This window comes from Fredinandcohnia quinoae, from assembly GCF_022427965.1.
Lineage (GTDB): Bacteria > Bacillota > Bacilli > Bacillales > Bacillaceae_L > Ferdinandcohnia > Ferdinandcohnia quinoae.
Genome location: NZ_JAKTTI010000032.1, coordinates 1 through 50,932, shown reverse-complemented (window position 1 = coordinate 50,932; position 50,932 = coordinate 1). Strand labels below are relative to the sequence as shown.

General features: G+C 36.0%; 45 protein-coding genes and 2 pseudogenes. 33 read left to right on the top strand and 14 right to left on the bottom strand.

Going from position 1 to position 50,932, the window contains the following annotated elements:
• Window positions 1-137 precede the first annotated feature (137 nt).
• The 3 genes from MJG50_RS17135 to fni all read right to left on the bottom strand — a co-directional run bounded on the left by MJG50_RS17135 (window position 138) and on the right by fni (window position 4,885).
• Window positions 138-1,937 (bottom strand): ABC transporter ATP-binding protein, encoded by a 1,800-nt coding sequence (locus MJG50_RS17135; protein ID WP_240256977.1) that lies wholly within the window; start codon window positions 1,935-1,937, stop codon window positions 138-140.
• Window positions 1,930-3,660, bottom strand: coding sequence for an ABC transporter ATP-binding protein (locus MJG50_RS17130; RefSeq protein ID WP_240256976.1), 1,731 nt, complete (start codon window positions 3,658-3,660; stop codon window positions 1,930-1,932). The genes MJG50_RS17135 and MJG50_RS17130 overlap by 8 nt, the downstream gene beginning before the upstream one ends.
• 169 nt (window positions 3,661-3,829) lie before the next feature.
• Window positions 3,830-4,885 carry a type 2 isopentenyl-diphosphate Delta-isomerase gene (fni, locus tag MJG50_RS17125; RefSeq protein ID WP_240256975.1) on the bottom strand — a complete coding sequence of 352 codons (1,056 nt, stop codon included), beginning with the start codon at window positions 4,883-4,885 and terminating at the stop codon, window positions 3,830-3,832.
• A gap of 198 nt (window positions 4,886-5,083) precedes the next feature.
• Here fni and MJG50_RS17120 point away from each other — a divergent pair, with 198 nt between their 5' ends.
• The 7 genes from MJG50_RS17120 (at window position 5,084) to MJG50_RS17090 (ending at window position 13,453) form a co-directional block, all read left to right on the top strand.
• Window positions 5,084-5,914, top strand: coding sequence for a 2OG-Fe(II) oxygenase (locus tag MJG50_RS17120; protein ID WP_240256974.1), 831 nt, complete (start codon window positions 5,084-5,086; stop codon window positions 5,912-5,914).
• 139 nt (window positions 5,915-6,053) lie between these two features.
• Complete coding sequence (locus tag MJG50_RS17115; protein WP_240256972.1) at window positions 6,054-8,033, top strand: DUF4179 domain-containing protein; 1,980 nt, start codon at window positions 6,054-6,056, stop codon at window positions 8,031-8,033.
• A 30-nt stretch (window positions 8,034-8,063) separates the two neighbouring features.
• Window positions 8,064-10,103, top strand: coding sequence for a DUF4179 domain-containing protein (locus tag MJG50_RS17110; protein WP_240256971.1), 2,040 nt, complete (start codon window positions 8,064-8,066; stop codon window positions 10,101-10,103).
• Window positions 10,104-10,163: 60 nt separating this feature from the next.
• A complete protein-coding gene (gene spoIIP / locus MJG50_RS17105; RefSeq protein ID WP_240256970.1) occupies window positions 10,164-11,315 on the top strand; it encodes a stage II sporulation protein P in 1,152 nt (383 codons plus the stop codon).
• An 11-nt stretch (window positions 11,316-11,326) separates the two neighbouring features.
• A complete protein-coding gene (locus MJG50_RS17100) occupies window positions 11,327-11,887 on the top strand; it encodes a pyridoxamine 5'-phosphate oxidase family protein (RefSeq protein WP_240256969.1) in 561 nt (186 codons plus the stop codon).
• A 214-nt stretch (window positions 11,888-12,101) separates the two neighbouring features.
• The gene (locus MJG50_RS17095) at window positions 12,102-12,677 is read left to right on the top strand and encodes an RNA polymerase sigma factor (protein WP_240256968.1); all 576 of its coding nucleotides are present in this window, start codon (window positions 12,102-12,104) and stop codon (window positions 12,675-12,677) included.
• Window positions 12,677-13,453 (top strand): DUF4367 domain-containing protein, encoded by a 777-nt coding sequence (locus tag MJG50_RS17090; RefSeq protein WP_240256967.1) that lies wholly within the window; start codon window positions 12,677-12,679, stop codon window positions 13,451-13,453. Before MJG50_RS17095 ends, MJG50_RS17090 begins: the two co-directional genes overlap by 1 nt.
• Window positions 13,454-13,474: 21 nt before the next feature.
• Here MJG50_RS17090 and MJG50_RS17085 read toward each other — a convergent pair whose 3' ends face one another.
• Window positions 13,475-13,969, bottom strand: coding sequence for a DUF6147 family protein (locus MJG50_RS17085; RefSeq protein ID WP_240256966.1), 495 nt, complete (start codon window positions 13,967-13,969; stop codon window positions 13,475-13,477).
• Window positions 13,970-14,478: 509 nt separating this feature from the next.
• On the opposite strand from MJG50_RS17085, the gene MJG50_RS17080 reads away from it, so the two are divergent.
• From MJG50_RS17080 to MJG50_RS17030, 11 genes are all read left to right on the top strand, one after another.
• Window positions 14,479-15,045 carry a TetR/AcrR family transcriptional regulator gene (locus tag MJG50_RS17080; RefSeq protein ID WP_240256965.1) on the top strand — a complete coding sequence of 189 codons (567 nt, stop codon included), beginning with the start codon at window positions 14,479-14,481 and terminating at the stop codon, window positions 15,043-15,045.
• 3 nt (window positions 15,046-15,048) lie between these two features.
• Complete coding sequence (locus MJG50_RS17075; protein ID WP_240256964.1) at window positions 15,049-16,140, top strand: serine hydrolase domain-containing protein; 1,092 nt, start codon at window positions 15,049-15,051, stop codon at window positions 16,138-16,140.
• Between the two features lie 187 nt (window positions 16,141-16,327).
• The gene (locus MJG50_RS17070; protein ID WP_240256963.1) at window positions 16,328-16,912 is read left to right on the top strand and encodes an RNA polymerase sigma factor; all 585 of its coding nucleotides are present in this window, start codon (window positions 16,328-16,330) and stop codon (window positions 16,910-16,912) included.
• Window positions 16,872-17,690, top strand: a complete 819-nt coding sequence (locus MJG50_RS17065; protein ID WP_240256962.1) for a hypothetical protein — start codon at window positions 16,872-16,874, stop codon at window positions 17,688-17,690. Before MJG50_RS17070 ends, MJG50_RS17065 begins: the two co-directional genes overlap by 41 nt.
• On the top strand, window positions 17,674-18,558 hold the full coding sequence (locus MJG50_RS17060) for an ABC transporter ATP-binding protein (RefSeq protein WP_240256961.1): 885 nt from the start codon (window positions 17,674-17,676) through the stop codon (window positions 18,556-18,558). The genes MJG50_RS17065 and MJG50_RS17060 overlap by 17 nt, the downstream gene beginning before the upstream one ends.
• Complete coding sequence (locus MJG50_RS17055; RefSeq protein WP_240256959.1) at window positions 18,546-19,643, top strand: hypothetical protein; 1,098 nt, start codon at window positions 18,546-18,548, stop codon at window positions 19,641-19,643. The genes MJG50_RS17060 and MJG50_RS17055 overlap by 13 nt, the downstream gene beginning before the upstream one ends.
• A 134-nt stretch (window positions 19,644-19,777) precedes the next feature.
• Window positions 19,778-19,891 carry a putative holin-like toxin gene (locus MJG50_RS17050; RefSeq protein ID WP_240256958.1) on the top strand — a complete coding sequence of 38 codons (114 nt, stop codon included), beginning with the start codon at window positions 19,778-19,780 and terminating at the stop codon, window positions 19,889-19,891.
• 285 nt (window positions 19,892-20,176) lie between these two features.
• Window positions 20,177-20,467, top strand: coding sequence for a HesB/YadR/YfhF family protein (locus MJG50_RS17045; RefSeq protein WP_240256957.1), 291 nt, complete (start codon window positions 20,177-20,179; stop codon window positions 20,465-20,467).
• A gap of 19 nt (window positions 20,468-20,486) precedes the next feature.
• Window positions 20,487-20,966, top strand: coding sequence for a DUF1189 domain-containing protein (locus MJG50_RS17040; protein WP_240256956.1), 480 nt, complete (start codon window positions 20,487-20,489; stop codon window positions 20,964-20,966).
• 251 nt (window positions 20,967-21,217) lie between these two features.
• Window positions 21,218-26,131, top strand: coding sequence for a DNRLRE domain-containing protein (locus tag MJG50_RS17035; protein ID WP_240256955.1), 4,914 nt, complete (start codon window positions 21,218-21,220; stop codon window positions 26,129-26,131).
• Between the two features lie 275 nt (window positions 26,132-26,406).
• The gene (locus MJG50_RS17030) at window positions 26,407-26,640 is read left to right on the top strand and encodes a hypothetical protein (RefSeq protein WP_240256954.1); all 234 of its coding nucleotides are present in this window, start codon (window positions 26,407-26,409) and stop codon (window positions 26,638-26,640) included.
• 180 nt (window positions 26,641-26,820) lie between these two features.
• Here the strand turns inward: MJG50_RS17030 and tnpC are convergent.
• The 3 genes and pseudogenes from tnpC to tnpA all read right to left on the bottom strand — a co-directional run.
• Window positions 26,821-28,430 (bottom strand): annotated as a pseudogene (gene tnpC, locus MJG50_RS22210) (IS66 family transposase).
• An 87-nt stretch (window positions 28,431-28,517) separates the two neighbouring features.
• Entirely contained in the window at window positions 28,518-28,841 is a 324-nt protein-coding gene (gene tnpB, locus MJG50_RS17005; protein ID WP_240256951.1) for an IS66 family insertion sequence element accessory protein TnpB, read from the bottom strand.
• Window positions 28,835-29,092: pseudogene (gene tnpA / locus MJG50_RS22350) on the bottom strand (IS66 family insertion sequence element accessory protein TnpA); the annotation flags it as partial. The pseudogene tnpA and the gene tnpB, both read right to left, overlap by 7 nt.
• 443 nt (window positions 29,093-29,535) lie before the next feature.
• On the opposite strand from tnpA, the gene MJG50_RS16995 reads away from it, so the two are divergent.
• Window positions 29,536-29,739 carry a hypothetical protein gene (locus MJG50_RS16995; RefSeq protein ID WP_240256950.1) on the top strand — a complete coding sequence of 68 codons (204 nt, stop codon included), beginning with the start codon at window positions 29,536-29,538 and terminating at the stop codon, window positions 29,737-29,739.
• Between the two features lie 76 nt (window positions 29,740-29,815).
• On the opposite strand, the gene MJG50_RS16990 is transcribed toward MJG50_RS16995, so the two are convergent.
• Complete coding sequence (locus MJG50_RS16990) at window positions 29,816-31,039, bottom strand: hypothetical protein (RefSeq protein WP_240256949.1); 1,224 nt, start codon at window positions 31,037-31,039, stop codon at window positions 29,816-29,818.
• Window positions 31,040-31,310: 271 nt separating this feature from the next.
• Between MJG50_RS16990 and MJG50_RS16985 the strand changes: the two genes are divergently transcribed.
• Complete coding sequence (locus tag MJG50_RS16985) at window positions 31,311-31,784, top strand: CarD family transcriptional regulator (RefSeq protein WP_240256948.1); 474 nt, start codon at window positions 31,311-31,313, stop codon at window positions 31,782-31,784.
• Between the two features lie 967 nt (window positions 31,785-32,751).
• Here the strand turns inward: MJG50_RS16985 and brfA are convergent.
• Window positions 32,752-32,952, bottom strand: a complete 201-nt coding sequence (gene brfA, locus MJG50_RS16980) for a ribosome rescue factor BrfA (protein WP_240256947.1) — start codon at window positions 32,950-32,952, stop codon at window positions 32,752-32,754.
• A 156-nt stretch (window positions 32,953-33,108) separates the two neighbouring features.
• Between brfA and MJG50_RS16975 the strand changes: the two genes are divergently transcribed.
• From MJG50_RS16975 to MJG50_RS16945, 8 genes are all read left to right on the top strand, one after another.
• Window positions 33,109-33,351, top strand: coding sequence for a hypothetical protein (locus tag MJG50_RS16975; protein WP_240256946.1), 243 nt, complete (start codon window positions 33,109-33,111; stop codon window positions 33,349-33,351).
• 178 nt (window positions 33,352-33,529) lie between these two features.
• A complete protein-coding gene (locus MJG50_RS16970) occupies window positions 33,530-34,240 on the top strand; it encodes a response regulator transcription factor (protein ID WP_240256945.1) in 711 nt (236 codons plus the stop codon).
• Window positions 34,237-35,619 (top strand): sensor histidine kinase, encoded by a 1,383-nt coding sequence (locus tag MJG50_RS16965; protein ID WP_240256944.1) that lies wholly within the window; start codon window positions 34,237-34,239, stop codon window positions 35,617-35,619. Before MJG50_RS16970 ends, MJG50_RS16965 begins: the two co-directional genes overlap by 4 nt.
• A 30-nt stretch (window positions 35,620-35,649) precedes the next feature.
• Window positions 35,650-36,195 (top strand): PepSY domain-containing protein, encoded by a 546-nt coding sequence (locus MJG50_RS16960; protein WP_240256942.1) that lies wholly within the window; start codon window positions 35,650-35,652, stop codon window positions 36,193-36,195.
• Between the two features lie 100 nt (window positions 36,196-36,295).
• Entirely contained in the window at window positions 36,296-36,835 is a 540-nt protein-coding gene (locus MJG50_RS16955; protein ID WP_240256941.1) for a PepSY domain-containing protein, read from the top strand.
• A gap of 113 nt (window positions 36,836-36,948) precedes the next feature.
• Entirely contained in the window at window positions 36,949-37,086 is a 138-nt protein-coding gene (locus MJG50_RS22345) for an RAxF-45 family protein (RefSeq protein ID WP_345893248.1), read from the top strand.
• Window positions 37,087-37,251: 165 nt separating this feature from the next.
• The gene (abc-f, locus tag MJG50_RS16950; protein ID WP_240256940.1) at window positions 37,252-39,108 is read left to right on the top strand and encodes a ribosomal protection-like ABC-F family protein; all 1,857 of its coding nucleotides are present in this window, start codon (window positions 37,252-37,254) and stop codon (window positions 39,106-39,108) included.
• A 15-nt stretch (window positions 39,109-39,123) separates the two neighbouring features.
• Complete coding sequence (locus MJG50_RS16945; protein WP_240256939.1) at window positions 39,124-39,882, top strand: GNAT family N-acetyltransferase; 759 nt, start codon at window positions 39,124-39,126, stop codon at window positions 39,880-39,882.
• Window positions 39,883-39,917: 35 nt separating this feature from the next.
• Here MJG50_RS16945 and MJG50_RS16940 read toward each other — a convergent pair whose 3' ends face one another.
• Window positions 39,918-40,793 (bottom strand): LysR family transcriptional regulator, encoded by an 876-nt coding sequence (locus MJG50_RS16940; protein WP_240256938.1) that lies wholly within the window; start codon window positions 40,791-40,793, stop codon window positions 39,918-39,920.
• A gap of 643 nt (window positions 40,794-41,436) precedes the next feature.
• On the opposite strand from MJG50_RS16940, the gene MJG50_RS16935 reads away from it, so the two are divergent.
• Window positions 41,437-42,480 carry a YeiH family protein gene (locus MJG50_RS16935; RefSeq protein ID WP_240256937.1) on the top strand — a complete coding sequence of 348 codons (1,044 nt, stop codon included), beginning with the start codon at window positions 41,437-41,439 and terminating at the stop codon, window positions 42,478-42,480.
• Between the two features lie 184 nt (window positions 42,481-42,664).
• Here MJG50_RS16935 and MJG50_RS16930 read toward each other — a convergent pair whose 3' ends face one another.
• The 4 genes from MJG50_RS16930 to MJG50_RS16915 form a co-directional block, all read right to left on the bottom strand.
• Complete coding sequence (locus tag MJG50_RS16930; protein WP_240256936.1) at window positions 42,665-42,979, bottom strand: hypothetical protein; 315 nt, start codon at window positions 42,977-42,979, stop codon at window positions 42,665-42,667.
• A gap of 93 nt (window positions 42,980-43,072) precedes the next feature.
• The gene (locus MJG50_RS16925) at window positions 43,073-43,525 is read right to left on the bottom strand and encodes an AraC family transcriptional regulator (RefSeq protein WP_240256935.1); all 453 of its coding nucleotides are present in this window, start codon (window positions 43,523-43,525) and stop codon (window positions 43,073-43,075) included.
• Window positions 43,526-43,683: 158 nt separating this feature from the next.
• Window positions 43,684-44,145 carry a carboxymuconolactone decarboxylase family protein gene (locus MJG50_RS16920; RefSeq protein WP_240256934.1) on the bottom strand — a complete coding sequence of 154 codons (462 nt, stop codon included), beginning with the start codon at window positions 44,143-44,145 and terminating at the stop codon, window positions 43,684-43,686.
• Window positions 44,146-44,562: 417 nt separating this feature from the next.
• Window positions 44,563-46,242, bottom strand: a complete 1,680-nt coding sequence (locus MJG50_RS16915) for an L-lactate permease (protein ID WP_240256933.1) — start codon at window positions 46,240-46,242, stop codon at window positions 44,563-44,565.
• A 233-nt stretch (window positions 46,243-46,475) separates the two neighbouring features.
• Here MJG50_RS16915 and MJG50_RS16910 point away from each other — a divergent pair, with 233 nt between their 5' ends.
• The 4 genes from MJG50_RS16910 (at window position 46,476) to MJG50_RS16895 (ending at window position 50,846) form a co-directional block, all read left to right on the top strand.
• Entirely contained in the window at window positions 46,476-47,201 is a 726-nt protein-coding gene (locus tag MJG50_RS16910; RefSeq protein WP_275695647.1) for a FadR/GntR family transcriptional regulator, read from the top strand.
• Window positions 47,202-47,364: 163 nt separating this feature from the next.
• Window positions 47,365-48,081 (top strand): (Fe-S)-binding protein, encoded by a 717-nt coding sequence (locus tag MJG50_RS16905; RefSeq protein ID WP_240256932.1) that lies wholly within the window; start codon window positions 47,365-47,367, stop codon window positions 48,079-48,081.
• Window positions 48,082-48,702: 621 nt separating this feature from the next.
• Window positions 48,703-50,130, top strand: a complete 1,428-nt coding sequence (locus tag MJG50_RS16900) for a LutB/LldF family L-lactate oxidation iron-sulfur protein (protein WP_240256931.1) — start codon at window positions 48,703-48,705, stop codon at window positions 50,128-50,130.
• Window positions 50,130-50,846: a LutC/YkgG family protein gene (locus tag MJG50_RS16895; RefSeq protein WP_275695646.1), complete on the top strand. Its 717-nt coding sequence runs from the start codon at window positions 50,130-50,132 to the stop codon at window positions 50,844-50,846. Before MJG50_RS16900 ends, MJG50_RS16895 begins: the two co-directional genes overlap by 1 nt.
• The last annotated feature ends 86 nt before the right edge of the window (window positions 50,847-50,932 follow it).

The window sequence follows — 50,932 nt, the reverse complement described above, 5'->3', positions numbered from 1 at the left end:
AAAATCGGCATAATGGCTGTTTTTAAGAGTGTCTACTTGACAGGTGCATGATCAAATTAAAAATACGGTCATTAATCCAAAAATACGGCCGTTATCAAAAACGAGCAGAAAAAAACGAAAGAGACTTGAGGAAAATCTCAAGCCCCTTGCAGCTTCGTCTGCATTTCATAATAAATTCCTTGCTGCATCATGAGTGAATCATGATTACCTTGTTCTAAAATTTCACCTTGACCCAATACTAAAATTTGATCTGCTTGTTCAATCGTTTTCAGGCGATGTGCAATGACAAAGCTTGTTCGCCCGTGCATTAAATTTTGTAAGCCTTTTTGAATATGGACCTCGGTGCGTGTATCAACATTCGAAGTTGCTTCATCAAGAATTAATATATCTGGATCCTCTAAAATGGCCCTTGCAATCGCAATTAACTGACGTTGACCTTGACTTAAGTTTGTTCCACCAGATGTAATTGCAGTTTCATATTGCTCTGGCAAATGGCGAATGAATTTATGTGCATAGGCAATTTTTGCAGCTTTCTCGACCTCTTCATCTGTAGCATCTAGTTTACCAAAACGGATATTTTCACGGATTGTTCCACTAAATAAATACGTATCCTGAAGGACGACTCCAATATGATTTCTTAGTGAAGCCATTTCGTATTGCTCAATTGGTACTCCATCGACTGTAATCATACCCTGATCAATTGGATAAAATCTCGTTAATAAATTGATGACAGTAGTTTTACCAGAACCTGTTGGTCCGACAAGTGCGATAATTTCTCCTTGCTTTGCTTCAAAAGAAATCCCTTTTAATATTGGTTTTCCTTGCTCATATTCAAAAGAAACATCCTCAAATACGACATGACCGTTAAAATGGGTAGCTTTAATCGTCCCAGATTCGTCAACAGTTTCATCTTTTTCATCTAATACTTCGAAGACTCGTTCTGCACCGGCGATAGCGGATTGGAATGTGTTAAGTAAGTTTGAAAGCTGATTAATCGGTTGGAAAAATTGACGTGTATAGGTGACGAATGCCGCAATTACTCCAACGGATGTATAGCCTTTTACAGATAGAATAGCACCAACCCCAATAACAAGACCAAGCCCCAAATTATTCATCGCATTATTGATTGGTCCCATGAATCCCGAAATGGTTTCTGCACGCAATGCCGATTTGCGTAATCGTTCATTTTTTTCTTCGAATAGCTGGGCTGTTTGTGCTTCCTTCCCAAAAAGCGTGACAATTTCAATACCGCTGATGGTCTCTTCAATATAACCGTTCAACTGTCCCAAATCTCGTTGTCGAGCCTTGTAATTCACACTTGAGCGCTTAATGATTTGCTTTGACGCAAAAACAATTAATGGAATGATCGTTACGGTTACAATTGCTAATCTCCAATCGAGTAAAACCATAGCGGCCGCAGTTCCTACAATAGTTAAGATAGCTGAAAGTATTTGCGTGATACTTTGGGTTAACGCCATATTTAAGCTATCAATATCATTTGTGACACGGCTCATTAAATCTCCTTGCTGGCGTTGATCAAAGAAACGTAGTGGCAGCCGCTGAAACTTATTAAACAGTTCTTGGCGAATGCGCTGAATGGTTCGTTGTGCAACGAAAATCATCACAACCGTTTGGATGTAAGTCACACCAAAAGTAGCCAAATAAGAAGCGCCAAGCCATAAAGCCATCATGATGGTACCTTCGATATCAAACTTCGCAATATAATCATCGACAATAATTCCAATTAACCATGGCCCAATTAATTTTAAAACTGTTACTCCAACTACGGTAAATATAGCTAGGATAACCCCAAGGCGTTGCTTTTGTAAATAATGCCAAATCCTAAGTAAAGTATCTTTTTGATTTTTCGGCTTTTCTATCGGACCTGAACCAACACGAGGGCCGCGTTCAAGACCAGTTCGTGGACCATTACTCACTAAGCACACCTCCTCTTTCTTCCTGTGTGGCTACAATTTCCTGATATACTTCATTCGTTGCTAAAAGTTCATCATGAGTTCCAAGTCCAGCAACTTTTCCTTCCTCTAATACTAAAATTTGCTCGGCATGACGAATGGAGGAAATCTTTGATGCGACTATAATCGTTGTCGTACCATCAAAATTTTGTTTAATCCCTTTTTGAATATGACGTTCTGATATTGCATCGACTGCAGATGTTGTATCATCTAACACCAATATTCGTGGTTTACGAATAAATGCTCGTGCCATTGCTAAACGCTGTCGTTGACCACCAGATAGATTTTGTCCTCCTTGGGATAGGTGATGCTCTGTCCCTTTCGAGAAGCGGGAAACAAATTCCGTTGCAGCAGCTATATCCATCGCTAGTGCCATTTCCCTTTCTGTTGCATCAGACTCGCCAAAACGCAAATTCGATGCGATCGAACCTGAGAAAAGCAATGCTTTTTGAGGTGCAAAGCCAACTGAATGACGAAGTGTTAATAGATCATACTGCTCGATTGGCTGACCATCAATTAAGATTTCACCACCTGTAGGTTCGAATAATCTGGGTAATAATTTTAAAAGTGTGGATTTCCCACTACCTGTTGTACCGATTATCCCTAATGTCCCACCTTGCTTCACATGAAAAGAAACTTTGTCGAGCACATATTCACCATTATCGTGGTAATAAAAACTAACATCTTTGAACTCAATCTCACCTTGAATCGGTGCTTGAATTGGATATTGCGCATTTACGATGTCATTCTTTGTGTCCAACACTTCTTGAATTCGACTTGCACTTGGCAATGCACGTGCAATTTGAATTAACACATTACTAGAAGAAATAATTCCATTCATAATAATCGTTAAATAATTGATAAACGCTAGAATAACTCCAATTTCAAGAGTTCCAGCTTCAACCTTAATAGCTCCCGACCATAGTGCCGCCACAATCCCGATATTAACAACGAACATACTAAGTGGTGCTAGCACACCTACTACATGTTCTGCACGAATCGCACGTTTCGCTAATTCATTGTTAATACTTGAAAATTGTTGAATTTGCTCTTCACCTCGATTAAAGGCTTTGATCACACGGACACCGGCCAAGTTCTCTTGCATATATGTATTCACACGATCAATCGTACGTTGTACAGCCCCGAATACCTTCCCTGACATCGTTGTGAAAAAGACAATTAGGATAATTAAAATCGGAACGATGATCAGTAATAATCCAAATAATTCTCGAGCTGTAAAAAATACAATGATAACGGCACCGATAAATAATAATGGTCCACGTACAAATATTTTCATTGTCATTAAAACAGCTCGTTGTACTGTTTCTACATCACTTGTCAAATTGGTAATTAGCTTTCCGATTGAAAAGTCATCTTTATTTTTTGCTGAAAAATATGTAATCGCAGTAAATAAATCCTTTCGTAAGTCTGTAGCAAAATTGATGGCTGCCCGTGAACTAAAAATCGAACAACCGATCCCTCCAAATAATCCTATTACAGCAGCTCCAATCATTAGTGCAAACATCCGAATAACATAGGTATCGTCATTTTGAGCAATCCCATCATCGATAATATGCTGCATGATAGTCGGCTGAACAAGATCCATCATTACCTCAAGCACCATAAATGAAGGGCCTAAAATTGCAAACCATTTATAAGGAGCAAGGTAACGTAAAAGCTTACTCATATAATAATCCTCTCCTAATTAGCTAAAGAGCCAATTTAATCCACTTTGAATTCTAGTAATCTTTTAAAATCATATCATACAAATTAAGTATACGTTTGTATACATATGTATGCAATCACTAATTGGTAGTAATTTAATAAAAAGAAAAAACAGTTATGCACAATCATGCTTAACTGTTCTCATTTAAGAGGGATCGACCCATTACGCTAACTCGCTTTGTATTTTTTAACTCCCCAAGATTTTTGACACCGATGCCAAACATTGTCATTTTTAATTCGAGTTCAATTTGTTCCATTGTTTCTAGTACAGAGTCAACTGAAACGGTTGCCACTTTCAGTAGCTGGCGGGCAAAACCAACGATATCGGCACCAATCGTAATGGCTTTGGCAGCATCCACACCTGTTTTCATTCCACCACTTGCGATGAGTGGAACTTCAGGAAGCTTACTCCTAACTGAAATAATGCAATCCCTTGTCGGAATGCCCCAATTATTAAAGCTTTCCGCTGCTGCTTTCTTCAGAGGGTCTTTTGTCCGTAATTTTTCGACTTGGCTCCAGGAGGTACCACCAGCTCCAGCTACATCAATATAGGAAATGCCAACATTATACAGCTTTTTTGCCGTCATACCATCAATACCAAATCCAACCTCTTTCACCCCGACTGGGACATCAAGTGTGTGACAAACCTGCTCAATTTTTGGAAGAAGGTTTTCAAAATTCAAATCCCCACCATCTTGAATGACCTCTTGTATACTGTTTAAGTGAAGAACGATTGAATCCGCTCTTGTCAAATCTACAATCTTTTTAACCTCTTCAGCTCCATATCCGTAATTTAATTGGACTGCCCCTAAGTTTACGATAAATGGAACTGTAGGAGCTTGTTCTCGCAGTAGAAAGGAATCCTTATATGTATCACTCTCAAGCATTGCACGAGTAGACCCAATCGCAAGTGCCCAACCTTTTTCTTCAGCTGCAATCGCAAGGTTTTGATTAATTGTAATAGCCAGTTCAGAACCACCTGTCATTGAACTAACTAGAAAAGGAGCTTGTAACTCTTTGTTCAAAAAATGAGTATGTAAGCTGATATGTTTAAAATTAATTTCCGGCAATGCATTATGAATAAACTGAATCCCTTCAAATCCAGTCGATTTATTAACACCTTCTACATTTTCCGTTAGACAGAGACGAATATGCTCTGTTTTTCGATGATTAATGTTATGATCCATAATTACTAAAATCCCTCACTAAAAAAACAGTTTTATACTTCTACCCTAACGTGTTCCTACTATAATATAATTACCATTATATTCGAAAAAGACTTTTTAGGAAATTTTAAAAATACATAGAAAATATTATAGTATAATTATTATGAAAGCTATCTTATATGACGATAAATAAATCTAGATTATTTTAGAGGTGTCAAGATGGAAAAGACAAAGCAAATCCCAAAAGAACTAGTGAATTGGATTGTACAAACATTGGAAAGTGGCACAAGTCCAGAAGCAATCGTAGATGCGATGATTAGAAAAGGGTATGATCAAAGACTTTCTTATACGATGCTTTTTCAACTTATTCGGAATGAATCAATTAAGATGACTGGAACTTATGTGTATGAGACGCCAGAAATTTTTAAAAGAGGAAATAAAATTCATACAAGCGATTGTGAAATTAATGTACTTTCAAAAGTGGAAAACCCCGTTATAATTCACCTTGAACATGCTTTAAGCAATGATGAATGTGATGAATTAATTAAAATGTCAGAAGACAGATTAGAGCCTTCCACAGTGATTGACCCAAAAACGGGTGAGGTAAAATTAGCAACTGGTAGAACAAGTTATGGGATGTCTTATCATTTGCATGAAAATCCACTTGTAACAAAGATAGAAAAGCGAATTGCGGAATTAACGAATTTTCCAATTAAAAATGGAGAAGGTCTTCAAATTTTAAATTATAAAATTGGACATGAATATAAAGCACACTTCGATTATTTTCCTTCAAACAAAGTTGATCCGAACAGAGGGGGACAACGAGTAGCTACATTTTTAATGTACTTAAATGATGTAGAAGCTGGAGGAGAGACCGTCTTTCCAAAGGCAGGTATTTCAATTGTTCCTAAAAAGGGTTCAGCAGTCTATTTTCAATACGGTAATAGCCAAGGACAAGTTGACCCAATGTCCCTGCACTCAAGTATCCCAGTAATTAAAGGAGAAAAATGGGTTGCAACAAAATGGATCAGACAAGGAAACATCTATTAAACTATAACATTGTCAGTTTGGCTTAGGAAAAAACTAGCCAGACTGGCGTTTTTTTATGTAAAAAAAGGAATTATTGCTATATTTGTCGAATAATTGGAAGAGGAACCGATACGCCTTGTTTCAATGTTTTAAAGGAGAGATGTCAGCTTTGATTACATCTGAAAAGGACATAAGACAAATAATAGACTGGTTTGATGAACGTAAAGTCTTATTTTATCAGCTCGGTTGGATTTATTTAAAGAATGATCATGATATGGAAGAAGTTTTCCATCAAACAATTATAAATGTATATGATGAGATTCATAAATTTAAAGATACCCAATATTTTGATGCATGGCTTACCTCTATTTTTATCCATCATTGTCGAGAGCTATCTACTAACAATCAACTGCAAGTATCAAAGGATGGGCTATTAAATACATTACATGATCTTGAAGATACCTATAAAGACCCGATTGTCTTAACCTATATATGCGAATTATCACTTGAAGAAGCTGCGTATATTCTTAAAACCCCAATAGAAACAGTAAAATCACGTTTACTACATGGCCTTCAATTACTAAGCAGAAAGATAGATTCTGAAAGCTGTAAGGTATACGAAGAAAAATGTATTGATTATATCGCGAGAACACTCAACAGATCCGAAAAGGTTGAATTCGAAATTCATTTACATACATGTGAAAACTGTCAAAAGAAGTTATCTACTTTTCAGGAAGTAATCTTTACTTTAAAAAGTGAACTTGATGCATTGGAAATCCCCACGAATATCATAAAGAAAGTAAACCATCAAGTAATTGAAACAGTTACTAAAAAATCCATGATTAAAAAGAAACGGATTAAGCTTAGTGTCATTGTGACATCTCTCTTAACACTTCTTATAATTACAGGTATTGCAACAAATACCTTCTCTAATATCTATTATTCATGGGTGGATTGGCGTCAACAAGAGGATCCATTATTACGTGCCTATTATAAAAATGGAATCGGCGAACGGTTAAATATGGAAGTGGTTAGCAATGGGGTAAAAGTAAAGGTGAAAACAGCCATTGCTGATGAATTCCAGACCGTTATTTATTATGAGATAGAAGATTTAAATGATGAAAATCAATATATGATTGGATTTGAGGGAGTAAAAATTAAGGAGGATGAACAAATTCTAAATCATGTTTCTAATCCTGAAATTGTACAAAACGATGGGCAGAAAGTCTATAAGGGGAAAATGAGTATTGAGCCCACTTTATCTAAAACTGGAACAATTGAATTTTACCTTTCAAAGCTTCAAAAGGTTAATCAACAATCACAGCCCGGTGGTCAGATTGACTATTTTGAGGGTAAATGGAATTTTAAAATACCCTTTACTAAGCATCCTTCAACTGTTCATAAGGTAGATAAGGAAACTTTAGTTGACGGGACACCAATCAAGTTTAAAAAGCTTACAATTGCCCCTACCGTTACGATGCTTCAATATGATTATGAGGGGTATCGGGAAGGTAGTTATATCATGCAGGACATTGGTATCGACAGCATTGAAACAAAGGGGAAAAAGGCTAAAGCTGAAATGTTTGCCTGGAACTTAGAAAGTATCAATTACGGCAACGTAAATAAATTGAACACTACAAGGGCTTTTGAAACGCTTTACTTTGATGATCCTACATTACTCAACGTTCATTTCGATTCTATTAAAAGATTTGTAATTGGTGAAAAGAAAGTTACTATCGATGTTTCAAAAGATTTTCCGCAATCTTTTATATACCAGGGCAGTATAATTTCAATCAATGAAATCACGATAGGAAATCCAACGAAAATTGTAATGGAGTATGAATTAGGAGAAAATCGCTCTTTTGAAAATATCCAATTTCAATTCAAGACAGAGATACGAGGAGAGCCACTTTCGATGAGTATAACTAGTAGCGAGGGTGTGTACCTTGATAAGACTGGTGAAAAATATGATGGAACGGAATATATAGAACTTAAACAGCCTCGGTATTACAAAACGAAAGAAACAATCGAGCTGTCCAATGATTATTCTGATGAACATGTTGTCCCAAAACAGTTAGAGATATTCTTCTACTCTACGACAAAATATATTGATGAAAGAGAAGAGATTGTACTAGATTAAAATTTCAGCTAAAAGGAGGGATGTTAGGTTGTGATCACTGCGGAAACGGATTTCATTTTGTTGATCAAAAATGGGGAGAAGGATATTCATCCAATCCTTAACTGGTTTAATGAACGAAAATCACCTTTATATAGCCTTGCGAGACTCTATCTAAAAGATGATCTTGAAATTCAAGAGGTTTTTTATCAAATCATTATAAAGGTATTTGATGAGATTCATAAATTAAAAGATGATTCATCTTTTGAAACATGGGTAATCTCTGCTTTCATTGAAAAATGTCGTGAGCTTTCTACTGATAATCCTGAACATGCTTCAGAGGGTGAGCTACTAGATGTATTAGCACATTTGGATCACACGTATAAAGCCTCAATCGTGTTGACATATGGAAGTGAATTTCCAATGGATGAAGTTGCATACATCCTACAGGTTCCCATTGAGATTGTAAAATCAAGTTTATATAAAGGCATTCAATTATTGAATAATGACACGGTTTCTGAAAACTGTAAGGAATACCACGAGAAATTCATTGATTATCTTGGACGAAAACTGAATAGATCCGAAAAGATTGAATTAGAAATCCATATGCATCAATGTGATACCTGTCAAAAGGCGCTATCAGCATTTCAGGAAGTAATCTATACCTTGAAACGTGAACTGAATGCACTGGAAATTACGTATCATTTCATGGACATTGTTAATCAAAAAGTAATTGAAACGGTAAATAAGAGAACCAAGTTAAAAAAGAGACGGATCAAGCGTAGTGTCATTGTCACATCGATCCTGGCCCTCATCCTCTTTACCGGAATGGCAACAAATACCTTCACAAATATCTATTATTCTTGGGCCGATTGGCGCCAACAAGAAGATGAGCTTATACGTGCTTATTATACGAGTGGTTTAGGGGAACGGCTGAATTTGGAACAAGTGAGCAATGGTGTGAAAGTGACGATAAAAACGGCCATTTCCGATGAATTTCAAACACTTATTTATTATGAAATTGAAGATTTAAATGAAGAAAATCAATATATGTTTAATTATGATGGAATTTCAGTTATGACAGAAAATGGTGCATTGAATCATGCTTTTAATCCAACCCCGTTAAAAACGGAAGAGAAGAATGTATTTAGAGGTCAATTTAGTACAGAACCGATTTCTACTGAAAGTGAGACTATAGAATTAAAGCTTTCAAAGCTATTAAAGGCAAATCAAAATTATTGGTCAGTACCTGAAGAACAGTTGGAGTTTGCTGAAGGTGAATGGAATTTTAAAATTCCTGTAAAAAAGCAGCCCTCTACTGTGTATGAATTGGGTAAGAATGTAGAGATTGATGGGGTCCCAGTAAAGTTTGAGAAGTTAATAATTGCTCCAACAGCTACAATACTTCAATACAACATTGATAACTATCAATCAAATAGAGATATTTATTCGCTCAATATAGACAGTATCGAAACCAATGAAAAAATAGTTAAAGCTGATATATATGGTTGGAACCCGTTTTATTACAGTGGAAATCCCAATGGATCCCAGGTGGGCTTTGAAACACTTATTTTTGAAGACCCAAAAACGATAAAAGTACATTTCGGGTCAATGTATGCATTTGTAAATGAACAAAAGACGTACGATATAGATGTATCAAAGGGATTCCCACAATCCTTTGAGTACCAGGGCAGTGAAATTTCAATCGACAAAATAGAAGTAGGCAATCCTACGAAGGTCTTCATGACGGCTGAATATTCAAAAAAACGCTCCTATGAAAGGCTAGATTTCCAATTCAACACAGACGATCGAGAGGAATCGATTTCCACTGAAATGGTAAATATGGAATTTGTGATTGTAGATAGAAATGGAAAAGTGTATGAGCAGAAAGAATTTGAGGAAATGAGCCTAAATGAGAAGGATTATATAACCTTAATGGAAAGGCATCAATACGCACGCTACTACGAAACTAACATGGAGATGGATATAATTAAGGATTTATCAGATCAAGAAGTCATTCCAACAGGTTTGGAGATTCGTGGATATCAGACAACAACGCATTTAGAAGATATAATCGAGATTTCGTTGGAATAAACATGAAACATTCTATCTTTCAAAGCCGTGCATATATTTTCATTAACATGGCTAAGAAGGGTGGATAAGATAAATGTGAGGATTAATGGGCTGCCAAGTATAACGATGTTGATGTTCTTTACTATAATTGGGTCTTTTATAATTGCTTCAAGCATTTCCTTAATTACGAAGGATTATATAAAAAATGACCATTTAGAAGAGAGTGTACAAAAACTCCCAATTGAATTAATGGTTAATCTTTTTAGATTTGAAAACTCTTATTTTGGACAAACATTATCTACAGAACAAAAGTCGGTATCTCTATCAAGTGTAGCTCTTGGTGCGATGCAAATTGACTATAGAGATATACGTAGTTTCATAGGCAAGGAGCTGCCGGGATTTACTGCTTATAGATCGCAGAAAAACAATGGGATTGGAGCTGTTGAGTCACAACAACTGCCGTATGAATCAGTTCCTCCTCTTGAAGAACTATTGCAAGAAAGAGAGATGGCACAAAAGGAGCTGGAGGAGCTCACTAAATCAGAACCAGACCCACCACTGACAGATCCACCCACTACTAAAAAGGTTCTAATCTATCATTCACATAGTTTTGAATCATTCTTGCCTTTATTAGGACTTGCAGATAATCAAGACGGAAATAAGGCGGTTGATTCAAAAACCAATATTACGATTGTCGGTGAATTATTAGGGAAGGGATTAGAGAAAAAAGGGATAGGTGTAATGGTCGATAAAACGAATATTGGTAAGAAATTGAAGGAGAAAGGGTGGGGAACAACAAGGTCATATGACATATCCCGTACAGTTGTACAAGAAGTAATCGCGAATCATACAAATATCGACTATCTAATTGATATCCATCGGGACTCCGCAAGAAAGGAAAAAACGACAGTTACAATTAATGAAAAACCATATGCCAAATTATATTTTATAGTTGGAAAAGCAAGTAAAAACTATGAAAAAAACTATGCATTAGCTACCTCCATAAATAAATCGATTGAGGCACAATATCCTGGCGTAAGTAGGGGTGTGTGGCCAAAAGGGAAAGAAGATGGAAATGGTAACTATAACCAGGATTTATCTGAGAACTCTATTCTCATCGAAGTTGGTGGTGTGGATAATGATATGAAAGAGCTGAAAAATACAGTAGATGCTCTTTCGAAGGTAATTAGTGATTATTTTTGGAATGCTGAAAAAGTAAATAATGATGGGTGAGGGGATTTAATTTGGGAAAAGTATATCCAGAATTACTACCACAACATGAAACGTTTATTAAACAGCAAAAGATGTTTTTCGTCGGTTCAGCACCAGATTCGACAGACGGTCACGTAAATATTTCTCCGAAAGGGTATGATGTACTAAGGATTTTTTCATCCACAGAGGTCGCATATTTGGATTTAACAGGAAGTGGCAACGAAACAAGCGCACACCTAAAAGAAAATGGGCGAATTACCTTTATGTTCATCGCGTTTGAAGGAGCACCTATGATCCTTCGACTATATGGAAAAGGGAGGGTAATTTTACCTGATACTAAGGAATGGGATGAAATAGCTTCACATTTTGAAATTCTTCCTGGCAGTCGGCAAATTATTCATGCAAAGATTGATCTCGTTAAAACATCATGTGGTTTTAGTGTCCCTTTTTATTATTATAATGGCGACAGAGACACCCTTCATAAATGGGCAAATCATAAAAGTGATCGCGAAATGGTTGAATACAAGGAAAAAAATAATTATGTTAGCATGGATGGAATTATTACTCCATTGGGTGAAGAAGCTAAAAAATAGTATATTTCCGATTGAAGATGTAGCCCAGGCTCATACGCATATGGAAGGAAACCGAAATATTCGGAAAATTATTTTAAAGGTTATGTGAATAAAACTTTTGACCCACCAATTATGGTGGGTTAATTTTTTGCCAATCAAAAAAATTACCAAAGTACTCAAGGATTTCTAGGAGATATACCGAATATTTACTAATATACGAATTATCAGTTGGGGGTTGGTTCTAATCAGAGAATTATTTCAAAAATTATTTAAAAAAGACCAACAGGCAGAAAGAATTTTATTTGAAATGTTTTATAACAGGGTGTATCGGACTGCATATATGATTACAAATGATCATTATTTAGCTGAGGATGTTGTTCAGGAAACATTTGAAAAGGCGTTTAAAGCACTACATAAATTAAAGGAACCTGAAAAAGCCGGTGCATGGTTAGGTACAATTGCTTCTACAACAGCGATTGATATGATACGGAAGAAAAAAAGAAGGAACGATATTGCAACTGAGGACGTCTACATTGACAAGGAAATGCAAAAAATTGAATCAGATTCAATTGTTGAAGCTGCAATAGAGGAACAATTCTATAAAGAGATTGTCAGATCTAATATATCAAAATTAAAACCAGAATATAAGCAGGTGATCATTCTGAAATATATTTATGATATGAAAGATGAAGAAATTGCAAATCAGCTTGAACTGAAAGTAGGAACTGTTAAATCAAGGATATACCGAGCCAAATTAATGTTAAAAGATTCAATTGGAAGTAGTATAGATGTGAAAGAAGGTGGGCTTTAATGGGGGATAAATACAGACATGTTCTTGATCAAATTATTGAAGAAACTGTTAAAGAAGAATATGACCATATTTTGCCTATCACCTCTACGAATGAAGCTTGGGAAAACTTTAATAAACGCCGTGAACACAAATATAAAAGTAGAACATTTTCACCGCGAAAAAAGAAATTTGTAATGCTTGGAACAAGTCTTGCAGTTTGTATAATACTTATTTCCCTTCTCCCCCAATCTGGATCATCCTTTGCAAGTCTTACTGAAATATTCGGCAAAGTAGAAGGGAATATGATAAGTTTGTTTGTAAAAGTAGGTGAGAATGAAGAACATATTGAAGACGTGAAAGAACCATCATTGGATGAGTATTATGTGATAGAAGGATCAGAAACAACAATGGATGAAATAGATTTAGAACAAGCAAAGAAAGAGACCGCATTCCCTATTTTAATTCCAAAATGGGTCCCTACCGATTTTGAATTAGAGCATGTATTAGTGTTAACTAAGCAGAATCAGAAAAGCGATGAAATTTACTTGCAATATAAAAGCAATGCCAAACATTTCACAATTAGACAAACTAGTACTGGTCACGAATTTGGATTAGGGATGTCTTATAATAAAGATGAAGTAAATGTAGAACAAATCAAGATAAATGGATATCAAGCAAATCTAATCAACCGGAGTAAAGGGATATCAAAACTATTCTGGGTAACACAATCCATCTATTATTCAATCGATGGCCACCTTACAAAAGAAGAAATCATTCAAATAGCAGAATCAATGTAGAAGGGTATCATGATACCCTTCTTATTTTGCGTATACAAATGTTGACAAACTATACTCTTGTTCAATTACACCCTTTTTTATCGCCCAATGGCGGGCTTGAATTCTATAATAATAGCCACTTAGAATTTTTATATCTTTTGTGCCAGACGCAATTGTATGATTTGCATTTTTAAACTGCCCCACATTTAAAATATTCTTCCATTGCTCAGTTGCTGGTTCCCATCTCTGAAGATAAAGGTCAACACCTACTGTATCTACAGAGGAATATACGCTAGTCCTACCGCTAACCATTGCAATTGTACTAGATTTTAACGTAATCGCACATTCACCATCAACTAAAAAATTTGAAAATGTTGAAAATAGTTTAGGTTCTGTGCTTCCTTTTCCGTGAATTAAATCCTCTGAAGGTGTACCTGTAGTTGGGGGCGATATACTAGAAGCATAGCCATTCTCTGCATAGACCAAAAATAGAAATGTTGAAATAAATAGGATTGTTAATACCTTAATGTATTTCATTTTTTCTCCCTCTTTCGTAAGTATTTATAGAATTGACGAAAGATACTTGTGAATAGTTCCCATTTTTTTTAAGTTCATGATAGGAATCATGAGAGGAAAGTGAACATATTGAAGTTAATGAAGATATTAAAGTGTTTATATTAGAAAATTCTTTGTTAGCCTACCAAGTATTCGATGAATTTGAAAAGAGTGAGCACGGTGGCTTATACAGCTTATTTTTTATTGAAAATAGACTTATTTTGATAACTGAGCAATTGTTACCATGAGTATTGTTATTCCTAATTTCAAGGTCGTCATGAGGTGTTCACGGTGACCTAATTTATGAGTTTCACCCCTTCAAGGTCATCATGTAGTGTTCATGATGGCCTTATTTACGTATGTCACTTTATATATAATTCTTATGTCAGCACATAAATGCCCATATTAATAAATTACCGTTTACAAAAGATTTAAAATAATATATCATATGATACATATCAAGTGATATATATTAAAGGAGCGAGGAGTAAATGCCACCTAGAAAGAAGTTTTCTAAGGGGAAAATCATTGATTCAGCATTTGAAATAGCGAGGATAGAAGGATTAGAGAGCATCACGATACGAAAAGTGGCAGAGAAGCTCGGAAGTTCAATTGCCCCAATATATGTGAATTTCGAAACAGTGGACGAACTGAAGGCAGAAGTAGTTAAAAAGACGTTTGGTGTTAGTCATCAGCTTTTAATGGAGCACGATACTGGTAATCCGTTCCGTGATATTGGGATAGCTAGCTTACGATTTGCGAAGGAGTATAGTGTGCTTTTTATGGATTTGGTCATGAAGCAAAATGAGTATATGAATGATTATGATGAAACAATGGGGAAAGATCTCGTTGAATTAATGAAAAAGGACACTGCGCTAAAAGATTTCACTGATAAAGAGTTAATGGAAATCTTAAAGAAAATGCGGATTTTTCAAGTTGGCTTATCTGTGATGGTGGCAAATGGTTTGCTTTCTGTAGATGTCAATGAAGAAATGATATTAGAGAGCACCGCCAACGACATCATTCTGGCTGCAAAACAACGTAAAAAGGGGGAGTGACACATGAAAGATGAAGAAATTCGATCAAAAATGGAGAACCATTTTAGGAAAATGGTAAGGAAGGATGATAAAATTCATAATGCCTATTTGTTAGTGCACTCAGAAAAACATGGGATTCACTTGAATTTGGCTGTAGGATCGTCTGAGGGGGTAGATGCACACCCAGAACAGCCTTTTTTAATCGCTAGTATTACAAAGTTATTTACTGCCGTATTAATAGGGATACTAGTAGAACAAAATAAAATCTCCTTTGAGGACAAAATTTCAACGTACTTAGATAATGACGTAATGCAGAACCTCCATGTATATAAGGGAAAAGACTATTCAAATGAGATTAGAATTAAGCATTTGCTGAATCATACATCAGGATTAAATTGCTATTTTGAAGATAAACCACAAAATGGTCAATCAATGATTGACATGGTAATCAATGACACAACCCGATTCTGGACTCCATTAGAAGTCGTTGATTGGTCTAAAAAACATCTAAAATCACATTTTCCACCTGGGCAAGGGTTTCATTATTCAGACACTGGATATCATCTATTAGGACTCATTATTGAAAAAATAACAGCCACTACTTACCACGAAGCACTTCATCAAACTATTTTTCAACCATATGGAATGAATCACACCTACGTTAACCCTTATTCCCAACCAATGATAAAAAGTAATTTCCTAGTTGCTGAGGTAAATTTGGGCCATTTAAATTTAGTAAAAAACCAAAGTCTTAGCATTAATTATGCAGGTGGTGGAATTGTTGCACCAGCGGAAGATTTGCTTATATTTATGAAGGCATTAGTGAATTATGAAATTCTCAAAGAAGAAACCCTAGCGATCATGAGAAACTGGGCAAAGTTTGCGATAGGGATTGATTATGGCTATGGGATAATGGGTTTTAAGCATGTACCTGTACTCATGCCAAAGAAATTTAATATGTGGGGAAATGCAGGTTCAACAGGTACCTTTATGTTTTATCATCCAGAGCTTGAAACCTATTTTATTGGAGGTTTGAATCAATTCCGGTACACAAGAAAAAGCTTCATGTTGATGTTTAAAATGGTTGATTTAGTTAGGAAGTTTGTAAGGAAGTAACAACATCACCATTAGTGGTGCACAAGGTCAATAAAAACAAGTGGATTAATTAAGTGGGATCCGTCATTATTGGCGGATTCTTTTCTTTTTCTAACGAAAATATAGGATAATTTACAATAGTACTGCATGAGGAAAATATTTAAGTCTTTTCTTATCTAATTTCGTCTTACTGGGTGAGGTGGTAAAAATGCCTGAGGATCAGGAGCTTATTGAGGAAATTCTGAATGGTAGTCAAGCAGCGATGGAAGTGTTAACGAGAAAATATTATAAACCCATCTATGCTTTCGTCTATCGCAAGGTTGGTAACAAGGAAATGGCATATGATTTGACACAAGAAATTTTTATAAAAATGCTGCAAAAAATCCAATCGTTTTCAAATAAAGGATCATTTAAAAGCTGGTTGTATTCAATTGCGGTGAATCATTGTCGTGATTATTGGCGCAGTGCGGATTATAAGATGACTTCCCAACAAGCTGAATTACCGGAAACGATTGAAAGTAAACAGAAAAGTATACCATATATTTTTGAACGGAAAGAAACAAGGGAACAAGTGAAGGTGGCGATTAATAGCCTTCCAGAATACCAGCGGGAAGCACTCATTTTAAAATATTTTCATGATATGAAGATTAAAGAAATAGCTGAAGTTACGAATGCTAGTGATTCAACTGTTAAATCGAGATTAAAACAAGGCCTAGGTAAATTAGCAACTATGTTAAAAAGAGGTGAAGAAAATGATAAACAGAGAATCTCAAAATACGAATCTAGATTATGAGATGGATCAGGAGCTAGTCGAGCTTGAACAAGAGGTTATGCTTATGTTGGATGAGTATGATGTAGAATTTCCTAGTGAATCAGAAATTACGATGACTATAAATAAAATGCGACCATTCGTACCAGAAAAAGAAGATAAATGGCAAGTGTTTTATGAAGGAATCCATTCAGTTTTGAGGAATTCCTTGCGAGAAATATTCTATATGAGTCCATTATTTTGGATCGCGAATTGTTTGTTTTTACTGATTGGGGTATCGGCGGTATTCGTAGCTGAGTCTGACCCGTATACAACGATGTTATTACTAGCACCACTACCAACGATAACTGGATTATTTGAGGTGTTTAAAAGTAGAAATACAGGGATGGCAGAGCTTGAAATGTCATTGAAATATAGCTTACAGGAGTTAATTCTTTCGAAGATGGTTGTTGTTGGTGGATTCAACTTCCTAATTACACTCGTTCTAACAGCTAGTATCACCTTCATTTATCCTACTATTTGGGTATGGAAGCTGCTCTTATATTGGATTGCACCATTCACAATGATTACAGCTGTTACGCTAGCTGTCGTGAATCGAATTCGCCATATTTATGCTTTATCAATCGGACTAATCATTTGGATTGGGGTTGGAGCAATGGTGATGCAAATTGAATTCTTTGAAAAAGTAGATCACATTCCAACAAGCTTTTATATTGCCATATCGATTATCTCTGCAATCATTTCTATCATCAAATTGGTACAAATCTATAAAAGGGGTATTACGTATGAATTTAACTATTGATAAAGTAACGAAAACCTTCGGAACGAAGAAGGCATTAAAGGAAATAAAGCTTGAGATTACAACAGGCGTGTACGGAATCCTTGGCGCAAATGGTTCAGGAAAAACAACCTTAATGCGAATCCTAGCTAGTGTTATGCGACCAAGCTCGGGTCATGTCTATTTAAATGGTAAAGATATCGTGAAAATGGACCACCGTTATCGGGAGCTAATTGGGTACCTTCCTCAACATGTCGGGTTGTATAAAAGCTTTTCTGCTGAGAAGTTTTTAGCATATATTGCTTCATTAAAAGGCTTATCAAAAGCGGAAACAAAAAGGAAGGTTGCCGAGGTTCTTGAACTTGTCGGGCTAGCTGAACATCGCAAGGAAAAAGTAGGGAAATTTTCAGGAGGTATGAAGCGGCGTGTAGGAATTGCCCAAGCCCTATTAAATGATCCGAAAATCTTAATTGTTGATGAACCAACAGCGGGACTAGATCCAAAGGAAAGAATTCGCTTTCGAAATCTATTATCGAAAATCTCAACAAATCGGATTGTGTTATTGTCTACCCATATCGTTTCAGATATCGAATTTATTGCGAAGGAAGTTCTAATTTTAAAGGATGGTCAACTAATAAAAAAGGAAACTCCACAAGAATTACTAGCGGGAATTGAAGATAAGGTGTGGGAAGTAACGGTTGCTGAAAAGGAAGTTTCCCATTATCAATCGATGTATAAGGTCAGTAATATTACCCGTAATCAAGATAAATTCCAATTACGTATTTTAAGTGATTCAAAACCTCATCAATATGCAAAAAATGAGATTCCAAACTTAGAAGATTTATATCTATACTATTTTGATGAGGAGGATGACCAATTATGCAGTTATTAAAATTTGAACTTTATAAAATTTTTAAGCAGAAAATCATCTATATTACATTTATCTTATTAATGATATTCTCAACAGGCTTTACCTTTTATCATAAGAGTGATATGTCAGATGGAATATATAAACAATGGGAAGGAACGTTAACTGAAGAAAAGATTGAACAGGCTGAAATAGAAAATGCAAAAATAATAGAAAAACAAGATGCATTAGAAACCGGACAATATTTTTCCGAAACGGAATTAATTCGAATGGGTATTTATGAGACGATTGCGATGGCTGAAAATGCGCAACGGAATGTTGAGCAAAGATTAATCGAACTTAAAAAAGAAAACAACTACAACACTGACCTCGAAAAATCGATACTTAGTAAAGTTGATGTATCCTATTTTGCCTATAATCAAGGACCCGAAAAAATCATTGATTTTGCGAGTATCTTTTCTATACTTTTAACAGGCGCGATACTTTTACTTGGACTATCAACAATATATACACAGGAATACAGTTCAGGTGTTGATAACTATATGTTGAGTGCGAAAAAAGGCAGAAGATCGTTAATGTGGTCAAAGGTGGCAGCTTCCCTAATTTATACGACTTCTGTTGTAGCAGCGTGGGAATTATTTAATATTTTTTGGAATGTCATTCAATTTGGAAATGATGGCTGGTCAACGGCTATTCAGTATTATTTTAAATATTATTTTTCACCGTACGGCTTCAATATGCTCGAATATCATTTGCTTCAATTAGGTTTTCACCTATTAGCAGCATACAGCTTTGCATTACTGATTTTGCTCGTTTCTTCTCTTTGTAAAAATGCACTGATTTCACTCATTATTAATGGGGCTATTTTTTCAATACCGTATTTGATAGTAGAAACGCTAATGATGCCTAATTGGATTGAAGATGTTTTTCATTTCTCCTTCATCTATATGATGAATGTTGAATTTTTCTTTGATCAATTTCGAACAATTAATCTGTTTGGAATTCCTATACTATACCCGATTTTAGCAATCGTATGTATGGTTGTAATCGCATCTGTTTTCGTGGTGTTAACTACTAGGGTCGTGAAAAATAGAGAAGTAACAACGTAATAAATCAGAAATCCTAAACAGAACGTTTGTTTTTATTTTTATAGTTGTTTAAGTGGAAATATGATAATATGAAACTAGCAACTACATAAAGCGGATGGGCGGTTGGCACTCCCTGTAGAAAGGGGGTGTTTTATATGGTGACATATGAAGCAATTAATATGCTATTTCAATTTGGCATTTTTCTAGCTACAACGTTAGCAGCGATAGTGGCAATGATTGCACTTGTCATCAGTAGAAAAAAGAAGTAATTGACCATCGCTCCGACTAAGGTGTTGGGTAATTACTTCCTTTTGTTAAACCTCATATTTAATTGGTCGGCCGCTCTTCAAGCGGCATGTAGTTGCACCTCTGACTGAGTACTTACCTTGCTCAGTCTTTTTTTGTATAACTTTATTATACACCAATAAAAAAATTTTAACAGTAGCAGAAAAAAGGTAACATCGTAATTTTCATGAAGTTTTCACACTTTACATTAGTAAAATGTCCCGATAAGGTGGATAATAGGAAATAAGTAAAGTATAAGAGGTGTGAAAATGAAATTTGAAGTAAGTAAAGAAGCCGCACAATGGTATATTGATGAAATGGAGCTAAAACAAGGTGACTATGTTCAATTTTATGTTAAACTATATGGTGGAATTCCAACTGTACACCCGAATTATTCATTAGGTGTTGAAGTTGGAAAAGAAGGTGAAGTCATCATAAAAGATGTTGTCGAAGGCGTTACGTTTTACTTCAATAATCAAGATGCATGGTTCCTTGAGGAGTATGATATGAAGATTGTCGTCGCTAACGGTGAAGCAGACTTTATCTTTACAAAGAGCTGACAAGATCGTGGTGGTATAATTGAAGTTTCTACATATGTGTAAGGATAGCTTATGGCTACCGCAACGAGACGCAATGAAGCGTCTGATGAAGCAGGATATGACGAGTGCCATTTTTTATTTCTTTTTCTTACTGTTTATTTTAACAGTTCAAATGGAAATCGAACTCCTGGCGGGCAATACTGGTGAAATTCCACAAAGTGTATTTTACATACAAGTCATTATTATTTATCCGATTTTTATGATTTTATTAGGTCTCACAGCGACCTCCATTATTGCTGGATGCTGCGTCATCGTTAGCCGAATGCTAAAAAGGAAGCTCATGTTCCAGTTGCTTTGGAAACTATCTATCTTTGCGCTAACAAAGCCGATCATCATTTTAGCTATTGCAAATTTCCTAATTGGAAGCAATCAGTATATAAATATTGTCGTATTTATTTTGTTAGCCTTAACGATGTTCAAAATCATAACGAATTTTCCAAAACGAAACGCTAGGGTTTAGATCCTAGCGTTTTTTACTTGGAAAAATTAAAGCAGTTGGAGTTCATAAACACATTTTTTTCTTTTACGAATGAATAATAGTTAGGAAATTTATAGATTTTGCCGATTTTAATTTGGAGGTTAATTCCTGAATATCCAATGTATTATTTACCACCACTAAACTTACAAAAATTTGAAGTAATCCTCCCTATCCCATGATAAAATCAAAAAGGCTTTACAACCTAGACTACATCATGAGAAGGAGATTACTAGATGACCGGACAAGTAATAAAGTGGGTATCATCGTTATTGGTATTTACACTTTTCATCACATATATGCCGTTTAATCAGCTTTCAACTGTTTTTGCGGAATCTAATACAAAAGAAGCTGTACCTGAAAAAGTAATGGAGAGCAGCAGTTCAATTGTTAAAAAAGAAATTCCATCGATGAGAACGGAAAAATCAAAGACGTTTCTTAACCCTGATGGAACGTACACGTCTGAAATTTCCCAAACACCGATTCACTTTAAAAATAAAAGTAAACAATGGGAACCAATTAACAACCAACTTATTTCAGATTCAAAAGAAAAAGTGTATGAAAATAAGGCAAATGCCTTTTCAGTCAAGTTCAATGAAACACAAGATACAAATTCCCCAATCATGCAAATTGATGACCAACAATATTCAACTGGATTGCAATTAGAACCTTTGGAACATACAGGTGAAGAACCTGCAAATGTTGAAGGAATTGTAAAAGATGACTCCATTATTTATCCAAACATCTATTCAAATATCGATCTGAAATATTCGGTTGGTTCTGATCGAATTAAAGAAGATATTATTTATTCAGAAAAACCAGAGGAAGGTTTCCCATCTGAGTTTACTTATAAAATGGACTTAGAAGGCATGAAAGTAGTTGAGGATGGAGGAATTCTCTACCTTAATGACACTAAAACGAATGAACCTCTTTATTATTTTGAAGCCCCATATATGTATGATTCATATGTTCCAGAGGGATTTAAAGCAACGGAAGGAATTAAATCTATTCCTGAAGAGGCAATGTCCTACCATGTAAAAATTAGCCATGAAGTAATCGATAATCAATTATATTTACACTTAGCTCCAAGTAAGGAATGGCTAGAAGACGCTAATCGTATTTATCCAATTACAATTGATCCTACAATTGTAAGAATTCAATCAGCAACTTCTGTTGAAGATACAAACGTAAGAAGTTCTTTTCCAACCCAGACAGGTGGAAATGATATCGAAATTGGTGGTGGAGCCTCCAATGACAATGTATTTCGTTCACTTTTAAAGTTCGACCTATCATCTATTCCAGCTGCGACAAATATTTTGTCATCAAGCTTAAATTTATCGTTCTCATCTACGAATAACCAATCACCAGTAAATATTGGCCTTTATAAAATGAGTAGAGATTGGAACGAAAATCAAGCTTCATGGAATTACGCAAAAACTTCACCCTCAACCGCTTGGACGTCAAAAGGTGGAGATTATGTCGCGAGCAATAAACTATCAACAGTTAGTGGATTAACATCGCCTGTATCACTTGAGAAAGATATGAAGAAATGGGAAGTTCCGATCCATATTATTCAGAACTGGAGAGACACTCCAAGCACGAATTATGGATTTCTGTTAAAAAGTGAGTCCGAAAATACTAATATCTACAAAAAATTCATAAGCAGTGAGCACTCAGCGGATGAAAAATATAAACCGTTATTAACGGTCACCTACCGCACGAATGCTAGATTGGGATTAGAGGATTATTGGGATTATACTACTCATGAATTAATTGGTGGGTCTAGTTATACAAATTTGATGACAGGTAATAATGTTATTCAATATAATGATCTATCATTAGTAGGTCGGGGTGGTTCCGGCTTAGCGTTTACAAGGACGTATAACAGTAAAAGTCGTGAATCATCTGGTTTTGGTTATGGTTGGATGTTTACTGGAAATGAAAAACTATTTTTAAATATTAAAGAAACCGCAAATATCTTGAACTACCAAGATGCAGATGGAACGGATCATGAATTTTCATACGATAGCAAAACGGCCACATACTATGCAAGTGCTGGTAGATATGAAACAATCAAAAAAACGGCTTCAGATGAATATACAATGTATGAACCAAATGGAGTTCAAACGATCTTTAAAATTAAAGATGCACAACAAGACACTAATGTTAAAATTGCCTATATTACAACACAGACTGATCTGAATCATAATAAGGTGAACTACATCTATAACGAGAAAAATCAACTAATAAAAATCAGCACCGACCTCGGGGAATCTTTATCCAAAGTACTTGATATAACTTATAATACTCAGGGATTCATAGATACAATCAAGTATGATGGAAGACAGTTTAGCTATAGATATTCGAATGGATATCTAGAATATGTCGATGAATTGAAAAATAATACCGGGACCAAGACAACTACACAATTCATCTATAAGAATACGTTAATAGATACCATCATCGATCCCAATGGAAGGAAAACGAATTACACATATATCGATGAAAACCTAGCTAAAGTGCAAGAACCTCAAATTGATAAGGCAACAGACGATGTTAGTCGTCCTGGAACGGAATATAAAGTAGACATTCCGAACAAGCAATCGATTGTTACAGACCCTGAAGGAAATTTGACAACGTACGTAGCAAATAATAACTATGTGATAATTAAATCTATTGATTCTTTAGGAATCGTAACAGACTATAAGTTAGATACTAATTTCAATGTGTTATCAATTACAGAGACAGAAAATGGAGTAACCACCGTTGTTAGTACTAACACATATGAAAATGGTAACCTCCTGACAAGTATTGATGCTGAAGGTAACAAAGAAATTAACAAATATACCACATACGGCAATCTTGAGACACATACTGATGCGAATGGAAAGGTCAGTACGTATGAGTACGATCCAAATGGAAATCTGCTAAAATCCATTATCCCTCATAATGATGGTTACCTAACGACAGATTTCGCAAATGATTCATATGGAGATGTAAAGTCTTTACATTCGTCAGATGGGATTACGGAAGAATATGATGTGAATTATACAGATGGAATAAAAACAACCAAGCATACTGATTCAAATGGAATTACGACAGCACACACAACGGATTTAAGCGGGAATGTTCTTAGTCAAACTGATGGAAAAGGGCAAGTGACTTCCTTCCATTATAATCTTAAAAATGAACTGGATATCGTAACAGATGCCAAAAACAAAAAAACAAATTACCAATATGACAATAACGGTAATCTTCGTTTTATTAGAAATGCCCAGAATGCGAACACAGAATTCCAATATAATGGCCAAAATTTAATCGAGAAGGAAATCAACGATTTGGGTCAAACCACCTCATATCTGTATAATAATAATGGGAATTTGACAGATATCTCAAAGCCGAGCGGCGATACTATTCATACTGAATATGATGATGAAAGCCGGATCAAAGCTATCAGTGTAGGTGAAAAGACGTTATGGAAGTACGTATATGAAAATGAGAAAGTGTCCATCCTATCAGAAAACAATGCAACACTTAGAACCCTAGAATATTATGATAATGGATTACTTAAATCCATTAATTATCATGATAGTAATGGTGAGATTGGATTTAACTATTTAGGAGATCAATATGTTAGTAATATTTCACATTCAAGTTATAGTAATCAATACACAAATTTAGAATTTATACCAGATGAATCATACAAAACAAAAGAAATAAAAAGGAATGGTTCATCAATAGTGTCTCTTGGATATGATAAGACAGGTTTACCAGCATTAACAACGTTTAACAATGAAAGTAAATATAGTAAAGAATATATAAATGGAAGATTAGATACAGAAAAGTTATATTCGAGCCCTACAACAATCTATGACTCTTTCACATATGAGCATGACAACAATAATAATATAAAAAGCATAATTACGAATCAGGGTGCCATCTCATATGAATATGATGAACTAAATCAATTGAAGAAAGAAACACTCCTTGATGGGACAGAGATAGCCTATGATTATGATGATGTAGGAAATCGAATATCGAAAAAGGTAACCAAAAATGGCCAAACGATAATTACCGAAAGTAAATACAATAGCGTGAATCAACTTGAAGAAGTAGGTCAACGTTCCTACAATTACGATAAGAACGGTAACTTAAAGACTGACGGTGTCTACATCTATTCCTATAATGAATTAGACCAATTGATTAAAGTTCAGGATTTAACTGGAAAAATAATAGCCGAATACGGTTATAATGAAGAAGGAAATCGAGATTTCAGCAAAGATAGTCGTGGAACTACTTTTTATCAGTACAATGGTAATCAAGTACTATATGAAACAGATGTAAGAAACCAAGTCATCAAAGAATATACGTACGATGACAATGGTACGCCGCTTACAATGAATTATAAGGGAAGTATGTATTATTATTTAACGAATTACAGAGGGGATGTACTAGCACTTACAGATAAGGATGGAAAAGTAGTAGCATCCTATACGTATGATGCTTGGGGCAATATCCTTTCTCAAAGTGGAGCACTCGCATCTGTAAATCCATACCGATATGCAGGATATCGATATGATGAAGACACGAAAATGTATTATTTAATGGCAAGGTACTATAATCCGGAAAATGGTGTATTTATTTCTCTTGATCCTGTACGTGGGGATATATATAATCCGATTACTCTTAATGGATACAATTATGCGAATAATAATCCAGTTATGAATGTAGACCCCGATGGTAATTGGGCTATCGTAGCATTCTTTGTAGGGGGGGCAATTAATGCATTGCCAATGTTAATTAGTTTTTGGCTAAAAAAAGGAAATATAAAAGGTTTTAACTGGGGGAGATTTGCACTTTCATTTATAGTTGGTGGTTTTGCTGCTATGGGCGGCCAAGGTCTATACTTGTTTTTAAAAGCAAATAAAACTAGATTTCTCTTCCGAATGATCGTTATGATTAATTATGAAGCAAAGGCTTATATTTTTAAACAATTAGCAAAAGGAAAACGACCAACCATATCTGGATTAGTAAGTGCATTAAGCGGAATTAAATCTGCTTATGGTTTTTCGATAGGACGATTAATTAAATCTTATAAACAGAACGGGGTTAGAGGTGTTAAAGCATTACTTAAAAGACTAGCTATTTGATATCTTCTTAAGTTTAAAGTTCTCAAATATGCTCATTACTCTATAATTGAGGTATAATGTAAACACAATGTAATAACTAAGTAGAGAATAATTTTACAGTTCTTTAATTCATTTAATTAGAGATACCCTGTAGATTATGTCCTCTAATAATAGGTACACTTCTATAAGCTCAATTTTTATATATTATGTTTCTTGAAACAGCTATAAACAAGAGAATAATAAAATTCATTTTGAATATTTATTATGGTATATTTTTAGGAGGCGAATTGTTTATTTTGGAAATAATTCTTACATTATTATCAGTCTTAGTTGGCGTAATTGGAATTTATTATGCTTATAGATTTAATAAGGAAAAACAAAGTAAATTATCGAACACTGGGGACGAGATATCAAGTTTACTTTCAATATTTCCTCTTTGGTTAAGTAAAATAATTATTGTTTCATTAGCTATAATTCCGCTCATTGGAGTCATATTAATGTGGCTACAAAAGCTAGGTTTTATTAGTTAAACTAGATGAGAGTGTCTTACCCTTTGGTAAGGCACCTTTTTTTTGTATGGCGTTTGTCAAGATAGTTGTCGCATTTTAGCTGTGATATGATACGATGGTTTGGGAATGTCTCAATCGATTGAAAGTGAGCGTCAAATAGGCCACACCTGTTGATCCAGGATGGCCTGTATTATTATTTAGTTATCTTTTAAAAGTAATACATGAGACTGGTAAAGTTGTTGACCATGGAAATAGTGGATCAATGGCATCCACATCTGTCAAATTCATATTGGGAAGCTGCTCAAATAAAAAGCGAAGATAGTAATATGGATTTAATCCATTTGCTAACGCTGTCTCCACGATACTATAAATGATGGCACTTGCTCTTGCACCTTTAGGTGTAATTGGCAAAAAGCGCCTTTCTTCCAATTACTACGGGCTTAATTGAGCGTTCACTTCTATTATTATCGATTTCTAATCGTCCATCCTCTAAAAAGGCTACTAGTTTGTCCTATTGATTTAGACAGTATGCGATTGCTTTACCCAGGCCGCTTTTTGCAACACTTTTTGTTCATGTATTTTTAGCCATGATAAAAAGACGTCTAATACTGGTTTACTTTGCTTCAGACGTTGTTCATATCGCTCTTCAGGGTCTAATTCTTTTAACTTTCGCTCTATAGAGAAAAGTTGATTACAGAAATTGAGACCTTCGGTCGCAGCAACTAGTTTTATGCTGTTCGTAGGCAAGGATTTTAGGACATCCGTAAATCCCCTTCTAGCATGAGCCCAACAGCCGACGAGGGTTACGTTCTCCACCTTATGATATCCAGAGTACCCATCAACCTAGAGATACCCTTTAAATTCCTTTAGGAATTCCTTTGGATTTTCTCCAGCTCTAGTTTCTTGATAATCATAAAGGATAATTGAAGGTCCTCAATGCCTGTTTGATATAACCAGAAATAGGATTTTGATGAAGCAGATCTTCCTGGTTCATGAAGTACTTGAAGAGTCGTTTCATCAGCGCATACGATATCAACTTTTAGTATCAGCTGATGCATCCGATCATACGATTTACTTAACCAATTTTCTGCTCCATAAATCATCCAATTGGCAATCATTTGGCGGGATAAATCCAGACCTATTCGTTTAAATTGCTTTTCTTGGCGATATAATTGAAGACCCTCTACGTATTTTTGGGTCATGATATGTGCCACGATTGATGGAGAAGCTAGACTCCCTGAAATCACTAGCTTCGGCATTGATGCAGTTTTTATTGGTGTTTGAATCTCTTCTTGTTCACAACGACGACAAGAGTATACATATCGAACATGATTGACCACTTTAATTTCTGCTGGAATGTATTTCAGTCTTGGCGGGTTTCTGTACTCATTTCATGAAGGTTTCCACCGCATCACGAACAGACCTGCTCTTCATCGGATAAACGATATTCAATCGTTTCCGAAGGCAAGTTTTCTAACATCGACTTACGTTGTCCACGTTTTTTGCGTCGATGGTAAGTGATGGTTTCCACTGTTGGCTCTGGTAATTCGAGGTTTGCTTCTGTTTCCACTTCATTGAAAAGTGGTAATTCTAACTGATTCGGATTGAATTTTTCGCTAGAAGTACCAAAACGTTTTAATTGATGAAGACGAAGCTGTTCTTGAAGTCAATTTATTTTCTGCTTCATTTTCCTTCTTTTCTTGTTCCAGCTTCGCCTGAAGTTGCTCATTTTGCTTTTCAAGAAGTTCAACGCGTTTTAGAAGTTCTACAATTGTAGGAGTTTGGATTGATGTCAATTTTGTCTTTTTCATAGGTTTATTATACGACAAAATGGGACAAATTTCTTCTATTAAATATACACATTAAATAATCGTCCTTGCCGTTACTTTTGGATGGGCTTATTTTTGTTCTAATGATAATCCATCGAGCAGCCACCGCAGCTGACGCTGAGTTATTTTTATAGGTGTGGTACTCTGGCTATCAGATGGCCATTGGAATTTTCCGCGCTCTAGCCGACGATAAAATAACCGGAAACCATTTTGATCCCAATAAAGAATTTTCAGTTTATCCCTTCCTCGATTACAGAAAACAAATAGATTAGGAGAAAAGGGATCTAAATTGAACCCTTCCTTAACGAGAATTGCCAAACCATCGATTGATTTTCTTAGATCCGCTCTACCTCTAGCGAGATAGACACGATCAACAAATATGTCATCTAACACAGGGTCTTCAACACCTTAACAACATCTACCAAAAGTGAAGGATTAAAACCTGGTTTCACCTCAATGGACGCAAGTCCTACTTTTATTTGTAGTGCTTCATTTTTGGTATGTTCATCAGTTGAATTGTCTAGTTCGACTGGTACCCATTGAGTGCTTGTTTTAGGTTTGGATTTTGAGCCTTCAATTCTTTTCAACCAATATTTAAATTGGTGAATACTTAAATCATTGGCTTTACACCAATTAACCTGGGTTTGGCCACTTGATCAATAAACTGAGATTCGTCGTTCCCATTCATTATGTAATTCCAAATTTAATTTTTTTGTCATGAAAAACCTCCTCAAATATTGATTTAAAGAGATTACCTCATGTTAATTGCTAGGTTCATAGGTGGGCGGGATTTGACGCTTACAAATTAGCTTCTCGTTCAGAAAAAAAGGTCGGTCTTTAAATTGGGATGTTCAAGCTAGCAAGAACAGATAAAAACAATTAAGAGATTGGAGTAGAGGTGGTTCACATTTTATTGTCTCATTGGACGGCAGAATTACTCATGGTAAGGTGATATAAAATGTTTATACGATTGTATGTAAATTCAAAAAATGAATCTCAAACCAAATCGGTTTTGAAAATCTTTCTAAAAAAATTTGAACCTATATTAAAGAGTCAAGAGGTACAAAAGATAGAACCTTACTGGAAAATGGAAAATAATTATGTAGTAGAAATAGACTTATCGCTTCTAGAGGGGATAAATGAGGTTGAACTAAAAGGAGTCTTAATGAGTATTTCAGATAAGTGGTTAAAATTTGGTATTCCTACTAATGAACTTCTAGCCTCTGAAGCAATTGAGGGATGTAGTTATATATTAAATGGAATTAATATGGTGAATATCCATTTAGAATAATGTAAAAAGCCTTCGGAGAAATAGTATTCTCTTAAGGCTTTTACATAGGAATGTCACTAGAACATCTTTTTACTCTCTACCTAGCGTTTTTTCTATCTGCAGCAAACGAAATCCAAAGCAAGACAATCCCAGTCAATAATAATACACTTGCTATAAATAGTCCATTTGCAAAGTAAGGAATACCTGATAGGTTCAACCATTCAAGCAACCCTTGTCCGAATAATAGCCCTTCATTAAGGAAAAAGCCGATGAAAAATAGAACAAAACCATAAATAGTCAATCGGTAATCCTTCAAAATATTAAGCATCTGGTATTGTGAAAGGATAAAAGTACTAATAAATCCTAGCAGTGTAAAATGTAAATACCCGATAACAATGCTTCTTGTATCATAAATTAGATTTGCTAGTTTTGGTGAAATTAATCCTAATTCCATCGTGCTTTTAAAGAATAATAATAGAAATGTGATCCAAAGACATGTGATGGTTAGCTTTGAGTACTGTTTCCATAGTCTTTTCCACATTCTCTTAAACGCGAGTAATACGAATGCAATTCCGAACCATTGGCCAATACTTCCGATTACTGCAAGAATCTGGACGTATCCCCCTAAATCTATCCATAAAATGCTTAGGAAATAACTTGGAAATAGAGCGAGAAAATAAAGCCAAAATCCTATTTTTAAGAGTGAATCCTGAAATGGAATTTTCTTTGAATCTATGATCATAATAAATACGCCCATTAAAAATAAGTAGAGCCAGCCATTGTATTGAAAATGCAGGTAAAAATAGATTGCTAAATCAAAAAAATAAGTATCCTTAAGTCCGTTTGCTGCGATGTAACCAAGTGAAAATGGACCCATTGAAGAGATCAATAAGGCAATTAATGAAGCATATATAAAACGTTTTCCCGATTTTGGTACGTTGTTTTGTGCTTTTAAGTGACGATAAATGAACCGGATGGCCCAGTATTCAATAAAAATATGTACGGTAGACATAATAATCGAGAATACATCGTAGCCTTGATATAAAAATGCAGCAAACATAATTGCTGATGTAATGAATAACGTAATTGTAATAGTTGTCGCTTGTCTTTTTTTCTGTATTGATTTCCAAAAAATCAATAAGTAAATGACAAAGCCACCTAAAAAGGCCCAACCTAAAATTGCTAAATGGGAGTGTCCGTGTAAGATATTCGTATATGGAATAGCTGTGCTTGGTTGAATGGTGAACAATCTCATCAACGTCCCAGAAAATGCAGTGAGAGTGAAGAAGATAAAAGTAAAATGTACGAAGACTCTAGGCATCGCTGATTCACCCCTTATAGTTGTATAGTTTAATCATAATTAATTGAAGTTAAAAATTCATTAATATAGGAGGAATTCCTGAAGAAAATTTACAGGTATGTGTCAAAAATGAGAACGCTAACAGAATGATGTATCATTTTATAAAAAACTTATCGTTATTTTGTAGAAATGTATTGACGTAAATAAATAAAACGTGTTATATTATTATATTTGCTAATTTTATTGATGTGTGTTATCATTAAACATGTAAGTAAATGTGGAGGTGGATGTTTTGTTTCAAGTTGGTGATAAGGTTTTTTATCCAATGTATGGGGCGGGCATTATTGACGCCATCAAAGAAATGGAAATCCAAGGGGAAACACAGAATTATTATGTGATTACCATTCCTCTTAGCAAAATGAATGTAATGATTCCGATGAATAAAATTAAAAAATCACGGATTCGCTCAGTTGTAGATCAACATACGATAAAAGAAATATTGTTTAACTTTCACAATGTAGAGCCAGATTGTTCTCTTCCCTGGAAGGAAAGGCTACAAAAAAATACGGAAAAAATGAAGACAGGCCTTATGCAAGACACTGCAGAGGTTGTTCGTGATTTGACGTATTTTAAAAAGGACAAAGTGCTCAACCATAGTGAAAGGCAATTGCTTGATAACGCCCGCAATATCTTACTAAGTGAATTAATTCTTGCGAATGATATGACAGAACTCCAAGCAGAGAATTTAATTGATATGACAAGTTAAATATAGATACTATGCAAACTGCAGCTGAATTTCGTGCTTGCAGTTTTTTGTTTTTTACGTGCCTCATCAAGCGATAAGATTTGAGGATGGTAACGTAAGCTGTCTTCGCGAGCAAGCAATGTGAGGAAAAAATTGAATCGGTAACGCAAGCCATCCTCGCGTGCCCGCATCGCGAAGAAAAGAATCGAATCGGTAACGCAAGCCGTTCTCGCGGGCCTCATCGCGAAGAAAAGAATCGAATCGGTAACGCAAGCCATTCTCGCGTGCCCGCATCGCGAAGAAAAGAATCGAATCGGTAACGCAAGCTGTCCTAGCGTGCCCGCAGTACAATGAAAAGGTTCGAATCGGTAACGCGAGCCGTTCTCGCGTGCCCGCAACGCGTAGAAAAAGATAGAAGTGGTAACGCAAGCTATTCTTGCGTGCCCGCAACGCGAAGAAAAGAATCGAATCGGTAACGCAAGCCGTTCTCGCGTGCCCGCAACGCGAAGAAAAGTCTCGAATCGGTAACTCGGTAACGCGAGCCATTCTCGCGTGCCCGCAACGCGAAGAAAAGTCTCGAATCGGTAACGCAAGCAGTCCTAGCGTGCCCGTAGCATGAAGAAAAAAATTGAATCGGTAACGCGAGCCGTCCTAGCGTGCCCGCAGTACAAAGAAAAGGTTCGAATCGGTAACGCGAGCCGTTCTCGCGTGCCCGCAACGCGTAGAAAAGTCTCGAATCGGTAACGCAAGCCATCCTCGCGTGCCCGCAATGTGAAGAAAAGAATCGAATCGGTAACGCAAGCCGTTCTCGTGTGCCCGCATCGCGAAGAAAAGTCTCGAATCGGTAACGTAAGTCACTCTCGCGTGCACCCGTCGCGAAGAATAACCCTGAATCGGTAACGCAAACCTTCCATATGAGTAATTCATCACGAACATAATTAAATGATAAAAATATAAACAGATCTCATCGCTCCACCATAAAGAAAAATTAACAAAAACAAAAAGAACCATCATTTCCATAGTTGGATGAGTGGTTCTTGTGTTTTGTTCGGTATAGATAATCCTTCTTTGTTTTCGTTGTTCTTGTATGCATATCTGAAAGTGCATATGGACTCCTGCCATTTAACGGATTCCGTTTTCCTTCACGTACTTGCTTTTCTCTCACTTTTCTAGCATTTGATTTTGCCATCATTTCCACCTCTTCAATTTTTTGATTACTTCTATATTATATACGATTTGTAAAAATATTTTCACATAAAAATTGCCTAAGTAGGCTAATCCCTATACTGATAATCCACATCTTGAATAAGATATAAGCGATTATCATAAAGGAGGTGGCAGGCGAATGTCTAATCGAAAAAGGGAACAAGTAATTCGAGTTGATAACTTAGTCATTCATGCAAAAAATGTTGAAATTATAAATGAGGGAAGAGATCATGATTATCCAAGAAGAGATCATGATTATCCAAGACGAGACCCTTGGGGATTCTTTTGGGGAAGACAACAGCCAAGTAATCTAGGTGAGCAAGAAGAAATCATGGATGTAGAGGTAGAGGATGAGAACATCGAGGATCATCACCACAACTAAAGAGTAAGAGATTAAAATAACGATTAGTGAATGGAAATAGTTCTATACTAGTCGTTATTTTGTTGTAAAACAAATAAATTGAGTATAATGGTAAATATATGTAGGACATCTGAAAGTCTAAGAATCTAACAAAAAAAGTAGATTGGATATAAAATTTCCACCGTAAAAGAGGGATAAAATGGAGACGCGCAAACCTACAATATTAATTATCGAGGATGAAGAAAAAATTGCTAGATTATTGGAGCTAGAATTAGCCTATGAGGGGTATGGAACCGGGAAAGCACTAGATGGGATAGACGGTTTAAGAATGTTTCGTGAACAACAGTGGGACTTAGTATTACTGGACGTGATGTTACCTGGGTTAAGCGGGATTGAAATCTTGCGAAGAATTCGTTCGAGTGATGCTGATACTCCGGTCATCTTATTAACGGCTAAGGATTCTGTTGAGGACAAGGTATCAGGGCTTGATCTTGGGGCAAATGATTATATGACGAAGCCCTTTCAAATCGAGGAATTATTAGCACGTATCCGAGCAGCTTTAAGAAATCATCATCAGAATTCCAAAAGTAATACGAACGGTGACACAGATTGGCTGACAGTTGCAGATTTAAAATTAAGTGAAGTATCTCGAGAAGTTTTCAGGAGAGAAGATTTGATTGAACTAACTCCCAGGGAATTTGATTTACTTGCCTATTTGATGAAGCATTCAAAACAAGTTCTGAATCGAGAGCAGCTTTTAAATGGGGTGTGGGGTTATGATTATTATGGAGATACAAATATTGTGGATGTGTACATACGTTATTTACGCAATAAGATTGATAAGCCATATGAAAATGCACTGCTTCATACCGTCCGTGGTGTCGGATATGTGCTGAAGGAAACAAGATGAGGCTACGAACGAAAATAAATTTATCAACAGCAGTTATGTTTATTCTCCTATTGATTCTCATTAATAGTGCTTCCTATTTTACCTTTAGTCGGATGATGCTTAGTAGTGAACTAGATAGAACTTCAGACGAAGCGTTGAAAACCTTAAAAGGAATTACACAAACTGAGTCAACGGTTCCAGCAAAAAACTTATTGATTGCGTATGCACCAGTCAATGGAATGCTTAAAATTGTTCGCCCTGATAGTAGCGTTGATCAGGCAGTATCGGCTCCCGAGCTGAGTGATTTGAAGGACTTTCCAACCATGTATCATAAAAAGGAAAAGCTGGAGATTGTTGATTATCAAGGTATCCCCCATGCATTTGTTTCGATTCCGATGATATGGGAAGGTGGGGAAGTTGTAGAACTACAGGTAATCGAAAAACTTGCTTCAGTTGAAAAAAACTTAAAAACATTACAAATTGTTTTGATTATCGTTACACTTTTGGCTACTATCCCTGTACTAATCTCAACGCGTTTTCTTAGTAATTTTATCACTCAACCGATTACTTCGATGATTAAGACAATGCGGAAAATACGAGAAAATGGTCAATATCAACAGATCGAACTTCCAAAGAAATCAAAGGATGAACTCTATCAAATGGGTGAAACTTTTAATGAGATGATGGATTTACTCGGTAAAAATTTTGAAAAACAGGAGCAATTTGTTTCAAATGCTTCACATGAATTAAAGACACCGTTAACAGTGATTGAATCATATGCAAATCTTTTAAAACGAAGAGGACTTGATAATCCAGAATTATTTCATGAATCAGTTGAAGCAATCCATTCAGAAGCTATTCGCATGAGTGAATTAACACAACAACTTTTATTATTAGCTAAGCATGATGAACGATGGAAAATTGAGAAGAAGCAAATCAATCTCACAAAGCTTATTGAGGAAGCAGTCCGTTCTTTCAAAGAAGCTTACAAACGTGAAATTGAAATTAAAGGAGATCAAAATATTATAGTAAAAGCAGATCCTCAAAAGGTAAAACAGCTCTTCTATATTCTTATGCAAAATGCACATAAATACAGTGAGGATCCGATAACGGTAAGGATAAGGTCCCAGCAAAGAACAGCTTTTATAGAAGTGATTGACAAAGGAATTGGAATTCCGAAGGATGATCTAGCAAAAGTATTTGATCGGTTCTATCGAGTCGATGTGGCTAGAACTAGGAAGACAGGTGGTTTTGGACTTGGCCTTTCACTTGCGAAGGAAATTGCAGATGCAATGGGAGCAGGATTAAAGTTAGAAAGCACAGAAGGACAAGGGACAACTGCACAAATTACACTTGATGTCGTATCATTCTCAGTAAATTCTCATAATCGTCTTGTATAGTAGAAACAAATGGATAATGGGGTGAAACGAATGAAACAACCCAAATTAATAATGGTAGTTGTCAGTGTTTTGCTTGTCGCATTTATTATTTGGCAAGCTACTAAAATAAACACCTCTGCGAAACCTTTAACTGGAGCGGAAGCAGGAAAGCTCGTTCAAGATATGTATAGTGGTGATATCGTTGAGATTAAACAATTCAGTGATGTGTATAACATCCAAATTAAACTAGAAACAGGTCTCTACCAAGTAGAGATTAATCGAAATTCAGGAGATATTAGTGCTTTAACAAGGATTGCAACTGGTGAAACAGCAAAAGAACCAATACAAAACGAAGAACCTAATGATGAAGATGATTCGGAACAGTCTCCACAAGAAGCTTCAAATGGCATAACAGAGAATGAAGCGAAGGTCATTGCCCTTCAACAAGTAAAAGGTGATGTTGATGATGTTGACATTGAACAATTGGGTGGTATTACGTTCTATCTAGTTGAAATAGAGCGAGAAGATGGTGAGGATGCGACAGTGCAAATTAATGCAATAACAGGAGAAGTTCATACAATAAGATGGGATGATTAAAAAATTCATCCCTTTCTCATCAAATTCTCATATTCCTTTACGACTTTACTCATCTTCGGTGGCTATGATGTAAGTATAGTAAACAAAGGAGGAAAACCAGATGAAACAAAAATTATTAATTTTAGGTATTGCTGGTGTTGTATTATTAGGTGGGGCAATGGGTGCTGAAGCATTTTATGATAAAAAGAAAGATTTAGCTACAATTAAAGAAGCCAATCTTATTTCAATGGAAAAGGCAGAAAAGATAGCAATTGAAAAAGTTGGCGGAACTGTAAAAAGTATTGAACTTGATCGAGATAATGGAGCCTACAAATATGAAATTGAAGTGAATCACAAAGATTCTTACGATGATATCGATTTGGATATTGATGCAAAATCAGGTGAAATAATCATGGATGACGATGATGATCTAAACGATTTTGATGATGATAATTTAAATGTCATTTCCAAATCCGAAAAAATAATATCTAAAGAAGAAGCAGTAGCAATCGCGACAAAGGACACTCCGGGCAAAATTACAGAAGTAGACTTGGATGATGATGGCTATTATGAAATTGAAATGCGACACGAAGGATACGAAATCGATTATAAAATTGATGTGTTCACTGGGGAGATACTGAAAAAAGAAGTTGATAGGTAGTAACAAGACTATGCACACAGTGTTTCAATCGAAACATCGTGTGCATTTTTAACCTTTTTTTTCTAAAAACTTGAAATAAATTATTAGAAAGATTAGAATATAATAGAATATTGATGAAGCGGAGGTGGGGAAGGATGTTAAAGCAAGCTGTTTTATTGCGCGGATATTGGATCGAATTCCTATATTTTTGCCGTGCAAAATTTGCGGTTTCAGTTGTTAACGGGATACGTGTGCCCTTTTTTAACAACTGAACAGCAATTTAAAACAGTGAAAACATCTCAAACCCACAATAAGAAGGTTTAAGGAGGGCTTTTCATGCTCTCCCTTTTTTTATACCTTATAACTATTTATTTTGCCATGGGGAGTGTTGTCTTCTCCGTGGCTTTTTTCTGCATTTTTTTAAGGAGGAATGAACCATGATCATTTGCAGTGCGAATAAAGTAACAAAATCATATGGTGGTAATACCATTTTTGAAGATATTTCATTTGAAATGAATGAAGGGGCTCGTATCGGACTAGTGGGTCGGAATGGTAGTGGAAAGTCAACTTTGTTTAAGCTTATTGCTGCTGTGGAAACACCAGACACTGGGGAAATCCATTGGAAAAAGGGAACAAAAATTGGCTATTTAACGCAAATTCCAGATTATCATAGCCAATTAACAACAAAAGCTGTATTAAAAACAGCCTTCAAAGAGCTTTTACAAATAGAAGAAAAAATGAAGATACTGGAACTCGAGATGAGCAAGGAAACGACCGGGGAACATCTTGAAAAATTAATAAAAGATTACGGGGATATTCAAGATCAATTTTCCCTCCAGGGTGGTTATGAAATAGAGTCCAATATAGAGAAAGTGGTCAATGGTCTTTCACTTAATAACTTATTAGAAAAAACTTTTTCAACTTTAAGTGGTGGAGAAAAAACTAAGGTTGGTTTAGGGCTTAGCCTTTTGAAAAATCCAGATTTATTACTACTAGATGAACCAACGAACCATCTTGATTTAATGGCGGTTGAGTGGCTTGGGACTTTTTTAAAAGATTATCGTGGCTCAGTTATTGTTGTATCCCATGATCGCTATTTTTTAGATGAGGTAGTGAATAGGATTTTTGATTTAGAAGATGGAGAAATCAAGTGTTATCAGACTAGCTTTTCAGGGTATGTCAAAGAGAAGGAAGAGCAAATCTTAAGGGAGTTTCAAGCCTACGAGGAGCAACAAAAGAAAATAAAGAAAATGAAGGAAGCAATTAAAAGGCTTAAGGAATGGGCAAATCGTGCGAATCCACCTAACGAGGGCCTTCATAAACGTGCGCGAAATATGGAACGAGCGCTAGAACGAATGAAGAAATTAGATCGACCAGTCATAAATCGGAAGAAAATGAATTTCGAAGTAGAATCTTTGGATCGTAGTGGAAAAGATGTGATTGTTCTTAATAATGTGTTTAAGCAATTTGGAGAACGAGTACTTTTTAATCATGTCAATATGCATATAACTTATCAGCAAAGAGTAGCAATTATCGGTGAAAATGGAAGCGGTAAATCAACGATATTGAAAATGATTTTAAACCAAATTCAAGCTGATGAAGGTGAAATACGGGTTGGAAGTAACGTGAAGATTGGGTATTTATCACAGCAAATTTTCTCTGAAAGTCATGATGAAACAATTATCGAAGTCTTTCGCAATGAGGTTAGTGTTACAGAAGGAGAAGCACGACAAATTTTAGCAAGGTTCTTATTCTACGGATATTCTGTCTTTCGTAAAGTTTCACAGCTTAGTGGTGGTGAAAGAATGAGGCTTCGCTTGGCACAACTAATGTATCAGGATATAAATTTACTTATTTTGGATGAGCCAACGAATCATCTTGATATCGAATCAAGAGAAGTGTTGGAGGAAGCACTTGACGAATATAACGGTACAATTCTAGCTGTTTCACATGACCGTTACTTTCTTAATAAGCTTTTTGATCGAATTTATTGGATTGATTCAAAAGAGGTTCATTGTTTTGAAGGGAACTATACTTGGGCCAAGGAGAAGATGGCTAAGAAAATGACAGATAGAAAGGAACGAAAAATAGTAGAACCAGCAAGAATCAAAATAAAAGAAAAGACAAATGATGAGGTGAACTTGGAGAAGGAATTAGAAATAGTAGAGGCTAAGATTTCAGAGCTGGATCAACTGCTATTAGGTATTCAAGACTTGGAGCGAATTCAACAACTATATACAAAAAAGGAAGAATTGGAGAAGCAGTGGGAAGAGATTTATGAAAGATTAGGTTAAAAGGGAGAGTACAAAATGAGGGGAATTACATTTAAAGATATTAAAAAGGTTGGAAATATTGTACTAGAAAATAATCTATTTACACATGTTCATTATCCTGAAATGCTCATTATGTATGATAGTAACTTTATCGAGTTTAAAAAGATGCCCGGAATATCTGAATTAAAGGATACTGAAAAGTATTTAAGGGACTTTCATCTAAAACGAGGTCAAAATCATCTGAAGTTTTACTTTCCTGAAAATGAAAAACTATCTGAAGAAGTAAGAATTTATCTAACAGAAACGGGTTATGAAAGTGGATTTTTGGAATTATATGCAATAAGGCCAAATTGTTTTCCAAAGGTTAACAACAATCAAGATATTGAAATTAAAGCTGTTAATAACCAAAACGTAGAGAACTTTTTACAACTCCAGTATAATCAGGATTTACAATATGGATCGGAATTTGCACGACAAAAAATAGACTTTAGTAAACGTGAATTTGATGATCCAGCTATTGTTCAAATTCTCGCATTTTATCAGGAAGTGTCAGCGGGATATGCGATTGTTAACGTTTCGACTGAAACTGTAGAAATTGATGGATTAAATGTTGATGCATCTTATAGGAACAAGGGGATCGGCAGTAGGTTGCAACAATTTGTGATGGAATCATTTCCAGATAAAATTGTAATATTGGTTGCTGATGGGGAAGATACCCCTAGGGAAATGTATAAAAAGCAAAATTATCAATATCAGGGATTCCAATATGAAGCACTTAAGGTATTTGAAGATTAAGGTAAGATAGAGAGCTGATTTTGTGACTCAGCTCTTTATTTTTCTTTTACCATATTTAAGAACACTTCTAACGCCTTCGTTTGAAAAGGCGAATGCAATACAATTGAAAAATCCCGTGTAATGGTGCTATTTTTTATAGATATTTTACAGAGGGCACCATTTTCAATATCCTTTCGAACAGCCCAATCCGAAAGTAGTGCTATTCCAAGACCAGCCTCAACAGATTCTTTAATAAGTTGAGTACTACCGAATTCAAGTAAATCCTTTGGAGCAATTTTTCCTAGCTTAAACAATTTCTCAGCCGCTTCTCGCGTACCTGAACCATTTTCTCTAACAATCCACGTTTCCTCTGCTATATCTGAAATCGAAAGTTCATCTTTAAGTTGTGCTAATCGATGCTTAGGTGATGCAACAACATACAAGTGATCCTTCGCAAAAGGTTCAATCGATAACTGTTTATTATTAAAATCACCCTCAACGATTCCGATATCTAATTGATGTGCAAGCATCAACTCAGCTATATCCTTAGTATTACCAATCGTAATTGATGGAGTGATCAAAGGGTATTCCTTCTTCATATTTACAATAATGTGTGGCAAAACATATTCACCGAACGTATAACTTGCTCCTATAGTTAATGGTCCACTCGTTTTATTCGTAAGGTCATCCACAAGATAATGCATCTTTGAATATAATCCTATAATTTCCTTCGCATGGTGATAGACGATTTCTCCTGCTTTATTAAGACGAACGTATTTATTTGTTCGGTCCAATAACTTGGTACCCATCGTGCGTTCAAATGCCTGAATGTATTGGCTAACAGCGGGCTGAGTCATATGCAGTTCCTCTGCAGCACGCGAAAAATTACCCTTTTCAACAACTGTAATAAATACTTGTAAATGCTGGTCCATTAAAATCACCCTCTACATGAGAATTTCAAATCGCTTTGGTAATTCGCCTTGTGATCTACTAATAAATAGGAAATGGTGATGAGGGAAAGCGTTATGCACCTCATAGGATACTAATAATTGGAAAATGATGATGTGCAAACGTTGGATGCCCCTCACGTAATCCTAGTAACTGGAAAGTGGTGATGCGCAAACGCCGGATGCCCCTCATATAATCCTAATAACTGGAAAACGGTGATGCGCAAAGGCATGATGTCCCTCACGTAATCCTAATAATAGGAAAATAGTGATGTGCAAAGGCATAATGCCCCTCACGTAATCCTAATAATTGGAAAATGGTGATGCGTAAAGGCATGATGTCCCTCACTTAATCCTAATAATTGGAAAACATTGATGTGCAAACGCCGGATGCCCCACTCGTAATCCTAGTAACTGGAAAATGGTGATGTACAAACGCAGAAAGCCCCACACGTAATCCTAATAACTGGAAAAAAGTGATGAGCAAATTCTCCAATCATCTGCAATCCTATTAATATTCAAATCCTATTATATACTTTTACTTATCATTATTATCAATAATAATTATTTTTCTTATAGTAAAATGTATATTAAGATAATGATATAGATAAAGTGTGGAGGCGATATTATGACAGCAGAAAGTACAAGAGTACTAGAACCGATTCAGCCAGATCCAAAAACCTCGCCACTTGTAAAATGGATAGGTGGAGTTGCTTTTACGTTTATCATTGCTTTACTTGGATATCTTTTAGCTAAAACACCTGGGTTTGATCATGTTGGACAATTAGCATCAGCAATTATCATTGCTATTTTATATCGTCAATTTTTTGGTTACCCTGAGCTTCTACGCTCTGGGATTGTATTTTCTTCAAAAAAACTATTACGTTATGCAATTGTTTTGTATGGACTGAAGCTGAACATTAACACTGTAGTACAAGATGGACTTGGACTGTTAATCCGGGATGTGGGAGTAATCATCTTTGCCATATTATTAACAGTGTGGCTTGCAAAGCTATTAAAAGCTGATAAAAACATTTCGCTCCTTCTTGGAGTAGGGACAGGTGTATGTGGTGCAGCGGCAATTGCCGCAGTAGCGCCAATCGTCAAATCGAAGGATGAGGATACAGCAATAGGTGTCGGAATTATTGCTTTAATAGGAACAATATTTGCTATCATTTATACAATTTTACGCCCGATTTTACCCTTAACAGATGTGGAGTATGGAAGCTGGGTTGGGATAAGCTTGCATGAAATTGCCCATGTAGCACTCGCTGCAGCGCCAGGGGGAGAGGATGCACTTGCCATTGGTTTACTTGCAAAACTAGGCAGAGTCTTTTTACTTGTACCACTTTGTTTTATATTGATGTATATTATGAAAAGGAAGAATACAAGCTCGACCGACTCAGATGCTAAAATTGAATTTCCATGGTTTTTAATTGGCTTCATCATTATGAGTATAATCGGAAGTTACGTATTAGGAGATACAATTCCCGTTTCTACTGGATTTATGAATGGGGTTGCTAATGTTACAACATGGCTATTAACCGCTGCAATGGTAGGGCTTGGTCTAAATGTGAGTTTGAAAGATCTACGTACTAAAGCACTCAAACCACTAATTGCAATGGGAATTACATCTATTTTTCTATCAGTTATTACGTATTTTATCATATAAAGTGAAACTTCAATCAGTCCCACTGATTGATAGTTGCGGCCCACACGACGTGGATCACACAGACGTTGCCAAAGGATGTGGCGCAGTTAGTCTGTGTTCAATTTCGGGGTTTTACTGCTAGTTAATGCAGGATAAAACAAAAATAGGGTATAAAATCGTGTGGATTTTATACCCTAATTACGTTCTATTGCATTCCGCCATTTGTAACTAAGTTTATCAGTTTCTCTATTTTAGAGAATTTACCCTTCTTTTTAACATCCTCAGTTAAAGGAACAATTTCATAATTAAGTGTAACATGTATAGGAGAGACATATTCACTCATACCATTAGCATTAAAAACCATTCCTGATGAAACAGTAAAGGAACTATCCGTCGTCTCGATAATCTCGTCTGAAGAATAGGTGTATGAATTCCCATTCCCTTTTGTAACCTCTTTAATCCCTACCAAATCTCCAACTCTTAAATTTTTAAGCCAATCCTCACGAATCACATCAACCATTCTATATCCCTCCAACCAATTTTGTTAATTTAATTATACATTTATTCATAATTTTAAGATAAACATTCTGCTTTTTGAAGCATTACTTTTCCACTATATCTGTTTCACAGGTACACATATTTCGCAATAATCATTGTTAATCATTTCACCAGTGTATCTTTCTATAATTGGTTTGTTGTCAATTTGGTATTCGCTGTTTTGGATTGCTGGAAAAATTTCAGTCCAAGCTTTTTGGACATCTTCTGCTGTATGCTTGATCTTGAAAACCACATATTTTCCACCGGAAAGTTCATCCTCGGAAACTGAATCATCAATATGATAATCGTTTGAAATCACAATACAAGCATCATATCTACAGTTTCCTGGAAGTGTTGTTTCGGGGTTATCCTGTGGAATGCCAAAAAATATTGCTGTTTTAGTAAGATTTTTTTCCTTAGCCCATTTCTTTACTTTTTCCATCGCCAGTACATTGGCTGGACCATATGGACCAACTTGTCGGACATATGCAATACGATAGTTTGGAATCATTTCGACTTTCATATTCATCGATTTCTACTCCCTTTCTCCCTACATATTTACTACATTTCGAATGTAACATGTTATAAAAATATAATCAGTTGAATTTTAAAAAAATGGTAATTTTCTTTAAAAATGAAAAAAGAGCAAATCCATGAAGGAATTGCTCTATTATTTATCGGTATATTTTATTTTTTTACAGTTGGTTTGTAGCTTCCTGGAATATTGTTCATAGAGATTGATAGTCGATTCCAGCTATTGATCGTATTAATTAAGATGATAAGGTCTACATACTGTTTTTCATTAAAGTGCTCACGTACTCGTTGATATAAATCGTCAGGAACTCCGTTCACTGAAATTGAAGTTACGGTTTCAGTTAATTCTAAAGCAACTCGCTCTTCGTCATTATAAAATGGGGCTTCTCTCCAAGCATTTAGTAAATAGATTCGTTGTTCTGTTTCACCGATGGCTCGAGCATCTTTCGTGTGCATGTCTAAGCAATACGCACAACCATTGATTTGTGAAGCACGAATCTTGATCAGCTCGATCAATTTTTTATCAAACCCCGTTGTTTTCGAATACTCTTCAAATTTCAACATGAGCTGAAATGCTTCAGGTGCAACCTTCATATAGTTAATACGTTGTTCCATCAATAACCCCTCCATTTTTTTTCTTCTAAAATTATTATACTCCTTTTGGTATGTCCTTAATAAGGAATTCTACTATTATAATTAAGTAAAATTCACTCTAAAAACAAGGGATCACTTTATAGAAAATGTACCCTTCACACAAGTAAAGGGCACTTACTTTTAACATTATTCAGAAGAAGTCTCCCACTTCTATATGTGGTGAGATGAATGCAAATCAGTTTGCAATTCAGCGGGGTTCAAACCCCGACTGAAATTAAGGAACTCAGACTAAGAACGCCACATCCTGTGGCAACGTCTGAGTGACCCACGTCGTGTGGGCCTAAAGCCTCCGGCGGATGCCTCAGATTTTTAAAGGAAGCTTTTCGAGCAAGCTCGAAAAAATCTGGGCACAAATACGCCAAGGCGCATTTGATCTTATTAAGGAATCATCCATGAAAATACATTATGTTGCAAGAATGTAAGTAAGCAGATTAAGAGTAATAGAAAAATACTATGTTTCACCGTAAAGCGGATTAGTTCAGATTCTTTTCCAGCTAGGCCTACCGCGGCAGCTGCAACAGCAATTGATTGTGGTGAAATCATTTTACCAGTAACCCCACCAGAGGAGTTAGCGGCTAGCGCTAATACTGGATCCATTCCAATTCCTGAAGCTGTAACTTGTTGTAGTTTTGCAAATAACAGGTTTGCAGATGTATCTGAACCTGTGATGAATACCCCGATCCAACCTAATACTGGTGCAAAGAATGGGAAAAGATCTCCTGTCTTAGCTAGAACCATACCAAGAGTTGTACTCATTCCTGATACATTGGTGATATAAGCATATCCAACAACAGCACAAATAGTTAACAATGGATATTTAATTTCAGCGATAGTCTCGCCAAGTACTGAAACCCAATCACGCCAAGATATTTTTAGAATGTATTTTGTAACAATTGCAGATAAGAGAATTGCTGTACCGGCAGCACCTAATAGTTCTAACTTGTAGAAAGCTGCGATTGCTTCACCAGTTGAGCCATCAATGACTTTGTTGTGTAAAAACGGAACCTCAGGCATAAAGGTGAAAGCCTGTCCTAGATAATTTATTCCTTTTAAAAGAATATTTGCACCTTCATAATGGCCTGTCAAAGCAGTTTTTAATGTTGGTACTCCCCATAATGAAATAAACCCAGTTAAGATTAAAAATGGAGACCATGCTTTAAAGATTTGACCACCAGAATACGAAACTTCTGTTGCTTTCGCACGGTTAACGACATTTTCATCTTCTCCTTTAAAGCGGTAGATTGTTTTAGGCTTCCAAAACTTCAAGAAGATTGCTAACGCAAATAATGAAACTAAGGCAGATAAAACATCTGGCAATTCAGGGCCAATAAAGTTTGAACTTAAGTATTGTGTTAGGGCAAATGAAACACCTGAAACTAAAATAGCAGGCATAACCTCCCAAGCTTTCTTAAATCCTGCCATTACAACAACAAGGTAAAACGGTATAAAAACTGAGATGAATGGTAATTGGCGTCCAACCATTTTAGATATTTCCATCGCTGGAATACCAGTAGGACCTTCCATTGCCGTAATCGGAATACCAATGGCTCCGAATGCTACTGGTGCAGTATTAGCAAGTAAACAAATTCCTGCTGCATATAAGGGATTGAATCCTAAACCAACTAATAATGCAGCTGAAATTGCGACAGGTGCTCCAAATCCAGCAGCACCTTCTAGAAATGCTCCAAATGAGAAAGCAATTAGTAATGCTTGTAAGCGTCGGTCCTCTGTAATGGATAGAACAGAGCTTCGAATAATATTAAATTGACCTGTTTTAACTGTTAATTTATAAAGAAAAACAGACGTAATAATAATCCAGCCAATTGGAACGATTCCGTACACAGCACCTTGAGATGCTGACATTATAGCTGTTCCAATAGGGACCTTGAATGCGATTACAGCAATGACTAAGGCAATCAATAAGGTTGTCAAACCGGCTACATGGCCTTTCATTTTTTTAATTGCGAGTGCCCAGAAAAAATAAAGAATTGGGATAATGGCTACAATTGCGGTTAAGGCAAGATTATCACCGACCGCGGTAAAATTTTGTGTAAACATTTAACATTCCTCTCCCCTTTGACGTAATCGTTTACATTTTCTATGTTAATATGAGGATTGGGTCATCTGATGACCTAATGTTCAAATTATATTTTGTTTATCTAAAAAATTCAATACATTTTTCATCTTTTATAATAAGGGGCTGTAAAAATAACAAAAGACCTAGAATGCGAATTTTGTTATAAAGTCGTGCTATAATTACTGTATATAATGGGTCAATGAGGTGGATTTAATTGGAATACAAACATATAAAACCCAAGAAAATTTATGAGGAAGTTGCTGAAGCCTTACATGAAATGATTCGCTCTGGGAAGCTGAAGCCTGGAGATAAGCTAAGTTCTGTTGAACAGCTTGCAGAAAATTTTCAGGTAGGAAGGTCAGCAATAAGAGAAGCTCTCTCTGCTCTAAGGGCTATTGGTTTAGTTGAGATGAAACAAGGAGAAGGAACTTTCATAAAGGGCTTTGAAGCTAGTCAACTTACATTTCCCTTATCAACAGCATTCCTCATGAATAAAGAGGATGTTCGTAATCTATTAGAGGTCAGAAAAATAATCGAAACTGGTACTGCTGCTAGTGCTGCGAGGAATCGCCAGGATCCTGATATAAAAGCTATGGGAGAGGTACTAGAGCAGATGAAACAGGTGAATGGTGATGAGGAGCTAGGAGAGGAAGCGGATTTTAACTTCCATCTGGCATTATCGAAAGCAGCACATAATCCTTTATTATCTGCGTTGTTAGATCATGTTTCAGGGATGATGATCGAAACAATGAAAGAAACAAGACGGTTATGGCTGTTCTCCAAACAAACAACAACAGAAAAACTGTATGAGCAGCATTTGAATATTTTTAATGCGATAGTTGATCAGAATGAGGAAGAAGCAAGACAAGCTATGCTTTTCCATTTAGAAAGTGTAGAAAAAATGTTAAGTCATTATTTTGAAGAAACTGGCGGAAAATAACTCACAAAGGGTTGGTACATCATATTGTCCCAACCCTTTTACATGTAATCACTTTCAAGGATTACTCATTTTTTTAATTAAGTCATCAGATGACCGGTTGACTAAAATAAAAAATGGGAATAAAGTATAAGAAAAAGTAATTTAATTTCGGGGAGCGAGAAAAATGAAAGTAACCCTTTTTGCTACTTGTTTAGTAGATATGTTTCAAGGAAATGTAGGGAAAGCAACTGTAGAAGTTCTTGAAAGACTTGGATGTGAAATTGATTTTCCAGAGTCACAAATCTGCTGTGGTCAACCTGCCTATAACAGCGGGTATGTTGAGGAAACAAAAGAAGCAATGAAAAAAATGATAAAAGCTTTCGAACATGCAGAATATGTTGTTTCACCATCTGGCTCATGTGCATATATGTTTAAAGAATATCCGCATATTTTTAAAGGAGACCCAGTTTGGGAACCACAAGCACAAGCATTGGCTGATAAAACTTACGAACTAACACAATTCATTGTCGATGTTCTTAAAGTAGAAGATGTAGGTGCAAAGCTAGAAGGAAAAGCAACTTACCACACTTCTTGTCATATGACTCGATTATTAGGGGTAAAAGAAGCACCGATGAAATTATTAAGTCATGTAAAAGGCTTAGAATTTACAGAGCTTCCCGGTAAAGAACGCTGCTGCGGGTTCGGAGGTACTTTCTCAGTTAAAATGAGCCATATTTCTGAGCAAATGGTTGATGAGAAGGTAGCTTGTGTGGAAGATACAGGAGCTGACATCTTAATAGGTGCAGATGCCGGTTGCTTAATGAATATCGGTGGTCGAATTGACCGAAAAGGTAAACCAATTAATGTGATGCATATTGCTGAAGTACTTAACTGCCGATAAGAAATCCAAGAAACAAGGATCTAACGCCGAATTATGCGAGTTAATGCCGAAATATGCGAGCTAACGCCGAATTCTGTGAGCTAACGCCGAATTCTGTGAGCTAACGCCGAAATATGCGAGCTAATGCTGAATTATGCAAGCTAACGCCGAATTATGCGAGCTAACGCTGAATTCTGTGAGCTAACGCCGAATTCTGTGAGCTAACGCCGAATTCTGTGAGCTAACGCCGAATAATGCGAGCTAACGCCGAATTCTGAGAACTAACGCCGAATTAAGCGAGCGAACGCCGAATTTTGAGAGCTAACGCCGAATTATGCGAGATAACGCTGAATTATGCGAGCTAACGCCGAATTCTAAGCGCGAACGCCGAATAATGCGAGCTAACGCTGAATTATGTGAGCTAACGCCGAATAATGCGAGCTAACGCCAAATTCTGCGAGCTAACGCTGAATTCTGCGAGCTAACGCTGAATTCTGTGAGCTAACGCCGAATTATGTGAGCTAACGCCGAATTATGCGAGGTACCGCCGAATTCCGTGTACTAACGCCGAAATACAGAATTATCATCAAGAACCAATAATTAAGTAGCCAGATCATACCGGATAGAAATGAGGGATACCAAATGGCAATGAAAACAAGCGATGTTAAATTTAAAGAGCGTGTCGATAAAGAACTAGACAACACCTTCATGCGCGGTGCTGTATCAAGTGCCCAGGAGCGATTCCAATCACGTCGCCTTAACGCAGCAGAAGAACTAGGAAATTGGGAAGACTGGCGTTCACATGGTGAAGAAATTAGGCAGCATGTCATTGAAAATATGGATTATTATTTATATGAATTAAGTGAGAACGTTGCCAAACGAGGAGGGCATGTATTCTTTGCCCAAACACCAGAGGAAGCAAATGAGTATATTCAAAAGGTTATCAAAGAAAAAGAAGCAAAAAAAGTAGTAAAGTCTAAATCAATGGTAACAGAAGAAATCAACCTAAATGCATGTCTAGAAAACCTAGGCTGTGAGGTAATTGAGACAGATTTAGGAGAGTACATCTTACAAGTGGATGACCATGAGCCACCTTCTCATATCGTAGTGCCTGCCCTTCATAAAAATAAAGAGCAAATACGTGATGTATTTAAAAATAAACAAGGATATACCGGCACCGAAAAGCCTGAGGAGATGGCCTTATATGTTCGTGAAAAACTCCGCCAAGAATATTTGACAGCAGATGTAGGTATTACAGGCTGTAACTTTGCTGTTGCTGAAACAGGTTCCGTTACGCTAGTAACTAACGAAGGTAACGCTGACCTAGTATCAGCATTACCAAAAACACAAATCACTGTGATGGGAATGGAAAGACTTGTACCAACTTTTGAAGAGATGGAGATTCTTGTAAGCCTTTTAACGAGAAGTGCGGTCGGTCAAAAGCTAACGAGTTATATTACAACCTTAACAGGTCCAAAAGATGAAGGAGATGTAGACGGTCCAGAGGAATTCCATCTCGTTATCCTTGATAATGGAAGATCAGGAATACTGGGTGGAGAATTCCAATCCATTTTACAATGCATCCGTTGTGCTGCATGTGTGAATGTATGTCCCGTTTATCGTCATGTTGGTGGTCATTCATATGGCTCAATTTATTCTGGCCCAGTCGGTGCAGTACTGTCCCCATTATTAGGCGGATATGATGACTATAAAGAATTACCATATGCATCCACATTATGTGGTGCATGTACAGAAGCATGCCCTGTGAAAATCCCTTTGCATGAGCTTCTTCATAAGCATCGTCAAGTCATTGTTGAAAAAGAGGGTCGTGCACCTATTTCGGAAAAACTATTAATGAAGGCTTTCGGTATTGGTGCATCAAATTCAACCCTTTATAAGATTGGCTCAAAAATTGCACCAACAGCAATGTCTCCTTTCACAAATGGTGAAAAAATTAAAAAAGGGCCAGGCCCATTAAAACCATGGACAGATGTTCGTGACTTCCCTGCTCCAAATAAAGAAAGATTCCGTGATTGGTTTAAAAACCGTGAAAAAGGAGGCGAACAATAATGAATGGTACGATTCAAAATAGAGAGTCCTTTTTAACAAATATTGCGAAGCAGTTGGGACGGGAAAGAAAAACTTCTGTAGAAAAACCAATATGGAAGTTCAACCCACAAGATGAGGTATTAAAAGGTGCATCACAGGATGATCTAGTAGAGGTTCTTAAAGAACAGTGCAAATCTATTAATACAGATATCGTCATAACAAATACGGAAAAATTACCTGACTCGTTAAAGGAAGTAGTCAAAAACTATGGCGGTGGCCCAATCATTACGTGGAAAGATAATCGCTTTGATGAATACGGCTTATCACATCTTATGAATCAAGAATGGCCAGAGGCTGGAATTGACCTTCATGTATGGGATCATACAAAACAGGAAGAAAACATAGAGAAGGCAAACTTTGCAAACGTTGGAATCACGATAAGTGAAATAACATTAGCCGAATCGGGAACTGCTGTCCTTTTCAGCAGCAAGGATAGAGGAAGAACCGTAAGCTTCCTACCAGCAACATCGGTTATTATTATGCCTAAAAGTACAATTGTGCCTCGAATGACACAAGCAGCACAATTTATTCGTGAAAAAGTAAAGAGCGGTGAACAAGTAGCATCATGTATTAACTTTATCACTGGTCCAAGTAACTCAGCTGACATCGAGATGATTCCGATTATTGGGGTGCATGGACCTATAAAAGCAACATATATTGTCGTAGAAAATCTTTAATTATAGATAAGAAAGAGGATGAGCCTTACAATAAAGTGTACCCTTTGTAAAGGACATTTTGAAAAAAGGCTTAGGCAACCTGAAGA

Excerpts from the sequence above, each read along its gene's own strand:
- MJG50_RS17080 (WP_240256965.1), top strand. The coding sequence starts at position 14,479 with ATGCCACCTAGAAAGAAGTTTTCTAAGGGGAAAATCATTGATTCAGCA.
- MJG50_RS16960 (WP_240256942.1), top strand. The coding sequence starts at position 35,650 with ATGAAACAACCCAAATTAATAATGGTAGTTGTCAGTGTTTTGCTTGTC.
- MJG50_RS16935 (WP_240256937.1), top strand. The coding sequence starts at position 41,437 with ATGACAGCAGAAAGTACAAGAGTACTAGAACCGATTCAGCCAGATCCA.
- abc-f (WP_240256940.1), top strand. The coding sequence starts at position 37,252 with ATGATCATTTGCAGTGCGAATAAAGTAACAAAATCATATGGTGGTAAT.
- MJG50_RS16945 (WP_240256939.1), top strand. The coding sequence starts at position 39,124 with ATGAGGGGAATTACATTTAAAGATATTAAAAAGGTTGGAAATATTGTA.
- MJG50_RS17060 (WP_240256961.1), top strand. The coding sequence starts at position 17,674 with ATGAATTTAACTATTGATAAAGTAACGAAAACCTTCGGAACGAAGAAG.
- MJG50_RS16930 (WP_240256936.1), bottom strand. The coding sequence starts at position 42,979 with ATGGTTGATGTGATTCGTGAGGATTGGCTTAAAAATTTAAGAGTTGGA.
- MJG50_RS17035 (WP_240256955.1), top strand. The coding sequence starts at position 21,218 with ATGACCGGACAAGTAATAAAGTGGGTATCATCGTTATTGGTATTTACA.
- MJG50_RS16990 (WP_240256949.1), bottom strand. The coding sequence starts at position 31,039 with ATGCCTAGAGTCTTCGTACATTTTACTTTTATCTTCTTCACTCTCACT.
- MJG50_RS17130 (WP_240256976.1), bottom strand. The coding sequence starts at position 3,660 with ATGAGTAAGCTTTTACGTTACCTTGCTCCTTATAAATGGTTTGCAATT.
- MJG50_RS16905 (WP_240256932.1), top strand. The coding sequence starts at position 47,365 with ATGAAAGTAACCCTTTTTGCTACTTGTTTAGTAGATATGTTTCAAGGA.
- MJG50_RS17070 (WP_240256963.1), top strand. The coding sequence starts at position 16,328 with ATGCCTGAGGATCAGGAGCTTATTGAGGAAATTCTGAATGGTAGTCAA.
- MJG50_RS17090 (WP_240256967.1), top strand. The coding sequence starts at position 12,677 with ATGGGGGATAAATACAGACATGTTCTTGATCAAATTATTGAAGAAACT.
- MJG50_RS17045 (WP_240256957.1), top strand. The coding sequence starts at position 20,177 with ATGAAATTTGAAGTAAGTAAAGAAGCCGCACAATGGTATATTGATGAA.
- MJG50_RS16955 (WP_240256941.1), top strand. The coding sequence starts at position 36,296 with ATGAAACAAAAATTATTAATTTTAGGTATTGCTGGTGTTGTATTATTA.
- MJG50_RS17120 (WP_240256974.1), top strand. The coding sequence starts at position 5,084 with ATGGAAAAGACAAAGCAAATCCCAAAAGAACTAGTGAATTGGATTGTA.
- fni (WP_240256975.1), bottom strand. The coding sequence starts at position 4,885 with ATGGATCATAACATTAATCATCGAAAAACAGAGCATATTCGTCTCTGT.
- MJG50_RS17115 (WP_240256972.1), top strand. The coding sequence starts at position 6,054 with ATGTCAGCTTTGATTACATCTGAAAAGGACATAAGACAAATAATAGAC.
- MJG50_RS17050 (WP_240256958.1), top strand. The coding sequence starts at position 19,778 with ATGGTGACATATGAAGCAATTAATATGCTATTTCAATTTGGCATTTTT.
- MJG50_RS16900 (WP_240256931.1), top strand. The coding sequence starts at position 48,703 with ATGGCAATGAAAACAAGCGATGTTAAATTTAAAGAGCGTGTCGATAAA.
- MJG50_RS17085 (WP_240256966.1), bottom strand. The coding sequence starts at position 13,969 with ATGAAATACATTAAGGTATTAACAATCCTATTTATTTCAACATTTCTA.
- MJG50_RS16895 (WP_275695646.1), top strand. The coding sequence starts at position 50,130 with ATGAATGGTACGATTCAAAATAGAGAGTCCTTTTTAACAAATATTGCG.
- MJG50_RS16965 (WP_240256944.1), top strand. The coding sequence starts at position 34,237 with ATGAGGCTACGAACGAAAATAAATTTATCAACAGCAGTTATGTTTATT.
- MJG50_RS16915 (WP_240256933.1), bottom strand. The coding sequence starts at position 46,242 with ATGTTTACACAAAATTTTACCGCGGTCGGTGATAATCTTGCCTTAACC.
- MJG50_RS16925 (WP_240256935.1), bottom strand. The coding sequence starts at position 43,525 with ATGAATATGAAAGTCGAAATGATTCCAAACTATCGTATTGCATATGTC.
- MJG50_RS16970 (WP_240256945.1), top strand. The coding sequence starts at position 33,530 with ATGGAGACGCGCAAACCTACAATATTAATTATCGAGGATGAAGAAAAA.
- brfA (WP_240256947.1), bottom strand. The coding sequence starts at position 32,952 with ATGGCAAAATCAAATGCTAGAAAAGTGAGAGAAAAGCAAGTACGTGAA.
- MJG50_RS16995 (WP_240256950.1), top strand. The coding sequence starts at position 29,536 with ATGGAAAATAATTATGTAGTAGAAATAGACTTATCGCTTCTAGAGGGG.
- MJG50_RS16975 (WP_240256946.1), top strand. The coding sequence starts at position 33,109 with ATGTCTAATCGAAAAAGGGAACAAGTAATTCGAGTTGATAACTTAGTC.
- MJG50_RS16920 (WP_240256934.1), bottom strand. The coding sequence starts at position 44,145 with ATGGAACAACGTATTAACTATATGAAGGTTGCACCTGAAGCATTTCAG.
- MJG50_RS17055 (WP_240256959.1), top strand. The coding sequence starts at position 18,546 with ATGCAGTTATTAAAATTTGAACTTTATAAAATTTTTAAGCAGAAAATC.
- MJG50_RS22345 (WP_345893248.1), top strand. The coding sequence starts at position 36,949 with ATGAAGCGGAGGTGGGGAAGGATGTTAAAGCAAGCTGTTTTATTGCGC.
- MJG50_RS17075 (WP_240256964.1), top strand. The coding sequence starts at position 15,049 with ATGAAAGATGAAGAAATTCGATCAAAAATGGAGAACCATTTTAGGAAA.
- MJG50_RS17065 (WP_240256962.1), top strand. The coding sequence starts at position 16,872 with ATGATAAACAGAGAATCTCAAAATACGAATCTAGATTATGAGATGGAT.
- MJG50_RS16940 (WP_240256938.1), bottom strand. The coding sequence starts at position 40,793 with ATGGACCAGCATTTACAAGTATTTATTACAGTTGTTGAAAAGGGTAAT.